The 40,676-nt window shown below is 40.5% G+C and carries 35 protein-coding genes and 4 pseudogenes (1 of these 39 only partly in view); 9 read left to right on the top strand and 30 right to left on the bottom strand.

Translation table 11 applies throughout. The features are described from left to right. Positions 1-425 (top strand): annotated as a pseudogene (locus AC1EK4_RS02345) (ATP-binding protein); the annotation flags it as partial. Positions 426-521: 96 nt separating this feature from the next. On the opposite strand, the pseudogene AC1EK4_RS02340 reads toward AC1EK4_RS02345, so the two are convergent. Continuing rightward, positions 522-998: pseudogene (locus tag AC1EK4_RS02340) on the bottom strand (helix-turn-helix transcriptional regulator); the annotation flags it as partial. Between the two features lie 237 nt (positions 999-1,235). Between AC1EK4_RS02340 and AC1EK4_RS02335 the strand changes: the two are divergent. Continuing rightward, positions 1,236-2,187: pseudogene (locus tag AC1EK4_RS02335) on the top strand (IS256 family transposase, variant Zn-binding type). Positions 2,188-2,635: 448 nt separating this feature from the next. Here AC1EK4_RS02335 and mnmE read toward each other — a convergent pair. The 11 genes from mnmE to AC1EK4_RS02280 all read right to left on the bottom strand — a co-directional run bounded on the left by mnmE (position 2,636) and on the right by AC1EK4_RS02280 (position 14,066). Continuing rightward, a complete protein-coding gene (mnmE, locus tag AC1EK4_RS02330; protein ID WP_480356869.1) occupies positions 2,636-4,009 on the bottom strand; it encodes a tRNA uridine-5-carboxymethylaminomethyl(34) synthesis GTPase MnmE in 1,374 nt (457 codons plus the stop codon). 3 nt (positions 4,010-4,012) lie between these two features. After that, positions 4,013-4,891, bottom strand: a complete 879-nt coding sequence (locus AC1EK4_RS02325; RefSeq protein ID WP_036898626.1) for a nucleoside phosphorylase — start codon at positions 4,889-4,891, stop codon at positions 4,013-4,015. A gap of 11 nt (positions 4,892-4,902) precedes the next feature. Continuing rightward, positions 4,903-6,039, bottom strand: a complete 1,137-nt coding sequence (locus AC1EK4_RS02320; protein WP_036898623.1) for a hypothetical protein — start codon at positions 6,037-6,039, stop codon at positions 4,903-4,905. Positions 6,040-6,052: 13 nt separating this feature from the next. Then, positions 6,053-8,401 carry a bifunctional dihydroorotate dehydrogenase B NAD binding subunit/NADPH-dependent glutamate synthase gene (locus tag AC1EK4_RS02315; RefSeq protein ID WP_480356868.1) on the bottom strand — a complete coding sequence of 783 codons (2,349 nt, stop codon included), beginning with the start codon at positions 8,399-8,401 and terminating at the stop codon, positions 6,053-6,055. Between the two features lie 57 nt (positions 8,402-8,458). Continuing rightward, entirely contained in the window at positions 8,459-9,082 is a 624-nt protein-coding gene (locus tag AC1EK4_RS02310) for an outer membrane beta-barrel protein (RefSeq protein WP_052052908.1), read from the bottom strand. A 14-nt stretch (positions 9,083-9,096) separates the two neighbouring features. Then, on the bottom strand, positions 9,097-10,386 hold the full coding sequence (gene serS, locus AC1EK4_RS02305; protein WP_036898617.1) for a serine--tRNA ligase: 1,290 nt from the start codon (positions 10,384-10,386) through the stop codon (positions 9,097-9,099). Between the two features lie 154 nt (positions 10,387-10,540). Continuing rightward, positions 10,541-10,831 carry a 50S ribosomal protein L27 gene (rpmA, locus tag AC1EK4_RS02300; protein ID WP_036898614.1) on the bottom strand — a complete coding sequence of 97 codons (291 nt, stop codon included), beginning with the start codon at positions 10,829-10,831 and terminating at the stop codon, positions 10,541-10,543. Between the two features lie 17 nt (positions 10,832-10,848). Continuing rightward, complete coding sequence (gene rplU, locus AC1EK4_RS02295; protein WP_062434643.1) at positions 10,849-11,166, bottom strand: 50S ribosomal protein L21; 318 nt, start codon at positions 11,164-11,166, stop codon at positions 10,849-10,851. A gap of 156 nt (positions 11,167-11,322) precedes the next feature. Next, positions 11,323-12,402: a bifunctional histidinol-phosphatase/imidazoleglycerol-phosphate dehydratase HisB gene (gene hisB / locus AC1EK4_RS02290; protein ID WP_062434641.1), complete on the bottom strand. Its 1,080-nt coding sequence runs from the start codon at positions 12,400-12,402 to the stop codon at positions 11,323-11,325. Continuing rightward, the gene (locus AC1EK4_RS02285) at positions 12,395-13,315 is read right to left on the bottom strand and encodes a hypothetical protein (protein WP_036898606.1); all 921 of its coding nucleotides are present in this window, start codon (positions 13,313-13,315) and stop codon (positions 12,395-12,397) included. Before AC1EK4_RS02285 ends, hisB begins: the two co-directional genes overlap by 8 nt. Position 13,316: 1 nt before the next feature. Next, positions 13,317-14,066, bottom strand: a complete 750-nt coding sequence (locus tag AC1EK4_RS02280) for an RNA methyltransferase (protein ID WP_036898603.1) — start codon at positions 14,064-14,066, stop codon at positions 13,317-13,319. A 260-nt stretch (positions 14,067-14,326) separates the two neighbouring features. Between AC1EK4_RS02280 and AC1EK4_RS02275 the strand changes: the two genes are divergently transcribed. Next, positions 14,327-16,705, top strand: coding sequence for a TonB-dependent receptor (locus AC1EK4_RS02275; RefSeq protein WP_062434650.1), 2,379 nt, complete (start codon positions 14,327-14,329; stop codon positions 16,703-16,705). On the opposite strand, the gene AC1EK4_RS02270 is transcribed toward AC1EK4_RS02275, so the two are convergent. Continuing rightward, the gene (locus AC1EK4_RS02270; protein WP_197421748.1) at positions 16,702-16,857 is read right to left on the bottom strand and encodes a hypothetical protein; all 156 of its coding nucleotides are present in this window, start codon (positions 16,855-16,857) and stop codon (positions 16,702-16,704) included. The genes AC1EK4_RS02275 and AC1EK4_RS02270 overlap by 4 nt on opposite strands. A gap of 12 nt (positions 16,858-16,869) precedes the next feature. Next, on the bottom strand, positions 16,870-17,763 hold the full coding sequence (locus tag AC1EK4_RS02265; protein ID WP_062434623.1) for an RluA family pseudouridine synthase: 894 nt from the start codon (positions 17,761-17,763) through the stop codon (positions 16,870-16,872). A 94-nt stretch (positions 17,764-17,857) separates the two neighbouring features. Here AC1EK4_RS02265 and AC1EK4_RS02260 point away from each other — a divergent pair, with 94 nt between their 5' ends. Beyond that, positions 17,858-18,817 carry a glycosyltransferase family 2 protein gene (locus tag AC1EK4_RS02260; protein ID WP_036898598.1) on the top strand — a complete coding sequence of 320 codons (960 nt, stop codon included), beginning with the start codon at positions 17,858-17,860 and terminating at the stop codon, positions 18,815-18,817. A 205-nt stretch (positions 18,818-19,022) separates the two neighbouring features. Continuing rightward, positions 19,023-19,193: a PG1828 family lipoprotein gene (locus AC1EK4_RS02255; protein ID WP_197421747.1), complete on the top strand. Its 171-nt coding sequence runs from the start codon at positions 19,023-19,025 to the stop codon at positions 19,191-19,193. Between the two features lie 108 nt (positions 19,194-19,301). Here AC1EK4_RS02255 and AC1EK4_RS02250 read toward each other — a convergent pair whose 3' ends face one another. The 6 genes and pseudogenes from AC1EK4_RS02250 to AC1EK4_RS02225 form a co-directional block, all read right to left on the bottom strand. After that, positions 19,302-19,766, bottom strand: coding sequence for a MaoC family dehydratase (locus tag AC1EK4_RS02250; RefSeq protein ID WP_480356864.1), 465 nt, complete (start codon positions 19,764-19,766; stop codon positions 19,302-19,304). Between the two features lie 16 nt (positions 19,767-19,782). Beyond that, positions 19,783-20,661, bottom strand: coding sequence for an FAD-dependent thymidylate synthase (locus tag AC1EK4_RS02245; protein WP_036898594.1), 879 nt, complete (start codon positions 20,659-20,661; stop codon positions 19,783-19,785). A 107-nt stretch (positions 20,662-20,768) separates the two neighbouring features. Then, the gene (gene rpiB, locus AC1EK4_RS02240; protein WP_036898592.1) at positions 20,769-21,209 is read right to left on the bottom strand and encodes a ribose 5-phosphate isomerase B; all 441 of its coding nucleotides are present in this window, start codon (positions 21,207-21,209) and stop codon (positions 20,769-20,771) included. Positions 21,210-21,305: 96 nt separating this feature from the next. Next, entirely contained in the window at positions 21,306-23,327 is a 2,022-nt protein-coding gene (locus AC1EK4_RS02235; RefSeq protein WP_480356862.1) for a transketolase family protein, read from the bottom strand. Between the two features lie 32 nt (positions 23,328-23,359). Next, a pseudogene (locus AC1EK4_RS02230) lies at positions 23,360-24,415 on the bottom strand (alpha-N-arabinofuranosidase); the annotation flags it as partial. Between the two features lie 295 nt (positions 24,416-24,710). Beyond that, positions 24,711-25,685: a GNAT family N-acetyltransferase gene (locus AC1EK4_RS02225; RefSeq protein WP_480356860.1), complete on the bottom strand. Its 975-nt coding sequence runs from the start codon at positions 25,683-25,685 to the stop codon at positions 24,711-24,713. Positions 25,686-25,778: 93 nt separating this feature from the next. On the opposite strand from AC1EK4_RS02225, the gene AC1EK4_RS02220 reads away from it, so the two are divergent. From AC1EK4_RS02220 to AC1EK4_RS02205, 4 genes are read left to right on the top strand one after another with little or no spacing between them, the layout of a single operon-like run. Next, a complete protein-coding gene (locus AC1EK4_RS02220) occupies positions 25,779-26,303 on the top strand; it encodes a nitroreductase family protein (RefSeq protein ID WP_062432950.1) in 525 nt (174 codons plus the stop codon). 7 nt (positions 26,304-26,310) lie between these two features. Further along, positions 26,311-27,093, top strand: coding sequence for a Rossmann-like and DUF2520 domain-containing protein (locus AC1EK4_RS02215; RefSeq protein WP_036898554.1), 783 nt, complete (start codon positions 26,311-26,313; stop codon positions 27,091-27,093). A 4-nt stretch (positions 27,094-27,097) separates the two neighbouring features. Continuing rightward, positions 27,098-27,616, top strand: a complete 519-nt coding sequence (locus AC1EK4_RS02210; RefSeq protein WP_036898551.1) for a KdsC family phosphatase — start codon at positions 27,098-27,100, stop codon at positions 27,614-27,616. Between the two features lie 12 nt (positions 27,617-27,628). Then, positions 27,629-28,234, top strand: coding sequence for a Maf family nucleotide pyrophosphatase (locus AC1EK4_RS02205; RefSeq protein ID WP_480356858.1), 606 nt, complete (start codon positions 27,629-27,631; stop codon positions 28,232-28,234). Here AC1EK4_RS02205 and AC1EK4_RS02200 read toward each other — a convergent pair. From AC1EK4_RS02200 to AC1EK4_RS02155, 10 genes are all read right to left on the bottom strand, one after another. After that, complete coding sequence (locus AC1EK4_RS02200) at positions 28,224-29,993, bottom strand: AAA family ATPase (protein WP_480356855.1); 1,770 nt, start codon at positions 29,991-29,993, stop codon at positions 28,224-28,226. The two genes, AC1EK4_RS02205 and AC1EK4_RS02200, sit on opposite strands and share 11 nt — an antisense overlap. 236 nt (positions 29,994-30,229) lie before the next feature. Next, complete coding sequence (locus AC1EK4_RS02195) at positions 30,230-32,713, bottom strand: transglycosylase domain-containing protein (RefSeq protein ID WP_062432941.1); 2,484 nt, start codon at positions 32,711-32,713, stop codon at positions 30,230-30,232. 83 nt (positions 32,714-32,796) lie between these two features. Beyond that, positions 32,797-33,699 carry a tRNA (adenosine(37)-N6)-dimethylallyltransferase MiaA gene (gene miaA / locus AC1EK4_RS02190; protein ID WP_062432938.1) on the bottom strand — a complete coding sequence of 301 codons (903 nt, stop codon included), beginning with the start codon at positions 33,697-33,699 and terminating at the stop codon, positions 32,797-32,799. Next, positions 33,700-34,470 (bottom strand): acyl-ACP--UDP-N-acetylglucosamine O-acyltransferase, encoded by a 771-nt coding sequence (lpxA, locus tag AC1EK4_RS02185; RefSeq protein WP_480356853.1) that lies wholly within the window; start codon positions 34,468-34,470, stop codon positions 33,700-33,702. 18 nt (positions 34,471-34,488) lie between these two features. After that, entirely contained in the window at positions 34,489-35,874 is a 1,386-nt protein-coding gene (locus AC1EK4_RS02180; protein ID WP_480356851.1) for a bifunctional UDP-3-O-[3-hydroxymyristoyl] N-acetylglucosamine deacetylase/3-hydroxyacyl-ACP dehydratase, read from the bottom strand. Positions 35,875-35,890: 16 nt separating this feature from the next. After that, a complete protein-coding gene (gene lpxD, locus AC1EK4_RS02175; RefSeq protein WP_062432958.1) occupies positions 35,891-36,925 on the bottom strand; it encodes a UDP-3-O-(3-hydroxymyristoyl)glucosamine N-acyltransferase in 1,035 nt (344 codons plus the stop codon). Between the two features lie 47 nt (positions 36,926-36,972). Beyond that, positions 36,973-38,193: an HD domain-containing protein gene (locus AC1EK4_RS02170; protein ID WP_036898533.1), complete on the bottom strand. Its 1,221-nt coding sequence runs from the start codon at positions 38,191-38,193 to the stop codon at positions 36,973-36,975. Between the two features lie 8 nt (positions 38,194-38,201). Then, positions 38,202-39,023 carry an orotidine-5'-phosphate decarboxylase gene (pyrF, locus tag AC1EK4_RS02165; RefSeq protein WP_480356849.1) on the bottom strand — a complete coding sequence of 274 codons (822 nt, stop codon included), beginning with the start codon at positions 39,021-39,023 and terminating at the stop codon, positions 38,202-38,204. A gap of 4 nt (positions 39,024-39,027) precedes the next feature. Beyond that, the gene (prfA, locus tag AC1EK4_RS02160) at positions 39,028-40,140 is read right to left on the bottom strand and encodes a peptide chain release factor 1 (protein WP_480356847.1); all 1,113 of its coding nucleotides are present in this window, start codon (positions 40,138-40,140) and stop codon (positions 39,028-39,030) included. Between the two features lie 36 nt (positions 40,141-40,176). Next, positions 40,177-40,676, bottom strand: the end of a protein-coding gene (locus AC1EK4_RS02155) for an AIR synthase-related protein (protein WP_062432955.1). Its footprint extends 664 nt past the window's final position; only the last 500 of its 1,164 coding nucleotides appear in the window; the start codon falls outside the window, past its right edge — the gene reads right to left on this strand; the stop codon is at positions 40,177-40,179.

Genomic DNA, 40,676 nt, shown 5'->3' with positions numbered 1-40,676 from the left:
ATCAGGAACTGGTAAAAGTTTTATCGCTACAGCTATAGGCTATCATGCTTGTAAAAATGGTATTAGAACGATGTATGCTAATATGTCAAAATTACTAGGGATACTTAAAGTCGCCAAGAATAAAGGAACGTTAGAAACAGAGCTAAAGAAGATAGAGCGATGTCGCTTGTTAATCCTCGACGATGCCTTCCTTGTACCTGTAGATGCAAAAGAGCGTCCTATATTACTTGATATTATAGAAGATAGGCATGAAAGGAAGTCGATTATCATATCTTCTCAACTTCCTGTGGACAACTGGTACGATGCAATAGGCGACCCTAACGTGGCAGATGCTGTACTAGATAGAATTGTGGCATACCTCATATCAAATAGAACTAACTGGAGAGAGTCTTAGAAAGATAAAAGCAAAGAATATTACCAAGTAATAGCGAAATAAAATGACCCACCCGACCAGGGCATTTAGTGGGTCAATAATAAATCGTTTTACTGGGTCTAAAATACTTTGCCAGCGTGGGTCAAATTAGTGTGGCTTTTCCAATATTGTTCTCTCTTGTATATGCCCAAATCCATTTTTGTGATACTTTGTACTTTTCGGAAATTTGCTCGGCAGTGTAGTACTCAGTTATATCAAGATCATCTTTTACTCTTCTTCGTTCATAGGGGCGGGTTTTGAGCATCAGTTCAATATCGGCTCTGCGAATGATTGACATTCTTGCACTGATTCTTGAAGCTCTCAACTTATCCTCTTTGACGAGTTTGTAAATGTATTGGCGAGAAACGCCCATCAACTGTGCGGCTTGTGCAAAAGTAAAGTAGTCTTGATGGTCAAGTTTACTTTTTACTTCTATCAAATCCTGTAACTCACGAAGTTCGAGTCTTCGTTCTCTCATTCGGTGTTTGTAGCCTTGACTGGCACATTGGTGGCTACAATAATTAGTGGTTGTTTTCTTCGCAATGAATGGTTTTCCACACCATTGGCAAATTCTTTTTACTTCCATGTTGTTTTCTCCATATTTTTAGTGAAACCATATAATTTTAGACCTATAGCTCATTTTGCAGGATGGGACAACGTTCAAATGCCGATAAACACTGGCTATTTGAGCGATTGAAACGTTTCAGCCATACTTTTTAAGGTCAAAACCGCCCAATAGCTCAATTTGCAGGATACGACACAACTTAAGTCCCGATAACCACTAACTTCGCAGGCATTTCAAAAGCCTAAAATTGAAGTTAGAATGAACAAAAAAGAATGCCCAATATGTAAAAGTAAACACACGGTAAAGAATGGGTTGCGCCACGGAAAGCAACTCTATCTGTGTAAGGACTGTCATGCGCAGTTCCGGTCAGGCAAGCTGATTTCCGAGGATGAATTATGGCGAGACTATCAGCAGGAGAAGCAGACGATAATCGAGTTGTCATCACGATTTGGTATCAGCGTGGCAACCGTCAAACGTAGGCTGCATGACATCAAATGCGAATGGGTGCAACCTCCTCTCTGTGGCAGAGGTTTCGTTCATCTCGACGTTACTTATTGGGGGCGAGATTTTTGTGTTTTATTGGCACTTGATCCTGCTACGGGATTACCATTGTATATGACCTTTGTGAAGAGTGAGACAGCGAAAGACTACGAAATGCGGTAGGTAGTATCAAGAATCGTGGCTATACCATTTGTGGATTGATTATAGATGGAAAACAGAGTTTGTTCAAGATTTTTCTGGCTATCACATACAGATGTGTCAATTTCACATGAAGCAGATAGTTAGGCGCTATCTTACACAGAATCCTAAGATGCTATCCAGCAGAGAATTGAAAGATTTAGTGAGTAGACTTCACAGGAGTAATGAGGCAGACTTCAAAAGAGACTACCAAAAGTGGAGAGAGAAATGGCAGGACACTGTCAATCACAAAAGCCTGCACAAGGACGGAAAGATGTATTACACTCATCGACGCTTGAGAGCCGCAATGAACAGTCTGAACTTCTATCTTCCTTACCTCTTCACATACCAGCAAGAAGACTGCAAGGGAATGCCCAATACGAACAACAAGATAGAAGGCACCTTCACCGACTTGAAGAAGAACCTAAACAATCATAGTGGACTCATGATGGAGAACCGCAAGCGGTTCATTTCTGGGTTTTTCTTGGCATCGGCAGAATCTCTAAGTATGAAAAAGCAGGAGCCGCATTGATAGCCACTCCTGCCCATACTCGTCGATTTGCGCAATCCTATTCCTCATGAAGTTGCTCCCCAGCAGAGCTTCACTATGCTTCAGACTGCGATTTAAAGGTACAATATGTGCTTAGCATCAGCAAAGAAATATGAAGAAAAGTCATCCTGCAATTTGAGCCATTGAATACCTACTACTCAAAATCATCCTGCAAAATGAGCTATACGCCTAATTTTAATTTCGCTTTTTGTCTACCTATGTAAACCATTGTCAACACATGTTGTTGACTACCTCAGTGTGACATCGGGAACAAACCCCAATTTGTTTCGCGGTAGAAATACGGTAGAAAAATATGGTGAACAACACTATCCAATCGTTATGAACTGGATTTTGGATAAATAAAAAAGCCGCTGAATTTCAGCGACTTCATTATAGTTGATTCTAATTCGTTGCGGTTAATTGCGATGTATCATTTACCGATGCAAAAATGGCTGAATATGGTTCCGAGTACCTCGTTGGTGGTGATTTGTCCTCCGGTGATATCGGCCAGTTGGTCTAGACATATTCGAAGGTCTTCGCTTAATAAGTCGCCACTAACATTTTCTTCCAAGTTATTAATGACACGGTTGATGCTTTCATGTGCCATTGTTAGTGCTTCATAATGGCGTGCATTGGTGACAATTACATCGTTTTCTGTAATTTCTGGGATACCAGCAGCTTTATAAAGTTCATTCTCTAGTTGCTCTATATTGTTTCCTTGCTTAGCACTGATGTGTATGGCATTTCTTACATTAACGGTAGGAGAGAGGTCAACCTTATTGTGAACCAGTATCAATTTCTTCCCTTCTGTTTGTGTGTATATGCTTTGTAATTCTTCCTCACTTGGTTGTTGGTCGAACAACCAAATAATGATAGAGGATTCTTCCAGTTTTTGATAAGTTCGTTTGATGCCTAGTAGTTCTACCGTGTCTCGTGTTTGCCGAATGCCAGCGGTATCTATAAATCGGAATGTAATGCCATGTATGTCTACTGTATCTTCGATAACATCACGTGTAGTTCCGTGGATATCACTGACAATAGCTTTATCTTCATGTAGGAGTCGATTGAGTAATGTACTTTTTCCAACATTGGTTTTGCCGATAATAGCTACAGGAATTCCTTGTTTAATAGCGAGACCAGCTTTGAAAGAACGTGCTAAAGCTGTAATATGAGTATCTATATCCTTTGCCAATTGTAGCAGTTCATTGCGATTGGCGAAATCTACATCCTGATCGCTAAAGTCCAATTCCAGCTCAATTAGCGATGTCATCTTTAAAAGTTGCTCTCTTAATATCTGTAGTTTACTACTGAAATTCCCTTTTAATTGACTGATTGCTAGCTTATGACTGGCTGCATTGCTGGCAGAAACCAAATCAGCGACGGCTTCAGCCTGACTCAAATCCATCTTGCCATTGAGGAATGCACGTTGGGTATATTCTCCCGGTTGTGCTGGTCGGCAACCATTAGAAGAGAGCAAAGTTAATACGGTTTGTAGGATATATCGGCTACCATGACATGAAATCTCTACGCTATCTTCTCCTGTATATGAATGTGGGGCACGAAAGATGCTGACTAATACATCATCAATGGTTTTCCCCTCATTATCAATAATTTCTCCATAGTGGATAGTGTTGGCTTTTGCTGATGACAAACTCTTTCCCGTATGGCTACGGAAAAGAGTCTGTGTAATAGTGATAGCATCTGGTCCGGAGAGTCTAATAACTCCGATGGCACCACCGGGAGGGGTTGCGAGTGCACAGATGGTTGAATGGTCAGAAAGTGGATTCAAAATTTCTTGATTCATCAATTAAATACGTTCTAAGACAAGTTTGATTAGTCCATCAATACTATTCTTATAATTAGTATTGCTTTGTTTGGCCAATCTGTTTGCTATAACCATACAGCAGGTCATTGCTTGATGCCCCATGAGTCTAGATAAACCTGCTAGTGCACTGCTTTCCATTTCAAAGTTAGTAATCTTATAGTTATTATATTCGAAAGATTCTATCTTTCCATTTTGTTTTGGGTCGGCTAGTGGAATGCGTAATTCACGTCCTTGAGGACCAAAGAAACCACCGCAGGCAATTGTTACACCGCGTACCATTTCTATGCCGGCTATCCGTTCTACTAGCTCGGCATTATTATCAATGACGTAGGGGGCGCATAATAGGGGATTCCAGTTCATGTGCTTTTTGAAAGCTGCTTCAAACTCTAAGTCGCAAACTTCATTGCGGCCTGCATAGAAGTTTAGTAATCCGTCGAATCCGATACTCTTGACGCTAGCAATATATGTACCTACTGGAGTGTTTGGCTGTAAGCCTCCACAAGTTCCAATTCTTATCAGAGTTAATTGGCGCTTATTGAGTTTTTCGGTTCTACTCTCGAAATCAATGTTTGCTAAAGCATCTAGTTCGTTTACTACAATGTCTATATTGTCACATCCGATACCTGTACTAAGAACTGTGATTCGTTTGTTATTATAACTTCCGGTGACGGAGTGAAATTCGCGATTAGATATTTCACATTCTTTTGATTGGAAGAATGAGGCTACTAATTGCACTCGTCCCGGGTCACCAACTAAAATTACCTTATCTGCTAGTTGTTCAGGTTTGAGATGTAGATGGAATATACTACCATCAGAGTTAATGATGAGTTCAGACTCTGCAAAGTATTTCTGTGTGTCCATAATAATTCTGTTTATTTAATTAAAAGATTTTCTGTATTTCTTATTTTTTTCTCTAATGCATGAATTTCTTGGTGAGATTGGATACATCTCTTTTCTAAATCTTGTAGATTACTATCAATTTTGTTCTTATTAACTTGACTTTCAAGTAATAGGGTGTTAGCTAGATATTCCTTCTTTAATTGAACTAATTGTTGGAATAAATTTTTGTTTTCCTGTGATTTGAAATCATTGATAGAGTGATAGGTCACATTATCGTTGATGACAAAAGCGATGTCATTTGCAACTATCAATTGATTTTGTAATCTTGTTTTTAATTTTTTAATACGTTCGAGGGCATTCGCTCTGTCTCCAAAAGTCCATGTTTTTTCTATGCTATTAAGTTGAGCATAGCCCATTCTTTCATCTTTATTGAATTGTTCAGTATCTATATTGACGCGAGAAGTTGTTGGTACAAATGTATAGATGCATACTTTCCCTTCTGGTTGATGACGGTCTGTAACTAGCCATCCTAGAGAGTCAATGTCGTCTATAGCTATGAGATAATCGTTGAATTCTGAATTGTATGGTAATCCATAATTCTCTGGTGTATAGAAATGGCCATCATTATTATTATGTCTAGTCATAAAGACATCATATCCTCCAATACTGTTTCCACCTTTAGCTGCAAAGAAAAGTGTAATTCCATCGGTGCACATGAAAGGATAATTGATAGACTGATAACTAGATGGAATCTCTTCTAATACATGTTCATTAGTCCAAGTATCCCCTAATTTATCTTGCGTATAAAGACGACTGGCTATGGAGTCTCCTTTTGCATAGTAACAGTGGTTACCGAATTCATTGATGTGAACGGTCTTTGCTGACTCATCCGTTGTCGAGAAAAATTTATTGTACGATAAGAGTGTGCCGGATTCTGGGTTTAAGGGAATCTGCTGGATGAAATCTTTGAAATCAACAACAATGCTATCTACAAACATAACTTTGGCAATCGGCATCGTTTCCAAAGGTGATTGCGTATGTGTTATTTCTTTTTGAGGCGTTGGGCGGACATGCTTTCTCTTTTTCTGAGCATATATATTGTGTGTGCCCAGAAAAACAAGAATAAGCAGAGATAGATATTTTGTCGTGTAAATTTTGTTAAAAATCATCTGATAAATGCTTTTAGTTAGCTATGAGTTGAGCACTCATTCCTGCAGCGGCCTTTCTTCCATCACCCATTGCGAGGATTACAGTAGCACCTCCGCGTACAATATCCCCACCAGCATACAGCTCAGGTCTGCTAGATTGCATATCTTCATTGACAACGATAGTATTCTTTCTGCCCAACTCTAGGCCGGAGATACTTTTGGGGACTAGTGGATTAGGGCTGACACCAACAGCTACAATCACTTGGTCAACTTCTATGGTTCTAGTTTCTCTCGGAATAGGTTCTGGACGACAACGTCCGCTACTATCCGGTTCTCCCAATTTCATTACTTGCAATACGGCAGCTTTTACAGCTCCATTCTCATCAGTCAAATATTCTATAGGATTGTGTAAAGTTAGGAAATTGATACCTTCTTCTTTAGCATGTTTTACCTCTTCCAATCGAGCAGGCATCTCAGCTTCCGAACGTCTGTACACAAGTGTGACATCTGCGCCTAGACGTTTAGCTGTACGACATGAATCCATTGCGGTATTTCCACCACCAACGACGAGTACATGCTTGCCGAGATTGATAGGTGTATCAGTAGTGGGATTGGCAGCATCCATCAAATTTACACGTGTCAAGTACTCATTACTTGACATGATATTGATTGCATTTTCTCCCGGAATATCCATAAAATTTGGTAGCCCAGCACCTGAAGCCACATAAATGCCCTTGAATCCTTGTTGTTCCAACTGCTCGATAGAGATTGTTTTACCTATGATACAGTCTGTTTGGAAGTGTACTCCCATCTTTCTTAAGTTCTCAATCTCGACATCTACAATGTGATTTGGAAGTCTGAATTCCGGGATACCATATTTTAATACACCACCTATTTCATGTAAAGCTTCAAATACATAAACTTCAAAGCCGCGTTTTACCATATCACCGGCAAAGCTTAAGCCTGATGGACCAGAGCCAATAACTGCCACTTTGATGCCATTTGACGGTGCAAGCTCCGGTATAGACATTTGACCACTTTGACGTTCATAGTCTGCTGCAAAACGTTCCAAATATCCTATAGCTACAGCCGGCTCATTCATCTTGAGGTGAATACATTTGCTTTCACATTGTTTCTCTTGAGGACATACACGGCCGCATACTGCTGGTAGGGCAGAGGTGTCTTTCAACACCTTAGCTGCAGCAAGGAATTGACCACGTTCAATATTTTTGATAAATGATGGTATATTGATTTTTACCGGACAGCCTTCTACACAAGTGGGCTTTGCACAGTCTAGACAACGTTTTGCCTCTGTTAATGCCATTTCTTTAGTTAGGCCAATGTTTACTTCCTCTAATCTAGTCGTAGCTCGATACACAGGATCTAGCTCTGGCATTTTTACACGCTCAATTTGTGTGCGCTCTTTTGCTTTTAAAGAAGTTCTTAAGTTCTTTCTCCATTCGGCATTCCTATCTGTCAATACTTCCATAGAATCTTCTGTAGGAGCCTGATCCATTGTAATATCCGTAGTCTCTGTTATAGATTCTGTTGAGTTGCCAAACAAGTGCTCTTGGTAATGTTCCATTTCGTCTTTTTCAGAATCCTTGAACGTTCCCATACGTTTGAACATCTCGTCCCAATCCACCAGTGCGCCATCAAATTCGGGGCCGTCAATACAAACGAATTTAGTTTTTCCGCCAATGGTTAACCTACATGCTCCGCACATGCCAGTACCGTCAACCATGATTGTATTCAGTGATACATCGGTAGGTATATTATATTTCTGCGTGAGTAAACAGCAGAATTTCATCATGATAGGAGGCCCTATAGCAAAGACTTTATCCACATGCTCTTGATTCAAGAGTCTCTCTATACCTACTGTCACGACACCTTTCTCACCATAGCTTCCATCATCGGTCATGATGATGGTCTCGTCGGATGAAGCTCTTACTTCATCTTCCATGATGATTAAGTCTTTACTTCTTCCAGCCAAGACAGAGAGTACTCGATTACCAGCGGCTTTTAATGCTCTAATTATGGGTAACATTGGAGCTACACCGACTCCACCTCCTGCACATACGACAGTACCAAAATTCTCAATATGAGTAGGATTTCCCAATGGACCGACTACATCTGCCACATAGTCTCCAACTTCTAGATTACATAATTTGGTAGACGATAAGCCTACTTTTTGGACGACCAGTGTAATAGTTCCTTTACTAATGTCAGCATCAGCAATGGTAAGAGGCATTCGCTCACTCTTGTTGTCTACACGTACAATAATGAAATTGCCCGCCTTTCTACTTTTAGCAATAAGTGGTGCTTCAATATCAAATCTAAATACCTTCTCAGAGTATTGCTCCTTATAAATAATCTTGTTCATGTGAATTATGGTGTATTAATAGAATATCGGGTTAGTTGCTGTTAAAGCAACGGCTGATTATAATTCAAACTGATAGCCTATTGTAAATAAATAGGCAAAGTTAGCTCCCCCAAGATGTGAATTATGCATATAGAGATTGCCAGTCCATGGATTGCTTGAACCGATGTCTATGATACCGATGTTCCAACGTACATCTAGTACAATATTGTATAGTTCGTATGAAATAGCAACAGGTATTGACAAGTCGTATGGTTTTAGACTTCCTTCCATGTCTTTCATTATGAGAGTACTGTTACCAATACTTTCTTGTCTGTTTCTGATGCTTAGTCCTGCCTGTAAGCCTGTTTTAAATGCTAAACCCTTTACAGGATAGAAATTTGCTGTGACAGGAAATGTAAGATAGTCGTGCTTCCAAATGAAACTTTTGTCATTGCTGTCATTATATTTGCCACCTAATGGAGCATATGCAGCTCCTGCGCTAATGGAAAGCCACTTGGCTATCCTCTTTTCAAAATCAACCCCCACGATCATCCCTTTCCTGAAATCAAGGTCGCCGTTGAACATGGAAGCATAGCTCAATCCTACATACGGTTTGATGGTTGTAACACCAACAGCATGTTGGGCAAAAGAGCCAACTGAAGTGAGAAGAAGGCAGATAGCCAAGATAGTTTTATGTTTCATGCAGTCAAAAAGCTTTAGAAGTTTTTATCGTCGAGTATTTCAAAACCGCAATAAGGGACAAGGACTTTCGGAATTCGTACTCCTTCTGGAGTCTGATTGTTTTCCAAGATGGACGCAACAATTCTTGGTAAAGCCAATGCAGAACCGTTTAGGGTATGGCAAAGTTCTGTTTTCTTGTCGGCTGCACGGCGATAGCGACACTTCAAGCGATTAGCCTGATAGCTTTCAAAGTTAGACACAGAAGAAACTTCCAGCCAACGTTGTTGTGCCGCACTCCATACTTCAAAGTCATAGCATATAGCTGAGGTGAAACTCATGTCTCCTCCACATAGACGTAGTATATGATAGGGGAGTTCTAGTTTCTGTAAAAGTCCTTCTACATGAACGAGCATCTCGTTCAAAGATTCATAGGAATGTTCCGGGGTGTCAATACGCACAATCTCGACTTTGTCAAATTGATGCAAACGATTCAAACCACGCACGTCCTTACCATAAGATCCTGCTTCTCTACGGAAACAAGCTGAGTAGGCACAGCGCTTGATAGGAAGGCTGCTTTCATCCAAAATGACATCTCTAAAGATGTTGGTTACAGGAACTTCGGCAGTAGGAATCAAATACAAGTTATCCAAATTGGCGTGGTACATTTGGCCTTCCTTGTCTGGTAACTGGCCGGTACCATAGCCTGATGCTTCGTTTACAACATAAGGAGGTTGTATTTCCAAATAGCCACTCTTGCGTGCTTCGTCAAGGAAGAATGCTTCCAATGCCCTTTGCAGACGAGCCATCTTGCCTATATAGACTGGGAAGCCAGCACCGGTTATCTTTACGCCAAGATCAAAATCTACCAAATTATACTTTTTACAAATATCCCAGTGGCATAATGCTTCAGACTTGAGTTCCGGCTTGATACCACCTTCTCTGACGACGACATTGTCAGATGCGTCTTTACCTTCCGGCACATCTTCGTTTGGAATGTTAGGAATAGAAAGCAGTAAATTAGTAAGTTCTTGCTGTGCAGTTTCCATCTCTTCTTGTAACTGCTTATCTGTTTCTTTGAATTCTGCGACTTTAGCCTTTATTGATTTAGCTTCTTCAGCTTTTCCTTCTTTCATTAAACCGCCAATTTGTTTAGATAGTAAATTGGCTTGTTGTTTATTGGAATCTAACTTTTGTTGTGCTTCGCGACGACGTTTGTCAATGGCTAATACATCTTCAATGATTTTTTGAGCACCTTCGAAGTTTTTTTTCTCCAAACCTTTTATTACACGTTCAGTTTCTTCACTGATGAGTTTAAGTGTAAGCATATGCTTTTATTAGTTTTTTGATTATACGATATTGTTGGCAAATATACTAAAAATATTTCTTTCAGAGTAATGAATATCCACAAAAAAGCAGAATGCCAATCCCTGTGAAGAGATTGGCATTCTATTGTTTGTTTGGAATAATTTTTTTGTTGTTTTAAGCTTCAGCCTTTTTTGTTACTTCAGCATAAGCTTCGGGTGACAGCACAGAAACAGTACTTTTGTTCTTACGTCCCTTGCGGAAGTAAACAACTCCGTCTGTCAAAGCGTACAATGTGTCATCTTTACCGATTGCCACATTCTCACCGGGATTATGTTTTGTACCGCGCTGGCGAACGATAATGTTACCTGCGTTGATTTTCTGACCACCCCAAATCTTTACACCTAATCGCTGAGAAGCTGATTCGCGTCCGTTCTTAGAACTACCTACACCTTTTTTATGTGCCATTGTTTGTTCCTCCTGTGTTAAGCGTTAATTGATTTGATTTCTACTTCTGTGAATTGTGCACGGTGACCGTTGCGCTTGCGAGCATCTTTGCGACGCTTCATTTTGAAAACGATAACCTTGTCACCCTTTACGAGAGGGGTCACAACTTCAACTACTACTTTCGCACCACTTACAGTAGGTGCACCGACAGTCACTGCTCCGTCGTTGTCTACGAGCAGAACTTTGTCGAATTCAACAGTCTTACCAGCTTCAGCATCCTTGATGTGATGAACGAAGAGCTTCTTGCCCTGTTCTGCCTTGAACTGCTGACCGTTAATTTCTACAATTGCGTACATTATTTATATATTAAACGGTTTCTCCGTAAGGCGTTCGACATATTTGTCGACACTTTACTAAGCCTCCACGGACTAAATTGGCCACAAAGTTACTAAATTCCTATGAGAGGAATATGTAAAAACTAATAGTTTGTTATGATTTATAATATATTAACACTATAAGGAACCCTTAGTCGAGGGGAGCTCATAGTGATATATATCTCTTTTGATAGCCATTTTTAAAGCTCTAGCCAATGCTTTGAATATGCCTTCTATTTTGTGATGCTCATTGGTTCCCTCCGCTTTAATGTTTAAATTCATCTTGGCGGCATCGCTTAAACTTTTGAAAAAGTGTAGGAACATCTCGGTAGGCATCTCTCCAACTTTCTCTCTGTGGAATTCTGCTTCCCATACTAACCATGGGCGTCCACCGAAGTCGAGAGCTACTTGACAAAGGCAATCGTCCATTGGTAGGCAATATCCGTAGCGTTCGATGCCCCGTTTGTTGCCGAGTGCTTGTAAGATACATTCTCCCAAACATATTGCGGTATCTTCAATCGTGTGATGTTCGTCTACCTGTAAATCTCCTTTTGTATGTATCGTAAGGTCTATCATGCCATGCTTTCCAATCTGTTCGAGCATGTGGTCGAAAAATCCTAAGCCTGTAGAGATGTCACATTTTCCGGTTCCATCTAAGTTTGTTTTCACGTAGATATCCGTCTCTTTGGTAGTCCGTCTTACCTCTGCAATACGTTCACCGGCAAATAATAATTCAGCGATTTTATCCCATGTCATTCCGTCTTGATTCAGAATGAGCGCTTTACAACCAAGATTTTCTGCCAACTGACGGTCGGTCTCTCGGTCACCAATGACGTAGCTGTTGGCTAAATCAAACTTAGCTTGGTTCATATATTCTTGCAACATACCCGTTCCCGGTTTACGCATGGGTGAGTTATCTTCCGGGAAATGCCGGTCAATCTTAATGTCGTCGAAAGTTATTCCTTCTCCTTCAAGCGTTTGCAGGACGAAATGATGGGTTGGCCAAAAAGTTTCTTCGGGATAAGAATCAGTGCCTAAGCCATCTTGGTTGCTTACCATAACGAAGAGGAAATCTAGCTGTTGACGTATAAAACCGAGGTTTTTAAAGACTCCTTTACAGAATCTGAGTTTGTCGAAACTGTCAATTTGTTCGTCGGCAGGTTCTTCTATCAGTGTGCCGTCTCTGTCTATAAAGAGTATTCTTTGTTTCTTATTCATATATCAATGGCATATTATCAGTTGTGTTGCTTTTAGCTGCTGCTTTCTCCTCTTCGCGTTGGTTGATGGAACCCATTGCGTAATAATTGACCATACATCCCCATAGGAAGATATAGTTCATGAAAGTTAGAGTGATGATTGACGTCGCAATGAGCAACCAACGGAAGTAGGAAGGAGCGCCATTGGGGTCGCCGTTAAGCATTCCTAATTGATTGGCAGTCTGCGCTCCGCCAATAATTAGCAGTGGTAACAGGCATAAAAAGCCAAAACATGTAGCAGTAATCAGTGTCATCAGGTTGGTTGTGAAGAGAAACCCCCAATGTTTCCATCCTCTTTTATAGCCTGTACCAAGAATGTTTCTCCATGAAGTTTCTTTTTCTACCAGATATTCTGTGCCGGAGGAGACAGCCGGGAGGAGAGCTGCAATAATTGCAATCGCCAATATGGTGGCAGTAAGGTAACTACCGGTAATGGCTGTGGGAGCTGCCATTAACTTGTGCTTGATGAGAAATGTGGCAAAAGCGGGAGAACCATATGCAAGTGTAGAGCTTATCAAGATACAAACGATGGAGTAGAATATGGTGATAATAGCGCTGCGCTTACATGTCTCTTTGAAACTTTGGCCGTTGACCAACCTGTAAATACTGCTGATAAACCAAATGGAAGCAATAACCGATAGTATCCAACATAGAACCATTAGTGTGAGTGTGAGGGCAGGGTAGGAGAAGCCAAATTGTGTGATGGTCATATCAGGGATATAAGTCAACATGATGAATGTCTCTGCTATGGCTAGTATGATGGTTGGAAGCCAAGTGGCTTTCAATATTTTAATAGGATTGGTGACTACCATGTCGCAGGCTGATTTGATACAGCCTGCGAAACTTCTACTCTTATATAAATCTTCGTTTCTCATATTATCTTCTCCTAAATTCTGCGCAAACGATAGCTGTTGCAATCGCTACATTTAAACTATCAGCAGTTTTCCTACCCTTAGGAAAGTTGGGTATGAATAATTTTCTATTGATTAATTTTTTGATTTGTGGTGATATTCCGTTTCCCTCATTGCCCATAACGATGACTCCTTTTGGTTCCAATGGTTGTTCGTAAAGGTTGTCTCCATCAAGTAGCGTGCCATAAATGGGAGTTGTGGGGGGGAGTGAGGTGAGGCGTGAAGTCAAGTCGCCATAGGTAACTGTTACTCGTGATAAGCTTCCCATAGTGGCTTGGACAGTTTTGGGTCCAAAGGCGTCGACAGTATCTGTACTACAATAGATGTTTTCGATACCAAACCAATCGGCAATACGAATAATGGTGCCTAGGTTACCGGGGTCTTGTACGCCATCTAGGGCAATTTCCAACCCTGTTAATTCATTTGTTGCCATTGCCGTGAAGGGCTGAATCGGAAAAACGGCAAGAACTTCCTGCGGATGCTGTAAGAAACTTGTTTTTGCAAGTTCCTCTTCGGTTACAGTGATGCGTTCCGTATCTGTTGGCACGTGATGCTTATCAAACCAATCCTTTACAGCAACAATTATCTTAGGGCTTGTGGTCTGCATCATGTCTCCAATCACTTTTGGGCCTTCTGCAACAAAGACTTGCTCTGCCTTCCGGAACTTCTTGTGCTCTAGAGATTTAATGTATTTTATTTTAGCCTTACTAATCATTTTTGTAATAGTTGTCTATTGCAAAAGTAACAATTAAAATCGAATTTATAAGCTGCCTATATCATTATTATATCTTTTTACCACATGGATGGATTTACTGCCAAGATTCTACAGTAGGGTTGCTGATAACAAACAGCATTGTTGCAAGGTGCAGACAGTAATGCTGTATAAACTTTGCAGTAATACGAATAGATGGGGATGAAGTGTCGATAAGGAAAGATGCTGATGTAATATTATACGGAATGAAACGTTATAAGAGCATGATACGGAAAGTAATCTTTTTGACTATACTGATATTTCATGTCATTTATGGCATGGGACAGAGCTTCATTTTGAAAGGGAAGGTGACTGATGGAGAGATGAAGGCATTGCCTTTTGCCACGGTCGCTGTGCCAAAGCAGGGGAAGATAACGATGACTTCTATCAATGGGGAATTCCAGCTGACTCTGATGACTGAAGATTCTGTCGTTGTGAAGTTTTCTACAGTAGGGTATAAGACAAAAACACGTGTGCTTCGTCACCCAAAAGGTAAGCAGACTTTGCAAGTGGTTCTATATTCTGACAATACATTGGCCGAAGTGCAAGTGCAAGGACAGAAGATAGAGACCGGACAAGTACGCGATTTGAAAGCAAAAGATTTGAAGACGATACCCTCGGCTAGTGGCAATGCGGTGGAGAATTTGATTCAGACGCAAGCTGGTGTTACGTCACACGATGAACTTTCGTCCCAATACAATGTGAGAGGTGGAAACTTTAATGAAAACAGTGTATATATAGAAGGTATAGAGATATTTCGCCCTTTCTTGGTGCGGAGTGGACAGCAGGAGGGATTGTCTATTATCAATCCTTATATGGTGGATAAGATTGCATTTTCGGCCGGTGGATTTACTGCCAAATATGGAGATAAGATGTCTTCGGTGCTTGATATCAATTATAAAAGACTGTCGCCCGGAGCGTTGGAAGGTACTGTCTCTGCAAGTATGCTGGGAGGAAGCGCATATCTAGGAATGGCAACGAAGAAAATATCTTGGCTGAATAGTGTGAGGTATAAAACCTCTCGTTACCTTTTAGGTACGTTGGAGACGAATGGAGAATATCGTCCAAGCTATCTAGACTATCAGACTTATTTAAGCTATCAACCTTCTAAAAACTGGGAAATCAATATCCTTGGTAATATATCGGACAATCATTATAACTTTGAACCGGAAGATAGGGAAACTGCTTTTGGAACAATTGATAATGTGAAAAAGTTTAAGGTGTATTTCGACGGACACGAGAAAGACCGATTTACGACTTATTTCGGTAGTATCGGAATATCAGGAATATTGGGATCAAAAACAAAAGTGACATTGCTAGGGTCGGCATATTATACGCACGAACAAGAGAAATACGATATTCAAGGTCAATATTGGCTAAATCAGACTGAGACGAGTGAGAACCTCGCAGTGGGTACTTATTTTGAACATTCACGAAACTACTTGAAAGCAAATGTAAGGAGCTTGTTGCTGAAAATGACCCATAAAACGCAAAAGCATGCTTTTGAAGCAGGATTACAATTTAAGCAAGAACATATAGAAGAGCAGTCTACTGAATATGAAATGAGAGATTCGGCCGGGTATAGCATACCTCATATCGGTAAAGATTTGAAGATGATATATTCGATGAAAGCCAATAATGCTTTGGATGCTAATAGAGTAGAGGCGTACTTGCAAAATACTTACAGGTTTACGAGTGCTGGTGGGCATAGCCTCTTTACACTGAATTACGGTGTTCGAATAAGTCATTGGAATTTCAATCGTGAGACAATTATGAGTCCACGTATATCCTTAGGTGTTATTCCGGCCTACAGTGAGAATACTACGCTGAGGTTTGCGACGGGCATTTACTATCAAGCTCCTTTTTATAAAGAGCTGAGAGATACGAATACTGTAGACGGAACAAACTATGCAACGTTGAATAGGAATATTAAAAGTCAGCGCTCTATCCATTTTATTCTAGGCTATGACTATCGCTTCCATATTAAAAGTAGGCGATATAAGTTGACCGCAGAGGCCTATTACAAGGCTTTGAGCAACTTGATACCATATTCCGTGAATAATATGAAAGTTATTTATTATGGAGATAATGTCTCATCAGGACATACAGCAGGAGTAGAAGTCGGTGTGTATGGAGAGTTTGTGCCGGGTACAGATTCTTGGTTGAATGTGTCGTTGATGAACACAAGTATGAAACTGAATGGGAAAAGTATTCCGCTTCCATCGGATTGTCGCTATGCGCTAAACCTCTATTTTACTGATTATTTTCCGGGAAGTGATAGGTGGAAGATGAGTCTAAGGCTAGCTTTTTCAGATGGACTTCCTTTTTTTGCTCCGCATCAAGAACTGGACCGTTATGCTTTTAGAGCCTCTGCATATAGGAGAGCCGACATTGGCCTGAACTATTGTTTATGGGATAGAGTCAAGGCCGAGCGCTCAAGTTTCTTGAAAGATGTGTGGCTCGGAATGGAATGTTTGAATGTACTAGGTATCAACAATGTAAACAGTTACTATTGGATTACTGATGTAACCCAACAACAATACGCCGTCCCGAACTATTTGACGGGAAGGCAAATCAATGTTACTGCCCGATTTGACTTTTAAGCGTAATAGAGAAAATAGATTGCAACAAGGATTACGATGAGTGCAATTCCGATAACGGTCTTGATAAGACAGCCGGTGATTTTTTTTATCACAAAGAAGCCAACGATGATGGCTATCAATACATATATATAATAGGTGAAAGTAGAAGTCATTTGTGTTGTGTCTTATTTGAATAATTGACGGAATGCCGTGGGGATGGGAGTCTCGAACTCCATACGCTGGTGAGTGACGGGATGGTAGAAACATAGCATGTAAGCATGGAGGCATAGTCGTTGACAAGGATTGTCGCCATTACCGTATTTTATGTCTCCACAAACAGGAAAACCAATATCAGCGCTGTGGACTCTGATTTGATTCTTACGCCCAGTTTCTAATTTGTACTCTACTAAACTATATGCTGTTGTACGGTCTAATACATGATAATGAGTCACAGCATATTTGCCCCCATTATCTACCGGAGATGAGTAAGTGATATAAGCTCGGTTGTCTTTAAGCCAACTTTCGACGGTTCCCTCGTCATCTATCATCTCACCTGAGACAACAGCAACATAGCGTCGGTCATAAACGATATGGTGCCAATCTTCTTCTAGCAATCGTTCTGTTTGAATATCTTTGGCATAAATCATGAGTCCACTAGTGTCTCTGTCAAGTCGATGAACTACATGGGCGGTACAGTGTTGGCGTGTCTGCTGTAAATAGTCGTCTAGTACGGTCTTTACATTGAGCGAAGAATGGCCGGCAGCCATGGAGAGTATGCCGATATTTTTCTCAATGACAATGATATATCTATCTTCGTACACAATCTTGATATAGCGACTTTTGAACGTTACATTCTTCTTGGTTTTGCTGACCGACACCTTCATTCCCGACTGAAGAGGATAATTGTATTGTGTAACAATCTTCCCTTGAACTTTAATCCCTCTTCCTTGTAGAGTCGCCTTGATTTTATTCCGGCTTTCTCCCGGAATGTTTTCGAGGAGCCATTCCAACAAAGTGCCTTGCCGATTGACGACATAGTTGGTGTAATCGCCTGTATGTTGCTGCTTATAGATCTTCATAGGTTGCAAATGTACGAAAATATAATGATAATAGCTTAAGCCACTTTAATCTTTTTATGTACCTTTGCATGACAACCAATTTTCTCATAACTACATGACACAAGAACCAAAGACACCTTTAATCAGTTTTATTATTCCTGCTTATAATCTTCCTCCCTCTCTGTTACAAGAATGTATAGAGAGTATCATGGCCTTGTCGTTGAGCAATGATGATAGGGAAGTGATAGTGGTTGATGATGGTTCGGATATTTTGGCTTTGGACAGTTTGGAAGAATATCGTGATTCTATTATTTATGTAAGGCAGGCGAACGGAGGCTTGTCTGTAGCTCGAAATATGGGAATACGAGTTGCTACGGGCCATTATATTCAGTTTGTAGATGGCGACGATAAGTTGCTACGAACAGCTTATGAACATTGTTTGGATATAGCAAGGTATCATTCTCCTGATATGGTGTTGTTTGAAAGTGGACGTAAAGAGGATGTTGATGTGCCTTTTAGTTATGAAGGACCGGTTTTTGGAAGCGAATATATGGTTCATCACAACTTGAAAGCTGCGGTGTGGAGGTATATATTTCGTCGAACTATTTTGGGAGATTTGCGGTTTACAGCTGGTTCTTTAAAAGAGGATGAAGAATTTACTCCCTTATTAATGTTGCGATGTTCAAAGGTATTTGTGACCAATGCCAAGGCGTATTTCTATCGTAATCGGGAAGGTTCTATTACCAATAATAAAGATAATAGATATGTGGCAAAGAGGATAGAAGATGCTGAGACGGTTTTATATAAGTTACAAACTAAGGCCGCTATATTGCCGATTGCAGAGCGAATAGCCCTCAATAGGCGAGTGGCACAGTTGACAATGGATTACCTGTATCAGATAATTAAGTCGACACATAGCGAACGTCATTTGAATGATGCCATTGAACGATTGCGTGCACATGGGCTTTATCCGCTACCTGACAATAAGTATACGAAGAAATATACAGCCTTTAGATTACTTATTTCTAACCCTCTTGGGCGTAGAATGCTACTTCTATCTTCCGGTATAATCTAGTAGTTTGCCATCTGTAGAGATGACGTGATGCGACTTTAACATAATTTTACAAACTGTAATCGCTTGATATATAGTGATTTATGAAAAAGTTACAAAACGGACATAAAAAAAGATGAAAAAAGAGGACGGTGTTTCAAAAAATTACTTACCTTTGCATCGTTTTAATAAACAAATGATTGTTTTACAGATTTAAAAAGCAAAGAAAATGAAGAAATTAGTTTTAATGTTCGTAGCTATCGCAGCTATCTCTTTCGCATCATGTGGTAACAAGACTGCAGCTCCTGCTGGTAACGCAGATTCTGATACAACTATGGTTGATAGCGCTGCTGCTGACACTGCTGCTGCTGATACTGCTGCTGCTGACTCAGCTATGTAATTCGTTAGCTCGAATTGAAAAATGAGAGATTGTCGCTGGACTATGTCCAGCGGCATTTTTTTGTTTATAAATAACTGTTGGAAATAAAAAAAGTAGCCTAATTTTAGGCTACTTGAAGTAATATAGGAAGGTTGCAATGCCCTCAATGGCAGGTTTGCCTTGTCCTTCGATTTCTATTTTGAATTTAATACCGGCTTTGCAGATACCTCTTAGGTTTTCTATGCTGTCCAAATTGGCAATGAGCCGAACTTTAGAACCTGTTATAACAGGAACTCCAAAGCGCATTTTATCCATTCCATAGTTGACCATCATCTTTAGATTGTTAACTTCACAGATTTGTCCCCATAGGTATGGAAGTAATGAAAGCGTAAGATAACCGTGAGCAATAGTGCTTTTGTATGGGCTCTCTTGTTGTGCTTTAGCTTCGTTGATGTGTATCCATTGGTGATCAAGCGTGGCATCTGCAAACATATTGATTCGCTGTTGGTCAACTTGTAACCATTCGGAAACACCTAATTGCTCACCCAAATGGGCTGCAAACTCTTCATAAGAGTTGATAATCAATTTCTCCATTGTTGTATGATTGGGTTTATATAAGTCCTAGTTTTATGAATTCTTCGTAGAGAGGTTGGGCTAGTTGCTGTGCATCAGGATGTGGTGCACCGGTTGTACCAAGTGCTCTAAGATTGAAAAAATGTTTCCAGTCAGAGGTAAATGCAGTATGAATGAGTTCGGTATTGGTGTCTAGCGGCAATACAGCTCTTGCATCTTGTGGCTTGCAACCTAGACGAATCAAGTTCATATAAGCAAACTCACTGGCCAAATTGGCAAAGAGCCAACTGTCTAGAAGAGTCCAATTTTCTATGGCTTCTTCCGACGAGACTTGGCTACAAAGTTGTTTGAAGTCTGCTGATAGTAATGTGTTATTGATGTCATCTGAGACTTGTTGTTTTACCCAGTGCGGTGTATTGACCGTAATTTCACTACCAAATTTATCTTTAGTATAATTACAATAGCGAGTGGATTGCTCTGCCATAGAGTTGGCGCGATGTCTGTTGAACTCTCGTGTAATAGATATTTGGGTCGTGAAGTGGACTGTAATCCTCTTCTCATGTTTGTCAGTTGGCTCAACCATATAGGCTAAATCATCCATCCATCCATTCTCGGCAAGCACTCGTAGATTGGTAGTGATGAAAGCTTGTTCAGCCTCACAATTACATTTAGAAAATTTGTTTAAAATGTATTTCTCTGCTTGTTGGTGGCTCATTGTCATATAAACACTACCATGTTCAAGCATTGCGGTATGTTGCGATTTAATCATTCGTTCAACAAACGGCTTAGCAGAGGACTCTGTTCGATTACCTTCGCTCTTATAACAGACGCGTCCGCAACGTTCAATTTGCTTATAGAGCCCATTCAGACCGCTTTCTTGATACCATATCTCGTAAGTGGGAGATAGACTTCTCATAATATATTGATTTGATGTTGGATTATTATCATACAATTATATTGGCAAAAGGCAAGAGCCATACGACCCTTGCCCAATATATTCAAGATCTAGTATTGTAGATCATATTATTTACAAGCTATTTTATTTACTCGTCTTTCGTGCCTTCCACCTTCAAATGTGGCCTTGAAAAATTCATCAAGGATAGTCGCTGCCGTCTTGTTATCGATAAATCTTCCCGGCAGAACTAATACGTTAGCATCGTTGTGTTGTCTGATTAATTGTGCAATATCTTTATTCCAAGCAAGTCCTGCACGTACCCCTTGGTGTTTATTTAGTGTCATGGCCATGCCTTCGCCGCTTCCACAGATAGCAATTCCCGGATATACTTCACCGCTTTCAATAGCTTCAGCCAAAGAATGAGCAAAGTCTGGATAATCAACACTCTCATCACTATAAGTTCCAAAGTCCTGAACGGGATAACCTTTTTCTTCAAGATATCCAAGAATGAATTTCTTCAAAGGAAAACCTGCATGATCGCAAGCTAATCCAATCTTTTTTACTTCCATAGGCTAGAAATTTTAAGATTTCAAGGAGAACTTGTCAAAGTTATGAGCCTTTAGAGCTCTCCTTGATTATTGGTTAATAATATGTATATGACTGAATTATTCAGCCAATAATTGCTTTACTTGGTTGTATACATTCTCACCAGTGTATCCCAGTTTCTCATCTAATACCTTATAAGGTGCTGAGAAACCGAAGCTTTCCAATCCGAATACTTTGCCATTAGCACCGACCAAGCCCTCTAAGGTAACGGGAAGTCCTGCTGTCATACCAAATTTCTTCGCATCTGTGGGCAAAATGCTTTCTTGATACTCTTTAGATTGGTTTCTGAAGAGGCCTTCGGATGGTACACTTACTATGCGTACTTTGATACCATCTTGCTTTAGCTTGTTGCTGCCTTCTACCAAAGTAGAGACTTCAGAACCCGATGCAAGAAGTACGACATCGAAATCTTCATCACTATTGGCAACGATATAAGCTCCCTTGCGTGCTTCTTCGTAATTCGTACCTTCTGGTAATGGGTTTATGCCTTGGCGTGAGAAGATAAGGGCTGTAGGTGTAGACATGTTCTCCATTGCCATTTGCCAGCATACAGTTGTTTCTTTGGCATCGGCTGGACGGAATACACGAACGGAGTCAAGTCCTTTATGATTCTTTAGTTTCTCCATTAAACGGATTTGTGCTTCTTGCTCTACTGGCTCATGAGTCGGTCCATCTTCGCCTACACGGAATGCATCGTGCGACCATATAAATTTAACCGGTGTACCCATCAATGCCGCTAGGCGAATGGCTGGTTTCATATAGTCAGAGAATACAAAGAATGTTCCCATAGCCGTAATGACGCCTCCATGAAGCATCATACCGATACACATATCGGCCATAGTCAACTCTGATACACCTGCTTGGAAGAATGCTCCGCTGAAATCACCGTGCTTCATAGAGTGGGTTTCTTTTAAGAATCCATCTGTCTTATCAGAATTAGATAAGTCGGCTGAGGCACAAATCATATTTGGAACTTGCTGTGCCAAAACCTTTAAGCATGCTGCTGAAGCCACACGTGTCGCGCTTCCAGCTTTCGGCTCTTCTAGTTTGCTCCAATCTACTTGTGGAGCTTTACCAGAAAACCACTCTTTCATCATGGCAGCTTTATCAGGATTAGCTGCAGCCCATGCTGCTTCTGCTTGTTTACGTATGGCTACAATCTCCTTTAACTGTTTCTTGCGATTGGCATACAATTCCTTAACATCATCAAAAACGATAAAAGGATTGTCCGGATTTCCACCAAGATTGTTAATCGTGTTACGATAAGCATCACCGCCAAGAGGGGCACCGTGAGTCTTAACATTGCGCTCATAGCTAGAACCATCGTTCTGTAAAGCACCTTTACCCATGACAGTTTTACCTATAATGAGAGTTGGTTTTGAATCTTCTTGATTGGCAATTGTCAATGCTTCTCTAATAGCATCGGGATCATTACCATTGATTTTGATGACATTCCAATTCCATGCTTTGTATTTAGCTTCTGTATCTTCGCTCGAAACTTCTGCATATTCGGTAGAAAGCTGTATCTCATTAGCATCGTAGAACATAATGAGATTATTCAGTCCTAGCGTGCCAGCAATTCTACCAACACCTTGACTAATCTCTTCTTCTATGCCGCCGTCGGAGATATAAGCATATACTTTATGTTGCATCATTGTATGTCCAAGGCGAGCTTCCAAGAACTTTTCGGCTACAGCTGCTCCTGCAGCAAGTGCATGACCTTGTCCTAATGGACCTGATGAGTTCTCTATTCCGCGCTTAACGTCTAGCTCTGGATGCCCCGGAGTAGGGGAGCCCCACTGGCGGAATTGCATTAATTCGTCAATGGTGAATTTACCTTGGAGTGCCAAAGCTGCATAGAGCATTGGCGACATGTGCCCCGGATCTAGGAAGAAACGATCCCGTCCCGTCCATGTTGGGTCTTCTGGATCATAAACTAAAAATTCTGAGAAAAGTACATTGATGAAATCTGCACCACCCATGGCACCACCGGGATGACCGGAATTAGCTTTTTCAACCATTGATGCCGCTAATATACGAATATTATCAGCTGCGTGGTTCATTAATGTTTTGTCGTTCATTTTGTATTGATTGGATTGATATGACAAATATACTACGAAATTCTCAAAACCACAATTGATTTGGCCGGAATTTTCATTCTAATACTCCCATTATGTATAGAAAAGTTTTTAAATGTGGCTGGTTTTACGGTTTCCGAGTGTGAGAAGTCGTTATAATCTGTGATATTTTTCGATGTAAGAATCTGAGCGACGACATTTTTTGCTTTGTATCTGTCGGTCTTGATTTCTATTTCTTGTTGTTTATTTAGATCGACATTGGCTATTGATACTGCAATTTGACCATCTGCGGTTTTTGCAGCCGATGTATTGATAGTAGGAATTGTGTGATTGTTCGATACGATCATGGAATCACACAGGGTTTCGGATGGGAGATAAGTGGCTTCTTGGAAGGGCTTATACATATTAAATACATGATAGGTAGGTGTCAGTACCATGTGGCCTATACCTTTTGTGTCTGTTAATATCATGCTTTGCAATACATTGACAACTTGCGCAATATTTGCCATCTTGATGCGATCCGTATGTCTTTGAAATACATTTAACGAGAGGGCAGCTACAAAGGCATCACGCATTGTATTCTGTTGGTATAAGTGTCCCTTGATAGTACCGGGCTCTTCATCCCACCACGTTCCCCATTCGTCTACTAATAGGTCAACTTTCTTAGCTGGATCTTTCTCGTTCATGATGGCGCAATGCTTCTTGATGACGTCTTCAATTTCTAAGCATTTGCCTAAAGTTTTGTAATATTCGTCGTTATTGAAAACTGTAGCGCTACCTTTACTGCCTTCCCATGTCTTTACTGTATAATAATGTAAGGAGATACCGTTCATTCTGTTGCCGACATTATTCATTAAGACCTTTGTCCAATTATAATCATAATCACTGGCACCTGAGGCTACTTTATATAGTTGATGATTGCCAAAGTTTCTACAGTAAACAGCATATCTGCGGTATAAGTCTGAGTAGTATTCCGGTGTCATGTTACCTCCGCATCCCCAACTCTCGTTACCAATACCTAGATATTTGACGTTCCATGCTCTCTCGCGGCCATTTTTACGACGTAAGTTTGCCATAGGTGTATTTGCATCTATTGCTGTCCGCTAAAACTTTTTTCTTCCGACCTATGTAAGAAAAATCTCCTTTAATACAGTATTTTTGAATATTAAAACTTAAATATAAACCATTATCTAATCAAAACAAGGAATCTTGTGATGCTTTCTATTTGTAACTACAATCCAAGTCCCCTATAGAGTAAAAATGCTTGTATCACCGGTAGATAAAGGGAGTGCAGGCTTTCAATTCATTTTTAGCGGACAGCAATAATATGTAATGATGTACAAAATAATTTCCAATATTCACCTAGTGTCTGATTCATGACAGGTATTATTCTTTGTATATCCATGCGAGGAATGAATTAATCCATGGTATAGTACATCTAAACCATCTGTATTTGGCAACAGGTTTACCTCCAAAACTCAAGGTAAACTCTCTTACAAGGTTTCGCTTAAATGGCAATCCTGCATCCATAAAGAATAGATGGGCGTAATTATGAGTGTGCGCATATTTGAGCGTATTCCACACTGTCATGAAATTAGGGTGCAACCGTGGGTGTCTTTTCTTCTTGGAAGCAAAATGCCAGAGATATGCATTTCCATCGGAATACACACATACTGCTCCACCAATGATGTTGTCTTTATAGGTGGTGACGAAGCATTTAACATTTGTGCTTTGATAGAGTTGTTGGAAATGATGTTCTGAAGGAAGAAAGCGATGGAGACGAGTCCTGTAATATCTTTTGAATATCTGATATAGTTTGCTTAGCTCCTTGAGGTTTCCTACCTCGCGAGTTTCTAATCCCACTTGATAAATCTTGTTGATCCGTTTTAGTTGCTTTGCAGTTAGTCTTTCTTCTGGTGTTTTGCTATGAAGTGAATTATGAATCTCTTGCCAACTGACAGGAAAGTAATGGTTTTGTCGGAATGTTTTATAGCCAAACATCTTTTGGCTGATGTCACTAAACTCTATATACAGGCAGAGACGTCTTCTTAGTTTTTTTGTGATAGCTTTTAGTAGCAATTCAAATAGTTCTACCTTTTCGCTCTCATCTTTATATTCTCCCTCTCCAAAGACTCTTCCTTGTGAATATAAATAAGGTGGAAGCAGCGAACCTCTTCTTCTGACAGTAGCAAGCAAGTGGGCTATACATTCACCATCTCTTTCTGCCACGGCCATGTAGGGTGTTTGTTCCGGAGAGTGTTTCACGATATTGAAGAATTCTTTGCTATGAAAGAAGTTTCGATATTCTATGTCCGGTAAGTCAATGCTTTTCGATATGATTCTGACAGTTACTCCGACCATGTCGCAAAAATAACAAATATTTTGTAAAAGTCAAACTTATGGGCACGATTTATAAAGAGATTGGTTACCTTTGTAAGATATAAATTGCTATTTATGAAAGAATTTAAAAGCTTGGTGGCGTCTAGGCGTAGTCATCGAAAGTTTACGACTGAGCGCATCTCTGAAGAAGATTTACACTTGATACTTCGAGCAGCTTTGATGTCGCCAACCTCAAAAAATCAGCGCTCTTGGCAGTTTGTGGTGGTTACAGAAGCCGCAGTCTTAAAAGAAATGTCAATGGCTAAAGATGCCGGAAGTGCATTCTTGGCAGATGCTCCTATGGCCATTGTGGTTACAGGAGATGTTGAACAAAATAGTTGTTGGGTTGAGGATGGGGCAATCGCTGCTATCAGTATGCAATATCAGGCTGAAGAACTAGGACTTGGAAGTTGCTGGATACAGATTCGTGGTCGATATAAGAAAGACGGAACCAGCGCTACTTCCGTTATTCAGAAACTCTTATGTCTAGATGAGAAGCAAGAGGTTTTATGTGTCTTGGCTATTGGTCATTGGGTCGATGAACGCAAATCGCAAGATGAAGAAAAACTGAAGTGGGAGCAAGTACACTATATTAAATAGAGTATAGATGAGGATTGTATTAATAGGAGCGGGTAATGTTGCGACGCATCTAGGTTGCGCCTTATATGCAGCGGGACACCAAATCGCTCAAGTATATAGCCGTACAGATGAATCGGCACGGCTCTTAGCCGATCGGATAGGAGCAATTCCTACCAGTAACATTCGTGATGTCGTCAGCGATGCAGAGATTTATATCATATCTTTGAAAGACGATGTGGTGGGCGATGTTATTGCTTCGTTGTGCCCAACTCGCGAAAAAGCTCTCTTTGTACATACAGCCGGAAGCCTGCCTATGAATATCTTTGTCGGCAAGGTGCAACGATACGGTGTGATATATCCCATGCAGACCTTTTCTAAGAAAAAGAGTCTTGATATCCATGCCGTTTCATTTTTCATAGAAGCGAGCGATACCGATGCCCTTTGTACATTGCGAACACTTGTCGAGGGATTCTCTACTCATGTATATGAGATGAGTTCTGACAATCGGAAATATCTGCATTTGGCGGCGGTTTTTGCATGTAATTTTGTGAATCATTGTTTTGATTTATCTGCCAGAATCCTTCAGCCGTATGGTATACCATTCGATGCCATGCTACCGTTGATAGAAGAGACCGTCAAGAAAGTACACGATATGGCACCACACGAAGCGCAGACAGGGCCGGCTGCTCGTCATGATGAGAAGGTTATTGAGATGCAGAGCCAGTTGTTAAGCAACGATACCCTCATGCAGGATATATATAATAGAATGTCTCAGAGTATTTTATTGTCGTCATGTAAACAAGAGAAATAGACTTATGATACCTTACGATTTAAATAAAATAAAAGCAGTTATATTCGATGTAGATGGTGTCTTATCAGCACAGACCATTACGTTGGCCTCTGATGGAGAACCTCTACGTACAGTCAATATCAAAGATGGATATGCCATACAATTGGCTATGCGACTAGGTCTACGTATAGTTATTCTCACAGGAGGGAAGACAGAGGCGGTTAGACTACGATATGTTCGACTTGGAGTGGAAGACGTTTACATGGGATGTAGTGTGAAGATAAAGACTTATGATGAGTTTTTACAAAAGTACAATCTATCCGATGAAGAGGTGCTCTATATGGGAGATGATATTCCCGACTATGAAATCATGCGTAGAGTAGGGTGCCCTTGTTGTCCGAAAGACGCGTGTCCAGACATTAAGGATATTAGTATTTATGTCAGCCAGTGGGCAGGTGGACAAGGATGTGGGCGTGATGTTATCGAACAAATTTTACGTACACAAGGTAAATGGATGCAAGATAACCGTGCATTTGGATGGTAAAGAGAAGACAAAATGAAATATAATTTGATATTAGCGAGCAATTCTCCCCGTCGTAAGGAGTTGTTAGCAGGATTGAATATTCCTTTTCAAGTAATGGTGAAGTCGGGTATTGATGAGACCTATCCTCAAGAGATTGTGGCCGAAGAAGTACCGTTGTATCTATCCAAGAAGAAAGCTGCTGCTTATTTTGACGACTTACGAGAAGATGACTTGCTATTGACGGCCGATACGGTTGTCATTTTGGATGGGCAGATATTGGGTAAACCTCATGATGCTGAGATGGCTAAAGAGATGTTGAGAAGCCTAAGTGGCAAGAGACATCAAGTGGTAACAGGTGTTTCTTTCACTGCATTAAGCCATGCTGAGAGTTTTAAAGTTGTCTCCGATGTTACTTTCAAAACTTTCACTTCGCAAGAAATTGATTTTTATGTAGATCATTATCATCCCATGGATAAGGCCGGAGCTTATGGTATTCAAGAATGGATAGGTTATATTGGAGTCACGGCATTGGCGGGAAGTTACTATAATGTGATGGGACTTCCGGTGCAACAAATCTATCAAGTGCTATGCGATAAATTTGATTTTGATTTTCTTTATTCGGGAAACATCAATTCTTAGAAGTATTTTTAGGCTGGAGTTTCTTCAGCCTTCTTTTTACTTCCTGATAATCAGGGCATAGTTGTAGTGCCTTTTCGTAATTCTTAATGGCAGCGGCAGTCATGTGTTCGTGTTCACATTCTTTGCCCATGACGAAGTATTCTACAGCTAGTCTCTTCAACATTTGTTCTTGTTCCTTTAGCTTAGTTTCCATATCTACTATTTTGGATTGGAGCAAATTGATTTGATTGAGTTTCTTTCTGATGAGTCGTCTAGGTGCAGGTTTTTCAATATCATATCTGCTGTGTATGGCCAAGAAGAAATTGTCGAGAGCGGCTTGCATGTTTCCTTTGTCGAAACAGCGTATAGCTTCGGCATATTCTTTGTCCGCCTTGCTCTGTTGTAGTACTTTGTTGATTTGACGAGTATTATTATAATTTCGGGCAAAATTAACAACGTCGTTTCTCACGAAGATGTCTTCGCGCTTGATAGGCTGTTGAAGATAGAGTCCATCAAGCGATGTACAACGCGACAAAGCTACATAGGTTTGTCCACCGGCAAATACTCCGTCGGTCAAATCTATTTTGACTTGTGAGAAAGTTAGTCCCTGACTTTTGTGAATAGTGATTGCCCACGCGAGTTTGATAGGGAACTGTCGGTAGGTACCAATCTCGTTTTCTTCAATCTTCTTTTCTGTTTCGTTGAAGGAATATTTGACATTACTCCAAATCTCTTGCTCTACATCTACTTCGTTTCCGTCTTCTGTCAAGATATAGATGTGTCCTTCTTGTGCATCGTCAAGGCCTATGACGGTGCCCAATGTGCCATTAACCCACTGCTTTTCTCGGTCGTTTTTGATGAATAGAATCTGTGCGCCAACTTTCAATTCCAGTTCCATAGGAGTAGGAAGGCTACTCTCCGGGAATTCTCCTTCTATGATTCCGTAGAAGATAGATGATGTTCCTTCGAGTTTATTCAAATGCTCTTTGTTGATATAGTCTACCGTATCGCGATGGGTGGATAGGGTAATGACCAGTCCTGATTGCTCTATATTTTCTTGCTGATTGTATCTAGTGTTTAGCAACCCAAGGTCGGTATTGCCTACTTGCGCCGTTCTGATATGGTCGAGGATATTGATGAATGTAGGGTCGGATTGGCGATATACTTTCTGTAATTCGATGGAAACCAATTGAAACTCACGGAAAACGCGGGCATCAAAGAAATACTTTGAGGGGTAATAGGGCTGAAGAAGCTGTCGTTCATCTTCCTTTAATACAGGTTCCAACTGGTAGATATCGCCCACGAACAGTAGTTGTTTACCACCAAAAGGTTCTCGCATGTTGCGACTATAGATGCGCAACACCTTGTCAATGAAATCAATAATGTCGGCACGCACCATCGAAATCTCGTCAATGATGATGAGTTCAACTTCCCTTATCAGTTTGATTTTTTCCTTGTTATATTTCAATGTATCTCTAATATTCCGTGCATTATACCTCACATCGTCGGGCAGTAATGGGTGGAAAGGAAGTTTGAAAAAACTGTGAAGGGTAGAACCGCCGGCATTGATTGCAGCAATACCTGTGGGGGCAAGGATAATGTGTTTCTTGTGAGTATTGGCAGCTAGATAACGTAGGAAAGTAGACTTACCGGTACCGGCCTTTCCAGTGAGGAAGAGCGATTGGTGGGTGTATTGAACAATTTGTAACGCATTTTGGAACTCAGGATTATCGAGATCAATATGCGAAGTGTCAATGTTCTTTTGTTTACTATCCGGCATGGTGTACAGTTTGTAAATAGCTATATAGCTTTAAATGGTTTGATAATAGGCAAGAGTGCTCCTTCTTTTTATATAATTTGGCCTAGTTGTAAGCTCGTTTATCCGTAAACTTGGTGATTGCAACGTGTTTACAGCAATACTGTTGGGGCTTTTCAGCATTACTGCAGAGACTTACCAGCATTGCTGAAAAGACTCTGCAGTGAATTGAGAGTGAAGCGCTATGAGTGAGAAACCGTTTAGAGGTTGTCGAAATTTACTTCCTCTTCGTGCGGTTTCTCTTTTTTCTCTCCCTGCTGTTCTGTTGTTTTACCATTCTCTCCGGTAGTAGTCTTGATAACAGGATTTCCGTTCTCGTCAAGTATTATTTCGTCACTGGAGATGATAGAATCTTGCTGTGTTGTATCACGTTTGGCCGGTTGATAATAGCTTTGGCAGTTGTACATGTCGCTTGTAATGTTATCATCTTTTGGCTTATCGAACTTTCCGTGATATGCTTGGAATGTAGGATCGGCAAAGACGGACTTCAAGAAGTACCCACATATAGGCAAGGCAGTTCGGCTACCTTGGCCTAATGCTCCTGTTCGGAAGTGGATACTGCGGTATTCACCGCCTACCCATGCGCCACAAACCAGTTTCGGACTGACGGCCATGAACCATGCATCAGAGTGGTTGTTAGAGGTTCCGGTCTTACCACCAAACTCGGTATCACGATAATCACCGACATATCCCCATAGCGATTGACTGGTTCCACCCGGCTCACGCATACCTGCCTGCAACAGTTGTTGTACGAGGAACGCGCTCCGATAAGGGATAGCTTGCTCTGAAGTGGTGGGGCCTGTGTAGACTTCATTGCCATCTTTATCTAGAATTCTGGTAACAAGTACTGGCTCATGATGCACTCCATTGGCTGCTGCGACGCAATAAGCGTTTACCATCTCTAGCAAGTTGACGTCGCTAGAACCTAGAGCCAAAGAGGGATTCTCGTCTAGAGGGCTTTTAATACCCATCTTGTGTGCTGTCTCAATAATTCTGCGTATGCCCATCTCTTGTCCGAGACGAACAGCCACTGAGTTGATACTTCTGGCGAAAGCACTTTTCAGTGGCATACTATCACCGCTGAAGGAACCATTTGCATTAGATGGAGTCCATGTCACTTCTTTGTTTAGTTTCTTATCGAAGACTTGCATGGAAATATACTCATCTCGGCGCTTGTCGCATGGTGTGAGACCTTGATTCATTGCTTCTGTATATACAAAAAGTTTGAAAGTGGAACCGGGCTGTCGCATAGCAGTCACCTTGTCGTATTTCCATGAAGTGAAGTCTATATCACCGACCCATGCCTTAACGGCTCCTGTCTGTGGTTCCATGGCAACAAAACCGCAATGCATGAAATGAACCATGTAGCGAATAGAGTCCATGGTAGATATTTCTTTCTCTATCGTTCCCTTAGTATAGTCGAACAACTTAACTGTATGCGGCTTATTCAAATAGTAATTGATAGAGTCGGGATTGTTGGGGTATTTAGACAGAAGATATTTGTAAACAGGCTGTCTTTGTGCAATGTCTTCAATGAAATGAGGTATAACGTTGCCTTTTTCATCTACCCAAGGGTCGTTCTTGCCCCAGTGGTTGTTGAAGTTTTGCTGTACTTGGCGCATCTGCTTGGTCGCAGCTTCTTCCGCATATTTTTGCATTCGTGTATCAATAGTGGTGTAGATTTTAAGCCCACTGCTATATAAATCGTAACCACTCTCCTCACACCAACTCTTTAGATAGTTGGAAATGGCTTCGCGGAAATATTTTGCTTGTCCGTCATAATTTTCTTCTACCTTGAAATCGAGCTTGATGGGAAGGGCAGATAAAGAGTCGCAAACGTTTCTGGATAGGTCTCCATGACGTACCATATTGTTGAGTACGGTGTTTCGACGAGCAAGACTGTTTTGTGGATTACTCCTTGGGTTGTAGTAAGTTGTAGCTTTTAGCATACCGACTAATACAGCTGCCTGTTCAGTTGTCATTTCCTTTGGCGTAGTATTGAAATACGTCTTGCTTGCAGTCTTGATTCCGTAGGAATTTGAACCAAAGTCTACCGTATTGGCATACATGGTAAGAATGTCTTCTTTGCTATAGACTGTTTCTAGTTTAACGGCTATAATCCACTCTTTACTCTTCATAATGAGCATTTTGATGCCGGGTATCTTCCCCAATAGTCCTGTGGAATATTGGGTTCTGACTCTAAACATGTTTTTAGCCAATTGCTGTGTAATGGTAGACGCACCACGAGCATCATGTTTTAAAACGGCATCTTTAACGGCTGCAAACAAGCCGATAGGGTCAATTCCCCAATGCTTGTAGAAGCGTTCGTCTTCGGTGTCAATGAGGGCTTTGAAGAAACTTGGATTGATTTCTTCATATTTTACAGGGGTTCTATTTTCATTGAAGTATTTACCTATTAACTTACCATCAGCACTATATATTTCTGAAGCTTGACTTGTCTGGGGATCCATTATGCCCGAAAAATAGCCGGGACTCTTGCCAAACAGCCACAGGAAGTTCATGTCTACTAATCCTAAATATAGGATAAAAGCAACTAGTGCAGAGCATAATGCTGTGATGCCCTTGCGATACCAAGGTTGCCCTTGGTATTGTCTTTTGTACCATGCCCAAAATGTTTTGCAGTAATCAAAACACCGGTTGATAATACTTTTTATTTTGTTCATAATAGGATTGTTGAGCTATTGCCCCTTATTCTTGATAATGAATGACGTAGAACTCTTTGCAAATGTACGAATTAAGAGACAATCTATGTCTTGCTTTCGATATAATTTATAATTTCTTTAATGTTGTCGGGAGAAAACCAAGTTATCTCACAGTCTCTTTTGAACCAAGTAAGTTGCTTACGCATATATCTTCTTGTATTCGATTGTATTTGCCTAACAGCTTCTTCCAATGTAATATTTCCATCAAGATAGTTGAATAATTCTTTGTATCCTACTGTATTTAAGGCATTTAAATGTCTATAAGGAAGTAATGATTTTACTTCTTCTAGAAGCCCTTGTTCCATCATTTGAAGAACACGCTCGTTGATTCTTTGGTAAAGAATGTCTCGCTCTCTGTTTAATCCAATCTTGATTATATTGAAAGGTCGTTTTTTATGTGTATTTGTTCTGAAAGAGGAATAGGTCTTTCCTGTCATCATGCATATTTCAATGGCATGGATAACTCTTCTTGGATTCTGTTTGTCAACAATCGCCCAATGCTCAGGATCCAATTGTTGTAGCATATCAACAAGATAGTCTAGGCCATGTTGTTGGTAGATAGACATCACCTGTTCTCTAATTTCTGGAGTGACAGTGGGTATATCGTCTATTCCTTTGCACACAGCATCTATGTACATCATGCTGCCACCTGTCAGGATGACTTTGGAATGGTCGGGAGTAAAAATGGTCGGGAGTAGTTGTAGAACATCGTGTTCGTACATGGCAGCACTATAATAGTCGGTAATCTTATGATTACCGACAAAGTAGTGCTTTACAATGTTTTGCTGCTCAAGAGTTGGAGCAGCAGTGCCAATAGGCATTTCCGCAAAGATTTGGCGAGAATCTGCATTGACAATAGGAGATGCAAAATGTTTGGCAAAATCGATACAAAGTGCTGTCTTGCCAACTCCTGTCGGGCCTAAAATGACAATTAATGTATTGTCCATTTATCGAATAATACCACGCTTTGAAGTTTGCACAAAGTCTATGATATATTGAACTTCCGGAGTAATCTGCAAGTTGTTTTGGATTTCTTGAATTCCTTCTGCAAGAACTCCCTTGCTGTATAACAGCCGATAAGTCTCATGGATGAGGTCGATAAGTTCATTGTTGAAGCCATGTCTACGGAGTCCTACGATATTGATTCCGGCATAACGAATGGGCTCTTTGCCTGCGATGATATAAGGCGGAATGTCTTGTGAGAATCTGCTTCCACCTTGAATCATGACATAACTTCCTATTTTGCAGAATTGATGGCATAGTACTGTCGCGCTGATGATAGCGTTATCATCGACCGTAACTTCTCCTGCAAACTTCGTAGAATTGCCGATAATCAAATTATTACCAAGCACACAGTCGTGGGCAACATGCATATTCTCCATCAAAAGATTATTGTTGCCGACAATAGTAACGCCTTTTGAGGCTGTTCCACGAGATATAGTCACATTCTCACGGATGCTATTGTTATCACCAACAACACAAGTAGTCTCTTCTCCTTTAAATTTCAAATCTTGCGGTTTGGTGCTAATACTAGCTCCCGGAAATATTTCGTTGTTATTTCCAATGCGTGTACCAATATTGATAGTAACGCTATTTTGGAATGTATTGTTATCTCCAATAACAGTATTGGCATCTATATAACAAAAGGGACCAATTATGTTATTATTTCCCAACTTTGCATCAGGATGTACAAATGCCAATGGACTTATTTGATTCATATAATCTCGTATAGATAGTTATTTATTCTTGACTATTTGAGCTGTGAAGGTTGCTTCTGATACAACTTTATCACCTACAAACATATATCCCTTCATGGAACTGATGCCATGACGTACGGGATGCAATAATTCTACTTTGAAGAGAAGAGTGTCCCCGGGTACTACTTTCTGCCTGAACTTAACATTATCTATCTTCATGAAGTAAGTAGACCATCTTTCGGGTTCTTCTAATTGACTCAAAACGAGAATACCACCGCATTGTGCCATACCTTCAATCTGTAATACACCGGGCATTACCGGCTCTTGCGGGAAGTGACCTACGAAGAAAGGTTCGTTGGCTGTGACATTCTTAACGCCGACAATGCTAGTAGAACCCATTGATATAATCTTGTCAACCAGCTGCATGGGATAACGATGGGGGAGTAGTTCCCTTATTCGTATATTGTCCATGAGTGGCTCTTCGTTGGGATCATATATCGGTGCTTGTATCTCGTGCTTACGGATTTCCTTACGCATGAGACGCGCAAACTTGTTATTGATGGTATGGCCGGGGCGTGTTGCCACGATTCTACCCTTGATAGGCTTGCCTATTAAAGCCATATCGCCAATAATATCTAGCAATTTATGACGTGTACATTCATTTTCCCACATTAAAGGTTTGTGCTGGATGTAACCAATTTTCGTTGCATCCATACGGGAAACATTTAATACATCAGCAAGTTGGTCTAGCTTCTCTTGTGACACTTCTTTCTCATAAATGACGATAGCATTGTCGAGGTCGCCACCTTTGATGAGGTTTGCTTCTAATAGAGGAACAATATCGCGGACAAAAACGAAAGTCCTTGCTGGGGCAATTTCTGTAGCGAAGTTTTCTATATTATCGAGTGTTGCAAATTGGCTATTGATAAATTTTGAGTTAAAAGAACACATAACCGTGATACTAAACTGGTCGTCTGGAAGTATTGTGATGGTAGAACCAGTCTTCTTATCCTTTACTTCTATCTTATGACGAATGATATAGTAGCCTTTCTCTGCGTTTTGTTCTTCGATTCCAACTTCTTGAATCTTCTGCACATACATAGCGCCTGAACCGTCCAATATAGGAAATTCAGGTCCATTAACTTGAATAAGACAGTTGTCAATGCCCATAGCATATAAGGCAGACATGCCATGTTCAACGGTGGATACTTTAATATCACCCTTTGCTAATACAGTACCTCTTTGTGTGTCTACAACATTTTCTGCAATAGCTTCTATGATAGGCTGTCCGTCTAGATCTATTCTTTGAATTCTATAGCCAGTATTTTCTGCAGCCGGAGTAAACGTAACTGTTAAGCTAAGGCCGGTATGCAGTCCTTTACCATAAAGTGAGAAGCTTCCTTTGAGTGTCCTTTGTTTTGACATATAGTATCTTAAATCTTTATAGTTTTCCTTTTAGTTCTTCTAGTTCTTTCTGTAATGTACTCAGTTGTTTGTACATTTCTGGTAGTTTACGGAATATAGCTTGAGATTTGAAATAGGCTTTTGGGGCCATTGGTGGGGTGCCTATGAGTGTACAATCATCTTTGATATTTCCGGGAACACCGCTTTGGGCACCAAGGAATACCTTATTACCAATCTTTGCATGGCCGGCGATTCCCACTTGTCCACCAAACATACACCAGTCTCCAACCTTTGTAGAACCAGCAACACCAACTTGAGCTGACATGACAGTGTTTTCTCCTATCTCAGTGTTATGAGCTATTTGTACAAGGTTATCTAATTTGACTCCCTTCTTAATTCGGGTAGCGCCCATTGTCGATCTATCAATACAAGTGTTCGCTCCAATTTCTACTTCATCATCTATAATGACAATACCAATTTGAGGAATCTTGCTATAACCATCGGTATTAGGGGCAAACCCAAATCCATCTGAACCAATAACAGAACCAGCATGTAGGGTAACTCGATTGCCAATTTTGCATCCTTGATAGATAGTCACATGCGGATATAAGAGGCATTCGCTGCCAAGAGTAACGTTATCTCCAACTACTGTATTCGGATATATTTGGCATCCGTCTCCAATGTTGGCATTGTCTCCAATATAGCTGAATGCTCCAATATATACATCTTTACCAATCTTAGCTGTTGGTGAAATAAATGCTAGACTATCAATACCAGCTTTCTTAGGCTTTGAGGCCTCGTATATTTGTAATAGTTTTGCGACAGATTCGTATGCACTCTTCACACGAATCAACGTTGCTTTAACTGGTTTCTCTAATTCTACGGATTCGTCTACTAGTACAACACTAGATTCTGTGCTATATATATAATGGGTGTATTTGGGATTCGATAGAAAAGAAATTGCTCCGGGAGTGCCTTCTTCTATTTTAGCAAAAGTGTTAACGGTTGCGTTTTCATCACCTTCTACACGCCCTTGTACAACTTGGGCAATTTGTTGTGCAGTAAATTCCATCTTCATTAATCAGGTTGTATTAATAGTGCAAATATAGCAATTATTATTTATAATCTCTGATAACAAATGTAATATTTGCGAATTTTTTGGGAAAGTAGTGAAACGTTTAAGATGTCTGAGGCCTCACTGATATCTTTGATGGAATTGTCTTTGTATAGTATTGATATATGGTCTTCATCAAGTTCATACATATCTTTTTGTATTTCTACTTCGCTGAAGAGATACAGAGCCTCTGTTCTACTAATGTTAGCTTTTTGTGCTAATTCTCGTAATAAATCGTCTTTTTCCTCTTGTGATAATGGTTCTTCACGGATTTCAACTTTGAAGATATTCCTTTTGATTAAGTTGTTAGCGAGTGTTGATAATATGAAGTCAGAGTGTTGTGTCCACACTTTGATGCTACTCCAAATATCATTATCGTCTAACATCTCATAGGCTTGGAATGCTTTTTTATCTTTTTTGAATGAAGATGCATCTATCTCATTGTATAAAAAGTACTTTAATTGGGGTGATGCGAAAATATCTTCTCCACGAGAAGCTAAGTATTTTGCTCGAAGTAAGAGGTTTATTAAGACTCTTTCGCATGCAACGGCAGTCTTGTGAAGATATACTTGCCAATACATCAAACGTCTCGACGTAAGATAATTCTCGATGGAATAGATGCCTTTTTGCTCAATGACAAGTTCATCGTTCACCATGTTAAGCATCTTAATGATTCTAGCGCTGCCAATATTTCCTTCTGTAACACCTGTAAAGAAGCTGTCTCGTCTGAGATAATCAAGCCTATCCATGTCGAGTTGGCTGCTTATCAGTTGGTGCAAAAAGTGTTTAGGATACTCGTCTTTAAAAATTTGGAGGGCGAGATTAAGTTCACCATTCATCTCTTTATTGATTTGCTCCATCATCATCAACGAAATCTCTTCGTGCGAAATCCCATGAATTAAGGTGTTTTCCAACACATGAGAGAATGGACCATGTCCAATGTCATGCATGAGAATAGCTGCTTGTACGGCTTCCGCCTCGCTATCAAAGATAAAAACTCCTTTCTGTTGCAAGGAAGAAATAGCTTCGCTCATGAGGTGAAAAGCTCCTAATGAGTGTTGGAATCTAGTATGCTGAGCTCCCGGATATACGGCAGAAGCCAACCCTAATTGCTTGATGCGAGTCAACCTCTGCATAAGAGGATGGCTCACAATATCAAGCAATGGACCTGTTGGTACTTTGATAAAGCCGAAGACAGGGTCGTTGATAATCTTACTATCGTTCATCCAAAGAATTAGAGTTTATCTAGTTCTGCCTTCATTTGTTCTTGTAATTCCTTGGCTTTTTCGCCGGCAACCACGGCAAAATCATCTGCCGAACTGGCATAGATAATTCCCCGAGACGAGTTTACAAGTAGTCCACAATCCTTATTAATTCCATATTTGCATACTTCTTGTAGACTGCCTCCTTGTACTCCGACACCCGGAACCAATAAGAAATGGTCTGGTACAATCTTCCTAATATCTGCGAATAGGCTTCCTTGAGTGGCGCCAACCACATACATCATATTATCTATATTACCCCATTCCTGCGTCTTTCTCAGTACTTGTTCAAACAAGCGGGTACCATTTTGATCTTGCATCAATTGAAAATCGTGTGATCCCTTATTGCTAGTGAGAGCTAGAACGACCACCCACTTGTTCTTATATGCTAGGAATGGAGTTATACTGTCTTCACCCATATAGGGGGCAACCGTCAATGCATCGACATCATATTCCTCAAAGAATGTGCGAGCATACATGGTACTGGTATTCCCAATGTCTCCTCTTTTAGCGTCTGCTATAATCAAATGGTTGGGATAATTCTCTTTTAGATAACTTATAGTCTTTTCAAATGCTATCATCCCCTTGATACCTAGGCTCTCATAAAAGGCTAAGTTGGGTTTATAAGAAACACAGTAGGGAGCAGTGTGGTCAATGATCGCTTTATTGAATTCGAAGATAGGGTCTTCCAACTCCAAGAGACAAGCAGGGATTTTCTTGATGTCTGTATCGAGACCTACACATAGAAACGAACCCTTGGTAAATATTTGTTCAATCAGTTGTTTACGTTCCATATCCTTATAATTCGTTTTCTTTCATCTTTTCTGTATTCTCTGCTACGGTTAGAGCGTCAATCATAGCTTGTATATCTCCGCCCAAGAATCCTTGAAGGTCGTGTGTCGTGTATCCAATTCTATGGTCTGTGACACGTCCTTGTGGGAAATTATATGTACGAATCTTAGCCGAACGGTCACCAGTAGAAACCAAACTCTTTCTACGACTAGCAATGTCGTCTACATATTTTTGATGTTCTCTGTCGTATATGAAAGTACGTAATCTAGACAAAGCACGCTCTTTATTCTTGGGCTGGTCTCGTGTTTCCGTGCATTCTATGAGGATTTCTTCGGTCTCTCCAGTATTAGGATTCTTCCAAGGATATCTCAATCGTACACCGGACTCAACTTTATTTACGTTCTGACCACCTGCTCCGGAACTTCTAAAGGTATCCCATTTGATGTCGCCTTCATTGATATTGACTTCAAATTTGTCTGCTTCCGGCAATACGGCAACAGTTGCAGCACTTGTATGCATACGTCCTTGGGTCTCTGTAGCGGGTACACGTTGTACACGATGTACACCACTCTCATATTTCAATACGCCATATACACCGTCTCCACTAACTGCGAAATCAATTTCCTTAAAACCACCTACAGCACCTTCCGAGATTGCTGTTATTGATAAATTCCATCCCTTTGAATCGCAATATTTTTTGTACATGTTGAATAAATCGCCGGCAAATAGCGATGCTTCATCACCTCCTGCACCGGCTCGTATCTCCATTTGTACATTCTTGGCATCCTCCGGATCTTGAGGAACAAGTGCAATCTTAATCTCTTCTTCTAGTTTCGGTTGGAGAGCTTCGTTTGCATTTAACTCTTCTCTAGCCATTTCCTTCATATCCGGATCGCTCTCATTGGCGATGATATCTTTAGCCTCTTTGATGGCATTCAGGCAATTAATGTATCTCTTGCGAGCATCCATGATGTCGCCCAAGTCCTTATATTCCTTTGTCAGTTTTACATATCTGGCTTGGTCTGCAATGACATTTGGGTCTGTAATGAGTGTTGAGACCTCTTCATATCTGCTTTCAAGCCCGTCTAGTTTGTCTAGCAAGCTGTTGTATTCTGGCATATAGTATTTGCTTAAATATTATTATAATAATGTATATTAGTAATTGAAGATGCCGTATTCGGAATGGATGGTCAGCGATTTCTCACCTTCTTCTATATGTCCTATCACCTGTGCATCTATATTAAATGATTTGCTTATATCTATAATCTGTTCTGCTACTTCAGGAGTTACATAGATTTCCATGCGATGTCCCATGTTAAATACCTGATACATCTCTTTCCAATTCGTACCACTGCATTCTTTAATCGCCTTGAATAGTGGAGGAATCGGGAACATGTTGTCTTTGATGACTTTACAATTATCATTGATAAAATGGAGAACTTTAGTTTGGGCTCCACCCGTACAGTGTACCATACCATGTATTTCCGGACGCAGTTGATCTAGTATTTTCTTAATGACCGGAGCATAGGTGCGGGTGGGAGAGAGAACTAACTTGCCTGCATTGAGTGAAGTACCTTCTACAGAATCTGTCAGCTTATACTTACCGCTATATACCAACTCGTCCGGAACTGCAGCATCATAGCTTTCTGGATAAT

It is taken from the genome of Prevotella sp. C0026C3 (genome assembly GCF_056590795.1).
The sequence above is the reverse complement of the archived record's forward strand: the minus strand, read 5'-3'. Positions and strand labels throughout refer to the sequence as shown.

Bases quoted from the DNA above. Each gene is read 5' to 3' on its own strand.
- AC1EK4_RS02170 (WP_036898533.1), bottom strand. From the start codon at position 38,193: ATGAACGATAGTAAGATTATCAACGACCCTGTCTTCGGCTTTATCAAA.
- AC1EK4_RS02280 (WP_036898603.1), bottom strand. From the start codon at position 14,066: ATGATTAGTAAGGCTAAAATAAAATACATTAAATCTCTAGAGCACAAG.
- miaA (WP_062432938.1), bottom strand. From the start codon at position 33,699: ATGGACAATACATTAATTGTCATTTTAGGCCCGACAGGAGTTGGCAAG.
- AC1EK4_RS02220 (WP_062432950.1), top strand. From the start codon at position 25,779: ATGAAAGAATTTAAAAGCTTGGTGGCGTCTAGGCGTAGTCATCGAAAG.
- AC1EK4_RS02315 (WP_480356868.1), bottom strand. From the start codon at position 8,401: ATGAACAAGATTATTTATAAGGAGCAATACTCTGAGAAGGTATTTAGA.
- AC1EK4_RS02325 (WP_036898626.1), bottom strand. From the start codon at position 4,891: ATGGACACACAGAAATACTTTGCAGAGTCTGAACTCATCATTAACTCT.
- AC1EK4_RS02250 (WP_480356864.1), bottom strand. From the start codon at position 19,766: ATGGAGAAATTGATTATCAACTCTTATGAAGAGTTTGCAGCCCATTTG.
- prfA (WP_480356847.1), bottom strand. From the start codon at position 40,140: ATGCCAGAATACAACAGCTTGCTAGACAAACTAGACGGGCTTGAAAGC.
- AC1EK4_RS02210 (WP_036898551.1), top strand. From the start codon at position 27,098: ATGATACCTTACGATTTAAATAAAATAAAAGCAGTTATATTCGATGTA.
- AC1EK4_RS02225 (WP_480356860.1), bottom strand. From the start codon at position 25,685: ATGGTCGGAGTAACTGTCAGAATCATATCGAAAAGCATTGACTTACCG.
- AC1EK4_RS02260 (WP_036898598.1), top strand. From the start codon at position 17,858: ATGACACAAGAACCAAAGACACCTTTAATCAGTTTTATTATTCCTGCT.
- AC1EK4_RS02255 (WP_197421747.1), top strand. From the start codon at position 19,023: ATGAAGAAATTAGTTTTAATGTTCGTAGCTATCGCAGCTATCTCTTTC.
- AC1EK4_RS02235 (WP_480356862.1), bottom strand. From the start codon at position 23,327: ATGAACGACAAAACATTAATGAACCACGCAGCTGATAATATTCGTATA.
- AC1EK4_RS02195 (WP_062432941.1), bottom strand. From the start codon at position 32,713: ATGAACAAAATAAAAAGTATTATCAACCGGTGTTTTGATTACTGCAAA.
- rpiB (WP_036898592.1), bottom strand. From the start codon at position 21,209: ATGGAAGTAAAAAAGATTGGATTAGCTTGCGATCATGCAGGTTTTCCT.
- AC1EK4_RS02205 (WP_480356858.1), top strand. From the start codon at position 27,629: ATGAAATATAATTTGATATTAGCGAGCAATTCTCCCCGTCGTAAGGAG.
- mnmE (WP_480356869.1), bottom strand. From the start codon at position 4,009: ATGAATCAAGAAATTTTGAATCCACTTTCTGACCATTCAACCATCTGT.
- pyrF (WP_480356849.1), bottom strand. From the start codon at position 39,023: ATGGAACGTAAACAACTGATTGAACAAATATTTACCAAGGGTTCGTTT.
- rpmA (WP_036898614.1), bottom strand. From the start codon at position 10,831: ATGGCACATAAAAAAGGTGTAGGTAGTTCTAAGAACGGACGCGAATCA.
- AC1EK4_RS02310 (WP_052052908.1), bottom strand. From the start codon at position 9,082: ATGAAACATAAAACTATCTTGGCTATCTGCCTTCTTCTCACTTCAGTT.
- hisB (WP_062434641.1), bottom strand. From the start codon at position 12,402: ATGAATAAGAAACAAAGAATACTCTTTATAGACAGAGACGGCACACTG.
- AC1EK4_RS02270 (WP_197421748.1), bottom strand. From the start codon at position 16,857: ATGACTTCTACTTTCACCTATTATATATATGTATTGATAGCCATCATC.
- AC1EK4_RS02215 (WP_036898554.1), top strand. From the start codon at position 26,311: ATGAGGATTGTATTAATAGGAGCGGGTAATGTTGCGACGCATCTAGGT.
- lpxA (WP_480356853.1), bottom strand. From the start codon at position 34,470: ATGAATCAAATAAGTCCATTGGCATTTGTACATCCTGATGCAAAGTTG.
- AC1EK4_RS02200 (WP_480356855.1), bottom strand. From the start codon at position 29,993: ATGCCGGATAGTAAACAAAAGAACATTGACACTTCGCATATTGATCTC.
- AC1EK4_RS02285 (WP_036898606.1), bottom strand. From the start codon at position 13,315: ATGAGAAACGAAGATTTATATAAGAGTAGAAGTTTCGCAGGCTGTATC.
- AC1EK4_RS02275 (WP_062434650.1), top strand. From the start codon at position 14,327: ATGATACGGAAAGTAATCTTTTTGACTATACTGATATTTCATGTCATT.
- AC1EK4_RS02245 (WP_036898594.1), bottom strand. From the start codon at position 20,661: ATGAGAAGTCTATCTCCCACTTACGAGATATGGTATCAAGAAAGCGGT.
- AC1EK4_RS02180 (WP_480356851.1), bottom strand. From the start codon at position 35,874: ATGTCAAAACAAAGGACACTCAAAGGAAGCTTCTCACTTTATGGTAAA.
- AC1EK4_RS02320 (WP_036898623.1), bottom strand. From the start codon at position 6,039: ATGATTTTTAACAAAATTTACACGACAAAATATCTATCTCTGCTTATT.
- serS (WP_036898617.1), bottom strand. From the start codon at position 10,386: ATGCTTACACTTAAACTCATCAGTGAAGAAACTGAACGTGTAATAAAA.
- lpxD (WP_062432958.1), bottom strand. From the start codon at position 36,925: ATGGAATTTACTGCACAACAAATTGCCCAAGTTGTACAAGGGCGTGTA.
- AC1EK4_RS02265 (WP_062434623.1), bottom strand. From the start codon at position 17,763: ATGAAGATCTATAAGCAGCAACATACAGGCGATTACACCAACTATGTC.
- rplU (WP_062434643.1), bottom strand. From the start codon at position 11,166: ATGTACGCAATTGTAGAAATTAACGGTCAGCAGTTCAAGGCAGAACAG.